The 52,682-nt window shown below is 64.9% G+C and carries 66 protein-coding genes (1 of these 66 running past the window's edge); 30 read left to right on the top strand and 36 right to left on the bottom strand.

The genetic code is table 11. The annotated features are described in order from the left end of the window. Positions 1 to 95: the 5' portion of a helix-turn-helix domain-containing protein gene (locus J6525_RS34050; protein WP_038385984.1), read on the bottom strand. Its footprint begins 730 nt before the window's first position; the window shows 95 of its 825 coding nt (coding positions 1-95); the start codon lies at positions 93 to 95; its stop codon lies beyond the left edge, outside the window. 94 nt (positions 96 to 189) lie between these two features. On the opposite strand from J6525_RS34050, the gene J6525_RS34045 reads away from it, so the two are divergent. Both J6525_RS34045 and J6525_RS34040 read left to right on the top strand, forming a co-directional pair. After that, a complete protein-coding gene (locus J6525_RS34045) occupies positions 190 to 414 on the top strand; it encodes a hypothetical protein (RefSeq protein ID WP_057018353.1) in 225 nt (74 codons plus the stop codon). Positions 415 to 447: 33 nt separating this feature from the next. After that, positions 448 to 846 carry a hypothetical protein gene (locus J6525_RS34040; protein WP_225647947.1) on the top strand — a complete coding sequence of 133 codons (399 nt, stop codon included), beginning with the start codon at positions 448 to 450 and terminating at the stop codon, positions 844 to 846. Positions 847 to 901: 55 nt separating this feature from the next. Here J6525_RS34040 and J6525_RS34035 read toward each other — a convergent pair whose 3' ends face one another. Further along, entirely contained in the window at positions 902 to 1,060 is a 159-nt protein-coding gene (locus J6525_RS34035; protein ID WP_016844794.1) for a hypothetical protein, read from the bottom strand. Then, entirely contained in the window at positions 1,057 to 1,518 is a 462-nt protein-coding gene (locus J6525_RS34030) for a group III truncated hemoglobin (RefSeq protein ID WP_168854965.1), read from the bottom strand. Before J6525_RS34030 ends, J6525_RS34035 begins: the two co-directional genes overlap by 4 nt. Before the next feature lie 83 nt (positions 1,519 to 1,601). Here J6525_RS34030 and J6525_RS34025 point away from each other — a divergent pair, with 83 nt between their 5' ends. Together J6525_RS34025 and J6525_RS34020 are read left to right on the top strand one after the other, a co-directional pair. After that, on the top strand, positions 1,602 to 2,036 hold the full coding sequence (locus J6525_RS34025; protein WP_225647946.1) for an RrF2 family transcriptional regulator: 435 nt from the start codon (positions 1,602 to 1,604) through the stop codon (positions 2,034 to 2,036). After that, a complete protein-coding gene (locus J6525_RS34020; protein WP_028339832.1) occupies positions 2,033 to 2,323 on the top strand; it encodes a DUF6522 family protein in 291 nt (96 codons plus the stop codon). Before J6525_RS34025 ends, J6525_RS34020 begins: the two co-directional genes overlap by 4 nt. A gap of 22 nt (positions 2,324 to 2,345) precedes the next feature. Here the strand turns inward: J6525_RS34020 and J6525_RS34015 are convergent, their stop codons facing one another. Next, positions 2,346 to 3,017 carry an SET domain-containing protein gene (locus J6525_RS34015; protein WP_225647945.1) on the bottom strand — a complete coding sequence of 224 codons (672 nt, stop codon included), beginning with the start codon at positions 3,015 to 3,017 and terminating at the stop codon, positions 2,346 to 2,348. A gap of 164 nt (positions 3,018 to 3,181) precedes the next feature. On the opposite strand from J6525_RS34015, the gene J6525_RS34010 reads away from it, so the two are divergent. After that, a complete protein-coding gene (locus tag J6525_RS34010; RefSeq protein WP_225647944.1) occupies positions 3,182 to 3,784 on the top strand; it encodes a hypothetical protein in 603 nt (200 codons plus the stop codon). 178 nt (positions 3,785 to 3,962) lie between these two features. Here the strand turns inward: J6525_RS34010 and J6525_RS34005 are convergent, their stop codons facing one another. Together J6525_RS34005 and J6525_RS47570 are read right to left on the bottom strand one after the other, a co-directional pair. Further along, positions 3,963 to 4,541: a TetR/AcrR family transcriptional regulator gene (locus J6525_RS34005; protein WP_376708592.1), complete on the bottom strand. Its 579-nt coding sequence runs from the start codon at positions 4,539 to 4,541 to the stop codon at positions 3,963 to 3,965. After that, a complete protein-coding gene (locus J6525_RS47570; protein ID WP_376708591.1) occupies positions 4,538 to 4,750 on the bottom strand; it encodes a hypothetical protein in 213 nt (70 codons plus the stop codon). Before J6525_RS47570 ends, J6525_RS34005 begins: the two co-directional genes overlap by 4 nt. A gap of 50 nt (positions 4,751 to 4,800) precedes the next feature. On the opposite strand from J6525_RS47570, the gene J6525_RS34000 reads away from it, so the two are divergent. The 5 genes from J6525_RS34000 to J6525_RS33980 all read left to right on the top strand — a co-directional run bounded on the left by J6525_RS34000 (position 4,801) and on the right by J6525_RS33980 (position 9,004). Next, positions 4,801 to 6,204: a carotenoid oxygenase family protein gene (locus J6525_RS34000; RefSeq protein ID WP_225647942.1), complete on the top strand. Its 1,404-nt coding sequence runs from the start codon at positions 4,801 to 4,803 to the stop codon at positions 6,202 to 6,204. A gap of 242 nt (positions 6,205 to 6,446) precedes the next feature. Continuing rightward, a complete protein-coding gene (locus J6525_RS33995) occupies positions 6,447 to 7,022 on the top strand; it encodes a hypothetical protein (RefSeq protein ID WP_225647955.1) in 576 nt (191 codons plus the stop codon). Positions 7,023 to 7,071: 49 nt separating this feature from the next. Next, a complete protein-coding gene (locus J6525_RS33990) occupies positions 7,072 to 7,626 on the top strand; it encodes an inner membrane-spanning protein YciB (protein ID WP_225647941.1) in 555 nt (184 codons plus the stop codon). Positions 7,627 to 7,744: 118 nt separating this feature from the next. After that, on the top strand, positions 7,745 to 8,041 hold the full coding sequence (locus J6525_RS33985; RefSeq protein ID WP_021077922.1) for a hypothetical protein: 297 nt from the start codon (positions 7,745 to 7,747) through the stop codon (positions 8,039 to 8,041). A 45-nt stretch (positions 8,042 to 8,086) separates the two neighbouring features. Then, positions 8,087 to 9,004 carry an SH3 domain-containing protein gene (locus J6525_RS33980; RefSeq protein WP_376708593.1) on the top strand — a complete coding sequence of 306 codons (918 nt, stop codon included), beginning with the start codon at positions 8,087 to 8,089 and terminating at the stop codon, positions 9,002 to 9,004. Here the strand turns inward: J6525_RS33980 and J6525_RS33975 are convergent. Both J6525_RS33975 and J6525_RS33970 read right to left on the bottom strand, forming a co-directional pair. Beyond that, positions 9,001 to 9,672: a DUF429 domain-containing protein gene (locus tag J6525_RS33975; protein ID WP_225647939.1), complete on the bottom strand. Its 672-nt coding sequence runs from the start codon at positions 9,670 to 9,672 to the stop codon at positions 9,001 to 9,003. The genes J6525_RS33980 and J6525_RS33975 overlap by 4 nt on opposite strands. 9 nt (positions 9,673 to 9,681) lie before the next feature. Next, a complete protein-coding gene (locus tag J6525_RS33970) occupies positions 9,682 to 11,337 on the bottom strand; it encodes a fumarate hydratase (RefSeq protein ID WP_038386003.1) in 1,656 nt (551 codons plus the stop codon). Between the two features lie 220 nt (positions 11,338 to 11,557). On the opposite strand from J6525_RS33970, the gene J6525_RS33965 reads away from it, so the two are divergent. Further along, complete coding sequence (locus J6525_RS33965) at positions 11,558 to 11,875, top strand: Kazal-type serine protease inhibitor family protein (RefSeq protein ID WP_225647938.1); 318 nt, start codon at positions 11,558 to 11,560, stop codon at positions 11,873 to 11,875. Between the two features lie 103 nt (positions 11,876 to 11,978). Further along, positions 11,979 to 12,440 carry a hypothetical protein gene (locus tag J6525_RS33960; protein WP_016844779.1) on the top strand — a complete coding sequence of 154 codons (462 nt, stop codon included), beginning with the start codon at positions 11,979 to 11,981 and terminating at the stop codon, positions 12,438 to 12,440. Here the strand turns inward: J6525_RS33960 and J6525_RS33955 are convergent, their stop codons facing one another. After that, positions 12,441 to 12,881: an SRPBCC family protein gene (locus tag J6525_RS33955; RefSeq protein ID WP_225647937.1), complete on the bottom strand. Its 441-nt coding sequence runs from the start codon at positions 12,879 to 12,881 to the stop codon at positions 12,441 to 12,443. It lies immediately after the preceding gene. After that, a complete protein-coding gene (locus tag J6525_RS33950; RefSeq protein WP_225647936.1) occupies positions 12,881 to 13,207 on the bottom strand; it encodes an ArsR/SmtB family transcription factor in 327 nt (108 codons plus the stop codon). The genes J6525_RS33955 and J6525_RS33950 overlap by 1 nt, the downstream gene beginning before the upstream one ends. Before the next feature lie 146 nt (positions 13,208 to 13,353). On the opposite strand from J6525_RS33950, the gene J6525_RS33945 reads away from it, so the two are divergent. Together J6525_RS33945 and J6525_RS33940 are read left to right on the top strand one after the other, a co-directional pair. Beyond that, positions 13,354 to 14,028: a methyltransferase family protein gene (locus J6525_RS33945; protein WP_225647935.1), complete on the top strand. Its 675-nt coding sequence runs from the start codon at positions 13,354 to 13,356 to the stop codon at positions 14,026 to 14,028. Between the two features lie 9 nt (positions 14,029 to 14,037). After that, entirely contained in the window at positions 14,038 to 14,397 is a 360-nt protein-coding gene (locus J6525_RS33940) for a GFA family protein (RefSeq protein ID WP_016844775.1), read from the top strand. A 101-nt stretch (positions 14,398 to 14,498) separates the two neighbouring features. On the opposite strand, the gene J6525_RS33935 is transcribed toward J6525_RS33940, so the two are convergent. After that, positions 14,499 to 15,206 (bottom strand): glutathione S-transferase, encoded by a 708-nt coding sequence (locus tag J6525_RS33935; protein WP_225647934.1) that lies wholly within the window; start codon positions 15,204 to 15,206, stop codon positions 14,499 to 14,501. A gap of 152 nt (positions 15,207 to 15,358) precedes the next feature. On the opposite strand from J6525_RS33935, the gene J6525_RS33930 reads away from it, so the two are divergent. Further along, positions 15,359 to 15,766, top strand: coding sequence for a DUF3606 domain-containing protein (locus J6525_RS33930; protein ID WP_225647933.1), 408 nt, complete (start codon positions 15,359 to 15,361; stop codon positions 15,764 to 15,766). A gap of 119 nt (positions 15,767 to 15,885) precedes the next feature. Here J6525_RS33930 and J6525_RS33925 read toward each other — a convergent pair whose 3' ends face one another. The 9 genes from J6525_RS33925 to flgB all read right to left on the bottom strand — a co-directional run bounded on the left by J6525_RS33925 (position 15,886) and on the right by flgB (position 24,129). Continuing rightward, the gene (locus J6525_RS33925) at positions 15,886 to 16,563 is read right to left on the bottom strand and encodes a hypothetical protein (RefSeq protein WP_018272461.1); all 678 of its coding nucleotides are present in this window, start codon (positions 16,561 to 16,563) and stop codon (positions 15,886 to 15,888) included. Between the two features lie 150 nt (positions 16,564 to 16,713). Then, a complete protein-coding gene (locus J6525_RS33920) occupies positions 16,714 to 17,676 on the bottom strand; it encodes a Tim44 domain-containing protein (RefSeq protein ID WP_028337150.1) in 963 nt (320 codons plus the stop codon). Between the two features lie 242 nt (positions 17,677 to 17,918). Then, positions 17,919 to 20,489 (bottom strand): cell cycle histidine kinase CckA, encoded by a 2,571-nt coding sequence (gene cckA, locus J6525_RS33915; protein ID WP_225647954.1) that lies wholly within the window; start codon positions 20,487 to 20,489, stop codon positions 17,919 to 17,921. 142 nt (positions 20,490 to 20,631) lie between these two features. After that, positions 20,632 to 21,705, bottom strand: a complete 1,074-nt coding sequence (flhB, locus tag J6525_RS33910; RefSeq protein WP_225647932.1) for a flagellar biosynthesis protein FlhB — start codon at positions 21,703 to 21,705, stop codon at positions 20,632 to 20,634. An 11-nt stretch (positions 21,706 to 21,716) separates the two neighbouring features. Then, the gene (fliR, locus tag J6525_RS33905; protein WP_016844767.1) at positions 21,717 to 22,487 is read right to left on the bottom strand and encodes a flagellar biosynthetic protein FliR; all 771 of its coding nucleotides are present in this window, start codon (positions 22,485 to 22,487) and stop codon (positions 21,717 to 21,719) included. Between the two features lie 18 nt (positions 22,488 to 22,505). After that, positions 22,506 to 22,769: a flagellar biosynthesis protein FliQ gene (gene fliQ / locus J6525_RS33900; RefSeq protein ID WP_016844766.1), complete on the bottom strand. Its 264-nt coding sequence runs from the start codon at positions 22,767 to 22,769 to the stop codon at positions 22,506 to 22,508. A gap of 146 nt (positions 22,770 to 22,915) precedes the next feature. After that, complete coding sequence (gene fliE / locus J6525_RS33895) at positions 22,916 to 23,227, bottom strand: flagellar hook-basal body complex protein FliE (protein WP_225647931.1); 312 nt, start codon at positions 23,225 to 23,227, stop codon at positions 22,916 to 22,918. Positions 23,228 to 23,253: 26 nt separating this feature from the next. Further along, entirely contained in the window at positions 23,254 to 23,679 is a 426-nt protein-coding gene (flgC, locus tag J6525_RS33890; protein ID WP_018272466.1) for a flagellar basal body rod protein FlgC, read from the bottom strand. Positions 23,680 to 23,718: 39 nt separating this feature from the next. Continuing rightward, positions 23,719 to 24,129: a flagellar basal body rod protein FlgB gene (flgB, locus tag J6525_RS33885; RefSeq protein ID WP_028337153.1), complete on the bottom strand. Its 411-nt coding sequence runs from the start codon at positions 24,127 to 24,129 to the stop codon at positions 23,719 to 23,721. A gap of 359 nt (positions 24,130 to 24,488) precedes the next feature. Between flgB and J6525_RS33880 the strand changes: the two genes are divergently transcribed. The 4 genes from J6525_RS33880 to J6525_RS33865 all read left to right on the top strand — a co-directional run bounded on the left by J6525_RS33880 (position 24,489) and on the right by J6525_RS33865 (position 28,360). Then, a complete protein-coding gene (locus tag J6525_RS33880) occupies positions 24,489 to 25,430 on the top strand; it encodes a flagellar biosynthetic protein FliO (protein WP_225647930.1) in 942 nt (313 codons plus the stop codon). Beyond that, positions 25,427 to 26,179 (top strand): flagellar type III secretion system pore protein FliP, encoded by a 753-nt coding sequence (gene fliP, locus J6525_RS33875; protein ID WP_063709685.1) that lies wholly within the window; start codon positions 25,427 to 25,429, stop codon positions 26,177 to 26,179. The genes J6525_RS33880 and fliP overlap by 4 nt, the downstream gene beginning before the upstream one ends. Positions 26,180 to 26,266: 87 nt before the next feature. Then, positions 26,267 to 27,154 (top strand): hypothetical protein, encoded by an 888-nt coding sequence (locus J6525_RS33870; protein ID WP_225647929.1) that lies wholly within the window; start codon positions 26,267 to 26,269, stop codon positions 27,152 to 27,154. Between the two features lie 54 nt (positions 27,155 to 27,208). Beyond that, positions 27,209 to 28,360, top strand: coding sequence for an aminotransferase class V-fold PLP-dependent enzyme (locus J6525_RS33865; RefSeq protein ID WP_225647928.1), 1,152 nt, complete (start codon positions 27,209 to 27,211; stop codon positions 28,358 to 28,360). Here the strand turns inward: J6525_RS33865 and J6525_RS33860 are convergent. The 5 genes from J6525_RS33860 to J6525_RS33840 all read right to left on the bottom strand — a co-directional run bounded on the left by J6525_RS33860 (position 28,357) and on the right by J6525_RS33840 (position 32,019). Next, positions 28,357 to 29,598: a YbfB/YjiJ family MFS transporter gene (locus tag J6525_RS33860; RefSeq protein WP_225647927.1), complete on the bottom strand. Its 1,242-nt coding sequence runs from the start codon at positions 29,596 to 29,598 to the stop codon at positions 28,357 to 28,359. The genes J6525_RS33865 and J6525_RS33860 overlap by 4 nt on opposite strands. 121 nt (positions 29,599 to 29,719) lie before the next feature. Continuing rightward, positions 29,720 to 29,971 (bottom strand): tautomerase family protein, encoded by a 252-nt coding sequence (locus J6525_RS33855; protein WP_225647926.1) that lies wholly within the window; start codon positions 29,969 to 29,971, stop codon positions 29,720 to 29,722. Between the two features lie 22 nt (positions 29,972 to 29,993). Further along, on the bottom strand, positions 29,994 to 30,704 hold the full coding sequence (locus J6525_RS33850) for an SDR family NAD(P)-dependent oxidoreductase (RefSeq protein ID WP_225647925.1): 711 nt from the start codon (positions 30,702 to 30,704) through the stop codon (positions 29,994 to 29,996). Between the two features lie 87 nt (positions 30,705 to 30,791). Then, positions 30,792 to 31,757 carry a LysR family transcriptional regulator gene (locus J6525_RS33845; RefSeq protein ID WP_225647924.1) on the bottom strand — a complete coding sequence of 322 codons (966 nt, stop codon included), beginning with the start codon at positions 31,755 to 31,757 and terminating at the stop codon, positions 30,792 to 30,794. Between the two features lie 25 nt (positions 31,758 to 31,782). Continuing rightward, positions 31,783 to 32,019, bottom strand: coding sequence for a hypothetical protein (locus J6525_RS33840; RefSeq protein ID WP_057018325.1), 237 nt, complete (start codon positions 32,017 to 32,019; stop codon positions 31,783 to 31,785). A gap of 300 nt (positions 32,020 to 32,319) precedes the next feature. Between J6525_RS33840 and J6525_RS33835 the strand changes: the two genes are divergently transcribed. Further along, complete coding sequence (locus J6525_RS33835; RefSeq protein WP_376708590.1) at positions 32,320 to 33,129, top strand: glyoxalase superfamily protein; 810 nt, start codon at positions 32,320 to 32,322, stop codon at positions 33,127 to 33,129. 6 nt (positions 33,130 to 33,135) lie between these two features. On the opposite strand, the gene J6525_RS33830 is transcribed toward J6525_RS33835, so the two are convergent. Then, positions 33,136 to 37,008, bottom strand: coding sequence for a tetratricopeptide repeat protein (locus tag J6525_RS33830; protein ID WP_225647922.1), 3,873 nt, complete (start codon positions 37,006 to 37,008; stop codon positions 33,136 to 33,138). A 366-nt stretch (positions 37,009 to 37,374) separates the two neighbouring features. On the opposite strand from J6525_RS33830, the gene J6525_RS33825 reads away from it, so the two are divergent. Together J6525_RS33825 and J6525_RS47035 are read left to right on the top strand one after the other, a co-directional pair. Then, positions 37,375 to 38,343: a phosphatase PAP2 family protein gene (locus J6525_RS33825; RefSeq protein WP_225647921.1), complete on the top strand. Its 969-nt coding sequence runs from the start codon at positions 37,375 to 37,377 to the stop codon at positions 38,341 to 38,343. Between the two features lie 161 nt (positions 38,344 to 38,504). Further along, a complete protein-coding gene (locus J6525_RS47035) occupies positions 38,505 to 38,633 on the top strand; it encodes a hypothetical protein (RefSeq protein WP_283848656.1) in 129 nt (42 codons plus the stop codon). Positions 38,634 to 38,645: 12 nt separating this feature from the next. On the opposite strand, the gene J6525_RS33820 is transcribed toward J6525_RS47035, so the two are convergent. Beyond that, the gene (locus tag J6525_RS33820; protein ID WP_225647920.1) at positions 38,646 to 39,863 is read right to left on the bottom strand and encodes a glycosyltransferase family 87 protein; all 1,218 of its coding nucleotides are present in this window, start codon (positions 39,861 to 39,863) and stop codon (positions 38,646 to 38,648) included. A 395-nt stretch (positions 39,864 to 40,258) separates the two neighbouring features. On the opposite strand from J6525_RS33820, the gene J6525_RS33815 reads away from it, so the two are divergent. After that, positions 40,259 to 41,479, top strand: coding sequence for a glycosyltransferase family 87 protein (locus J6525_RS33815; RefSeq protein ID WP_225647919.1), 1,221 nt, complete (start codon positions 40,259 to 40,261; stop codon positions 41,477 to 41,479). 40 nt (positions 41,480 to 41,519) lie between these two features. On the opposite strand, the gene J6525_RS33810 is transcribed toward J6525_RS33815, so the two are convergent. From J6525_RS33810 to fliL, 4 genes are read right to left on the bottom strand one after another with little or no spacing between them, the layout of a single operon-like run. Continuing rightward, on the bottom strand, positions 41,520 to 42,332 hold the full coding sequence (locus tag J6525_RS33810) for a MotE family protein (RefSeq protein WP_057018623.1): 813 nt from the start codon (positions 42,330 to 42,332) through the stop codon (positions 41,520 to 41,522). Next, positions 42,329 to 42,802, bottom strand: a complete 474-nt coding sequence (locus tag J6525_RS33805) for a DUF6468 domain-containing protein (protein ID WP_225647918.1) — start codon at positions 42,800 to 42,802, stop codon at positions 42,329 to 42,331. Before J6525_RS33805 ends, J6525_RS33810 begins: the two co-directional genes overlap by 4 nt. Then, the gene (fliM, locus tag J6525_RS33800) at positions 42,799 to 44,001 is read right to left on the bottom strand and encodes a flagellar motor switch protein FliM (protein ID WP_057018625.1); all 1,203 of its coding nucleotides are present in this window, start codon (positions 43,999 to 44,001) and stop codon (positions 42,799 to 42,801) included. Before fliM ends, J6525_RS33805 begins: the two co-directional genes overlap by 4 nt. A gap of 18 nt (positions 44,002 to 44,019) precedes the next feature. Then, positions 44,020 to 44,508 (bottom strand): flagellar basal body-associated protein FliL, encoded by a 489-nt coding sequence (gene fliL, locus J6525_RS33795; protein ID WP_225647917.1) that lies wholly within the window; start codon positions 44,506 to 44,508, stop codon positions 44,020 to 44,022. A 380-nt stretch (positions 44,509 to 44,888) separates the two neighbouring features. Here fliL and flgF point away from each other — a divergent pair, with 380 nt between their 5' ends. From flgF to J6525_RS33760, 7 genes are all read left to right on the top strand, one after another. After that, on the top strand, positions 44,889 to 45,653 hold the full coding sequence (gene flgF, locus J6525_RS33790) for a flagellar basal-body rod protein FlgF (RefSeq protein ID WP_057018627.1): 765 nt from the start codon (positions 44,889 to 44,891) through the stop codon (positions 45,651 to 45,653). Positions 45,654 to 45,669: 16 nt separating this feature from the next. Beyond that, positions 45,670 to 46,458, top strand: a complete 789-nt coding sequence (flgG, locus tag J6525_RS33785) for a flagellar basal-body rod protein FlgG (RefSeq protein WP_038376389.1) — start codon at positions 45,670 to 45,672, stop codon at positions 46,456 to 46,458. Positions 46,459 to 46,460: 2 nt separating this feature from the next. Further along, positions 46,461 to 47,516 carry a flagellar basal body P-ring formation chaperone FlgA gene (gene flgA / locus J6525_RS33780; RefSeq protein WP_225647916.1) on the top strand — a complete coding sequence of 352 codons (1,056 nt, stop codon included), beginning with the start codon at positions 46,461 to 46,463 and terminating at the stop codon, positions 47,514 to 47,516. Positions 47,517 to 47,521: 5 nt separating this feature from the next. Continuing rightward, complete coding sequence (gene flgH, locus J6525_RS33775; RefSeq protein ID WP_028337175.1) at positions 47,522 to 48,274, top strand: flagellar basal body L-ring protein FlgH; 753 nt, start codon at positions 47,522 to 47,524, stop codon at positions 48,272 to 48,274. 428 nt (positions 48,275 to 48,702) lie between these two features. Then, positions 48,703 to 49,035: a hypothetical protein gene (locus tag J6525_RS33770; RefSeq protein WP_376708589.1), complete on the top strand. Its 333-nt coding sequence runs from the start codon at positions 48,703 to 48,705 to the stop codon at positions 49,033 to 49,035. Between the two features lie 96 nt (positions 49,036 to 49,131). Next, entirely contained in the window at positions 49,132 to 49,425 is a 294-nt protein-coding gene (locus tag J6525_RS33765; RefSeq protein WP_026193017.1) for a hypothetical protein, read from the top strand. A 153-nt stretch (positions 49,426 to 49,578) separates the two neighbouring features. Next, a complete protein-coding gene (locus tag J6525_RS33760; protein ID WP_050387610.1) occupies positions 49,579 to 49,899 on the top strand; it encodes a hypothetical protein in 321 nt (106 codons plus the stop codon). Positions 49,900 to 49,929: 30 nt separating this feature from the next. Here the strand turns inward: J6525_RS33760 and J6525_RS33755 are convergent, their stop codons facing one another. From J6525_RS33755 to J6525_RS33735, 5 genes are all read right to left on the bottom strand, one after another. Continuing rightward, on the bottom strand, positions 49,930 to 50,427 hold the full coding sequence (locus J6525_RS33755; RefSeq protein ID WP_225647914.1) for a GNAT family N-acetyltransferase: 498 nt from the start codon (positions 50,425 to 50,427) through the stop codon (positions 49,930 to 49,932). 34 nt (positions 50,428 to 50,461) lie between these two features. Continuing rightward, positions 50,462 to 50,893 carry a DUF1801 domain-containing protein gene (locus tag J6525_RS33750; protein WP_225647913.1) on the bottom strand — a complete coding sequence of 144 codons (432 nt, stop codon included), beginning with the start codon at positions 50,891 to 50,893 and terminating at the stop codon, positions 50,462 to 50,464. A gap of 39 nt (positions 50,894 to 50,932) precedes the next feature. Beyond that, positions 50,933 to 51,160 (bottom strand): hypothetical protein, encoded by a 228-nt coding sequence (locus tag J6525_RS33745; RefSeq protein WP_225647912.1) that lies wholly within the window; start codon positions 51,158 to 51,160, stop codon positions 50,933 to 50,935. Positions 51,161 to 51,357: 197 nt separating this feature from the next. Continuing rightward, complete coding sequence (locus J6525_RS33740) at positions 51,358 to 51,789, bottom strand: SRPBCC family protein (RefSeq protein WP_225647911.1); 432 nt, start codon at positions 51,787 to 51,789, stop codon at positions 51,358 to 51,360. Next, complete coding sequence (locus J6525_RS33735; protein WP_016846748.1) at positions 51,786 to 52,109, bottom strand: ArsR/SmtB family transcription factor; 324 nt, start codon at positions 52,107 to 52,109, stop codon at positions 51,786 to 51,788. The genes J6525_RS33740 and J6525_RS33735 overlap by 4 nt, the downstream gene beginning before the upstream one ends. Positions 52,110 to 52,682 lie beyond the last annotated feature (573 nt).

The raw sequence follows: 52,682 nt of genomic DNA, 5'->3' as shown, positions 1-52,682 counted from the left end.
CTGAGATGACGGCGCTGCCGCCACTCCCTCAGGTGCTCCCCGATGGGGACGGGTTTGGCGGGCTCGGCCCGGGCCATGGATGCATGTGCGTTCATGGTGCAAAACCTACCATGCGGAATTCGCCCGTTCCATTACGCCTGAGGTAATCGAATTGGCGCGCCGGCCGGCTCATCTTCCACGGCACAGGAGATGACCATGCTGATGCTGTCCCTTGTCCGCGCCCTCGCCGTCCTGCTCCCGTGGCTGGTCCATCTGGCCACCTGGCTGCTGGCGCGCTCGCTCAACATGCCGCAGCCGCTCGTGCACGCGACCGGCGTGTTCGTGTTCGCGCAGGTCTATGCGGCCGAGATGAGGGTCGGCAAGGCGCTGTGTCCGCTCCGCCTGTGGCGTCAGCTGCAGTCCCTGTTCCGCTGACCACCCCCAATCCCAACCAGAGGAGACCCTGCCATGATCCATTCGTCCCAGCTGCTGCGCCGCGCCTTGCTTGCCGACGCCGTCTTCAGCGGCGTATCCGCCATAGCCATGGTGCTCGACGCCGGCGCGCTGGCATCGCTGCTCGGCCTGCCGGAAGCGCTGCTGCGCGAGACCGGCCTGTTCCTGATCGCCTATACCGCGCTGGTCGGCTGGCTCGGCACGCGCATGTCGGTGCCGAAGCTGCTGGTGATGCTGGTGGTCGTCGGCAACGCGGCCTGGACGCTCGCCAGCATCGCGCTGCTGCTGTCGGGCGCGATGTCGCCGAACCTCTTCGGGACCATCGTGATCCTGGCCCAGGCGATCGCCACCGGCGTGTTCGCCGAGCTGCAATATGTCGGGCTGCGCCGCAGCGGCGAGGCGGTCGCGGCGTAAATCGAATGCCGGATGTGACGAGCGGCCGTCGCGGCAAACGCGGCGGCCGTTTCCGTCAGCTCAGCACGACCGCGACGATCATACCGGCAAAGGTCAGCGCCAGGCCGATGATCAGCATCGGCACCAGGCTGCTGCCGGAAAACGGATCGGCCTGATCCTGATGAAACCACGCGCCGTCGATGGCGCGCGCAATCGCCTTCGCCCTGTTCCTCATTGCACTGCTCCTGCTTCGCTTCGCCTGTAACGCTCGCCGACCGCCAGCATCACGCCCTGTCCGCCGGCGACGCCCATCTCGAGGCTCGAGGCGATGCGCCGCGCGCGATCGATGAAATGCGCCGCTGCGTCAGGCGGGCACAGCTCGGCCGCGGTCGCCTCGAACAGTTCGAGCCAGCGGTCGAAATGCGCGGCGTCGATCGGCAGCGGCATATGCTTGACCATCGGCGTGCCGTGATAGCGCCCGGTCATCAGCGCAACCGAAGACCAGAACGCGCACATCTGCGCCAGATGCGGCTCCCAATTGCTGATCCTGGTCTCGAACACCGGTCCGATCATCGGGTCCTTGCGGACCTTGGCGTAGAAGGCGTGCACCAGCTGCTCGATCATGGCCTCGGTGATCCCGGTCCGCGCGACAATCCCGGCGGTGATCTGCTCGCGGCGCTCTGCTCCTGTCATGGCTTACATCCTAAATAGGTATTTCAAATGCCTATTTAGGATGCTATAGCTGATCCGCCAAGTGCTGATTTCGAAGGGCTTCCATGCGCCTGACATCGTTCACGGATTTTGCGCTCCGCGCCCTGATGCGGCTGGCCGGCGAGCCGGACCGGTCGTTTGCGACCAGCGAGATCGCGGCCGAGTTCGACATTTCCCGCAATCACCTTGCCAAGGTGGTGCGCGACCTTGCCGACGCCGGCTTCATTGCCACCCAGCGCGGCGCCGGCGGCGGGTTCTCGCTGGCGCGGCCGGCGGAGACCATCACCCTCGGCCAGGTGGTCCGTGCGCTGGAAGGCAACAGCGTGCTGGTGGAATGTTTCAGGGATGATGGCGGAGATTGCCTGCTGCTGCCGCGCTGCCGGCTGAAGGCGAAGCTTGCCGCGGCACGCGAGGCCTTCATGCGCGAGCTCGACGGAACGACGCTCGCCGAATGCGCCTACCTGCCGCGTCCCGTCCGCCATCCCGCGAGGGCATCATGACGACGATCACATTCGCTGATGGCGCGTTCGAGGTCGACGCCAATATCGTCGCCGAGGGCCTCGGCATCGCGGTTCCGCTGCTGCAGGCCGGGATGCGCTCGGGCGCAATCACGACGCGCTCGGAGCGCGGGCTCGACGCCGATCAGGGGCGGCATCGCCTCACATTCTTCTCGGGGAGCAAGCGTTTCCGTCTCGTCATCGACGAGCACGGCACGATCATCCAGCGCTCGACGCTGGATTTCGGCAATTCACCGTTGCCACGCGCGGCGCACCGGCCGAGCGGCTAGAGCGTTTTCGGGCGACGTGGTATCAGGCGTTCAGCGCCCGAGCGGTGCCGCGCTTCGACGAGGCAGCCTTCTTGCCCGCCGTGTTGATCAGGCTGTAACCATTGAGGTGCTTGCCGTTCAGCGCCGTGCCGTTGGCGAGCTTGCCGTTTGCTTTGGCAGCCTTCTTCGCCTTCCGCTGTCTGGCCCGCTCCTCGGCGAGCTTCTCGGCCTTGCGCTGTGCCTTCCGCTCGGCTCTTTCCTTCAGCCGCACCCGCTCCGCCCTCGCCTCCGCGCGCTTCTTCTTGCGCTTCTTCTCGCAGGCATCGCACTTGCAGCCGATCGGCTTCAGATAGGCTTTGAAATAGTCGGTTCCGTAGTCGTAATTGATTTCGTCGCCCGGCTCGATGTCCTTGATGGCGCGGATGAACACCTTGCGCTTGCGCGGCTTGACGTCGGATTCCGCGTTCGGCCTGCAGGCATGGTTGATGTAGCGGGCGACGTTTTCGCGGATCGAGCCGTCGATGGTCCAGCGGTTGGTGAGCTCGAACAGATATTTGTTCTCGATCGCGTCCTCATCCTTCTTCTTCGAGTCGAGCAACGGCCCGAAATAACGGATGATCTTGGTGCCTTTCTTGATCGGCTTGGTGGCGAAAAGGCCAAGACCGGTCCGGGAACGGCCGACGCGATAGGGCTTGTTGGATGATATCGTGGGCATGACGATCGAGGTTACGGCACGCAGGTGCACGCGACAGAAGTTGCGAAGCCGCCCTTCTAGGACGATTCCGCGCGCCTGTCAGGTGTTTCCCGCGTGTCTATTGAACCTTCCCCAGATTGCATATGTCAGAGACAAAGTAACGTCCGGATCGCAGGTTTCCCCCGATGAAATACCTTGCTTTTGCAACAGTCGTTATGGCGGTTGCCAGCGCAAATCCCGGTCATGCCGGCTCCGAGACGATCAGCAGCAGCTACACATCGACCGCGCCGAAGGCCTGCCGCATGATCGGCAAGCCCAGCGAAGAGGACGGCAGCACCACCAGGGTCTGTCCGGGAAAATCCGGGCTTGTGGTGCTGATCAACGAGGGCGACCTGCGTGAAGTGGTCTCGGTGGGCCGAAACCGCGAGGCAGCAGCCAGGGAACCGGCCGCGCAGGCCTGGTTCGGCCCGTTCAGCTCGACCGGCGATAGGGTCGAATGGCGTGCAGTCGGCGCCAGGCCGTTTGCGATCATCCAGCGCTGGCAGATTGCCGACAACAGCGAACAGGACAAGCGCGGCGGCCCGGTCTCGCGGGCAATGCTCGCGGTGACCCGGCTGCCGCCGGGCGATGTCTGTCATGTCGCCTATGTCGACGTCGCGGCCAATCCCAACGCCAACGAGCTGGCGCGGCAGGCCGCCGACGATTTCGCCCGCGATTTCAAATGCGGCACGGATACGGTGAAGACGATCGGACAGAGCGGCCGGACCACATCGCTTGTGAGGCGCTAGTGTGCTGAATGCGAAGTTCGTGCAATTTCGCGGCAACCACTTTCACGAACTTCGCATTCATAAAGCACACTAGAATCATAAGTTTGCTAGTGTCCTTATCGAATCCGAAGTTCGCTCCGAAGGTGCGGCAAATGATGCGAACTTCGGATTCGGGACACTAGCCCAGGGGCAGCACTGGTTATTGCCGCGCCGAGCGGCCCGCGGACAATCGCAGCATCGCGGTCAACAGCGTTTCCGCGGATGTGCCCTCGGGCGACCGATCCAAAATCGTCTTGAGGCGTCCGTCGAGCAACAGCATGGTGAAACCATGCACCAGCGACCAGGCCGACGCGATCGCGGCGGCCTGATCCAGCGTAAGCTGCTCCTTGGAAATCTGCTCGTGCCGGCTGGCGCCGACGCCGCGGGTCAGCCCTGCGAACGAAGCCTCGGATGCCTCGTGCAGCGACGGGCGCGAATGATCGAGCCGCTCGCTGCGGAACATCAGCCCGTACATGCCGGGATGTGCCTGCGCATAGGCAACATAAGCCTTGGCGCTCGCCACGCCCTTCTCGGGCGTCGTGGCCGCCGAAGCGTCCGCAGCAGCCATTGCAAGGCCGAATTGCCGGAAACCGATCGCCGCAAGTTCGCTGAGCAAACCGGTGAGATCGCCGAAATGATGCGTCGGGGCGGCGTGCGACACGCCGGCCTCGCGCGCCACCGCACGCAATGTCAGCCCCGCCAATCCATCACGCTCGAGCACGCGCTCGGCGGCCTTCAATAGCGCCTCATGCAGATCGCCATGGTGATACGGCGTGTCATTGGCGCGGCGCCGTTGGGCCGGACGAGCTGCCGCAGTCCGTGCAACCCGGCGGGTCGGAGCCCGTGCCGGGCGAGTCGCCTTGTTTTCTTTGGAGATTCTTGCCATGCGGCCTTATAGGTCGCAATTTTTACACTGTAAAGATTTTGCTTGACGATCAGCGGCGTCATCCCTACTGATATCTTTACGATGTAAAGATCATAATGCAGGGAGATGCGGAATGCTCGACCAGGTCACATCCAACGCGGCGCGCACCAATCTGGCGCCGATCCCATTCGAAGCCGACGCGCCGTTCCTGAAGATCTCGGGCGAATTGCCGCGCGAGCTGAACGGCACGCTCTATCGCAACGGCCCCAATCCGCAGTTCGAGGCGCCGGGTGCGCACTGGTTCGTCGGCGACGGCATGCTGCACGCCTTCCATCTCGAGAACGGCCGCGCCAGCTACCGCAACCGCTGGGTCCGCACGCCGAAATGGCAGGCCGAGCACGACGCCGGTCGCGCGCTGTTCGGCGGCTTCGGCCGCAAGATGCCGGATGCGCCGGTCACGACCACGACCGACGGCGGCGTCGCCAACACCAACATCATCTTCCATGGCGGCCGCCTGCTCGCGCTGGAGGAAGGCCATCTGCCGACCGAGATCGAGCCCGGCACGCTCAATCGCCTCGGCTATTGCGACTACAAGGGCGCGATCACAGGCCCGTTCACCGCGCATCCCAAGATCGATCCGGCGACCGGCGAGATGGTGTTCTTCGGCTACAACGCCGCGGGCCCGCTGACGCCGGCGCTGTCGTTCGGCGCGGTGAGCTCGTCAGGCGTGGTGACGCGGTTCGAACGCTTCGAGGCGCCCTATGCCAGCATGGTGCACGACTTCATCGTCACCGAGAATCATGTGCTGTTTCCGATCCTGCCGATCACCGGCAGCATGCAGCGCGCGATGCGCGGACAGGCGCCGTACGCCTGGGAGCCGGAGAAAGGCGCCTATGTCGGCGTGATGAAGCGCAGTGGCGCATCGAAGGACATCGTCTGGTTCCGCGCCGAGACCTGCTACGTTTTCCACGTCATGAACGCGTGGGAAGACGGCAACCGCATCATCGCCGACGTGATGCAGTTCGAGGAAGCGCCGCTGTTCAATCATCCCGACGGCTCGCCGACCGATCCGCAGAAGAACCGCGCGCGCTATTGCCGCTGGACCTTCGACCTCTCCGGCAACACCGACCGCTTCACGCAAACCTATCTCGACGACCTCACCGGCGAATTCCCCCGCGTCGACGATCGGCGCGCCGGATTTGCCAGCAATCACGGCTGGTACGCCTGCGCCAACCCGGATCTGCCGATGTTCGGTGCGCTGTCGGGCATCGTGCATGTCGACGGCCGTGGCAAGCGGCTCGGCCATTATCTGCTGCCCGCCGGCGACACGATCTCCGAGCCTGTGTTCGTCGAGCGCAGCGCTGACGCCGCGGAAGGCGACGGCTGGCTGCTCGCGGTGGTCTGGCGCGCCCGCGAAAACCGCAGCGACCTCGCCGTGTTCAACGCGCAAGATGTCGAAGCGGGCCCGACCGCGCTGGTCCATCTCGGCCACCGCGTGCCCGATGGATTCCACGGCAATTGGGTGGGGGCGGAGTAGCCGACGACCACCCCGGACGTCAGTGCGCCAACCTCTCCACGCGTCATGCCCGGGCTTGTCCCGGGCATCCACGTCTTTGTCGCCGCCGACCGAAAACGAGCGGTCGCCGCTTTATGTTATTGGCAAACCTAGGATTTTTCCGTCACCTCACGATTTTGACACTGTAAAGATTTCGCTTGACGCCCCCGTTGCTCACCGTTAGGGTATCTTTACACTGTAAAGATTAGCCGATGAGGCTCACCATGACGATCTTCCTGATCCTCGCTCCCTACGGCGCCTTCGCCATGCTGATGCTGGTGACCTCGGCCACGGTGAGCCTGCTCAGCGCGGCCCTGATCTGCCTTGCCGTGATCGCGTTCGATGTCGCGCGCGGCCGCAGCATCAAGATCCTCGGCGTCGGTTCGGTCGTCATATTCGCCGCAATCGGTTCCTACCTCACCTTCGTCGATGCGACGCCGAGCAACACCGCGGTGAAGATCGCGGTCGATGCCGGCATTCTGCTGGTGTCGCTCGGCTCGATCATGATCGGCCACCCCTTCACGCGGCAATACGCGCTGGAGCAGGTCGATGCCGAGACCGCGAAGCTGCCCGGCTTCCTCCATGCCAACTACCTGATCACCGGCGCCTGGACCGTCGCGATGCTGCTGATGCTGATCGGCAACATTGCGGTGCTTTACGTGCCGGCGCTGCCGCTGTGGACGGGCCTGTTGATCGCCTTCGCCGCGCGCAATGCCGCGGTCGGCTTTACCCACTGGTATCCGCACTATCGCGCGGCCAAGGACGCGACGCCGCCGGCCGGCGCGCTGCCCTCACGCTAGACGCTGCCATCATCACAACCATTATCCCGAGGAAACGGAAACCACGACGATGAAGAGCGTATTTGCCAGGCTTGCGAGCGACTTCCTCTCCACCATCGTCTTCCTGGTGGTCTATTTCGCCACCGACAATGTCCTGATCGCCACCGGCGTTGCGATCGCGGGCGCAATCGCGCAAGTGGTCTATGCGCGGGTCAAGGGACAGTCGCTCGGCTACATGACCTGGGCGAGCCTTGGGCTGGTGATCGTGCTCGGCGGCGCGACGCTACTCACCAACGATCCGCGCTTCGTGCTGGCGAAGCCCGCGATCGGTCACATCGCGATCGGCGCGATCATGCTCAAGCGCGGCTGGATGCTGCGCTATCTGCCGCCGATCGTGACCGAGACGATTCCGGAATACGCCACCCTCGCCGGCTACGCCTGGGCCGGGCTGATGTTCATCCTCGCCGCCGGCACCATTGCGATCGCGGCGACCGGCGACATGAAGCTGTGGGCGTTCTACGTGTCGGTGGTGCTGGTCGGCGCCAAGATCGCCGCCTTCGCGATCCAGTATGTCGCCTTCCGCGTCCTGGTCGGAAGCCGGCTGCGCGCCGCCGCCCGCGCCTGATCGCCGCAGCCGCGAACTAGGCGGCCGCGGCAAGATGGGCTATACCCGCGCACGCGTTTTCTTCGCGCGAACGGTAGCCATTTCGCTTGAAGGCGCTTCACCTGGAGGGGAGACATCAATGGCGGTGGACGGAAACTGGAATCTCACGATGACGACGCCGATGGGCGAGCGCAAGGCGACGCTGTCGCTGGCAAGCTCCGGCGGCACGCTCACCGGCACGCAGGGCGCCGAGGGCAATTCCACCGAAATCTTCGACGGCACCGTGAACGGCGACGACGTCGCCTGGAAGGTTTCCATCACCAATCCGATGCCGCTGACGCTCGAATTCACCGGCAAGGTCGCAGGCGACGGCATCTCCGGCGAGATGGGCATCGGCCCAATGGGCAGCTTCCCCTTCACCGGCACGCGGGCATAACCGCGGCACACGCCACGCATGCGCATCCTGGCATCCGTTGCCGTCATGGCGTTATCAGCCACGACGGCTTCCGCACAGCAGGCAAGCGAAGCCGAACCGGCGTGGCGCGCGAGCGCGGTCGCGCTGGTGCCGGCCGGATATGTTGCGGGCACCTCTTCCAGCACGGATACCGCCGGCACCACCGGCTACCTTGCGGTCTATGCCGCGAGCGCAGACGACCCGAAGACGCCGGCAAGCGTCTTCGCGCCACGTCAGATGATGGTCGTGACGCTAAGCAAGGATGGCACGCACGCGCTGTCGGCCGAATTGAAGCCGCGCGGTCCCAGCGACATCGCGACCGGACATGCCGACGGGGCGGACAATGATTTTGCCGCGCGCCAGGCCGAGCTTGCCGCGAAGCGAAACGCACTGCCCGGCGGCACCGAGCCATGCGACCTCGGCGCCTGGTCGGAGGACAAGGACCTCGCAGGCCTCAACGTGCGCGCGGAGCCGTCGGCGAAGGCACGCGTGCTCGGCAAACTGCCGCCGCCCTACCATCTCAAGATGGGCGGGGCCGAGAACACGCCGGAGGGCGGCTGGCTCACCGAATTTCGTGTCATCGGCTTCAAGGACGGCTGGTTTCTGATCGAAGGCGCGATGCCGCCGGGCAAGGCCTATGAAGATGACAAGCGCTATCCGCGCAACGCGCCAAAGCCTTATGCCGGGCGCGGATGGGTTGCCGCCAACAAGGTCGGCGCGAGCTACGCCAACGGCTACACCCGCATGGGCGGGCTGTTCCAGGCGCCCTTCGTCGATGCCAAGTGGACGCCGGCGCTGCGCAAGCTCGGCGGTGAGTTCGATACCGACGATGGTCCGAAACGCATCCTCGCCTGCAGCGGGCACTGGGCGCTGGTGGAGAGCCATGACGGCGTGCGCGGCTGGTGGCGCAGCCTGTGCTCCAACCAGGTGACGAACTGCAGCTAGAACCAGATCTGCATCGGCAGATCGTGCGCGTCTCGCGGCGGCGCTTCGGGAACGCTTCCGCATGGTTCGCGCGCAGCCAGCGCCACTGCACAGGCATCCAGCACATCGTCGCGCTTCGCGCCGGTGCCGATCCGCATCCGGGTGAGCCAGCGATTGATCTCGCGGAAGCCTGATCGCTTCAGCAGCCTGCAGCGCAGCGCATCGCCCTGCTCCGATTTTTTGCGCGGCAGAGGCTCGCCGCCGTTCAGCTGCAGGAACACCAGTTCGGGATGCACCTCGCGGATATCGCGCGTGGCGTTCGCGCGCACGAACGCATCGACCTCCATGATCTTCTTGCCGAGATGCCAGAGCTGGCGCGACACACGGGTCTGACCGCGGCGCAGTGCTTCCGCATTCGCGAGATCGGGATCGTCAAACAGCTGCCACAGCCAGCGCCGCGCGCCGGTGAAGACGCGCGAGCTGTGCGGGCGCAATCGCACGCGCGCGATAAGGTCGCAATCGCGCTCGCCGTTATCGGTCAGACCGATCGGGATATCGATCCCGGCGCGATCGAACGGACGCGAAAGCGCGTCCGCAATGTCGCTGTGAAAGGAAATCGTACGCCGGTCGCCGTCGATGGTGACGGCGACCCAGCCCTTGGAGAACCCGTCGAGGCCGACCGCAATCAACCCCGATCCTCAACCGAGATTCAATTCCTTGAAGAAGTCGTTGCCCTTGTCGTCGATGATGATGAACGCCGGGAAGTCGACCACCTCGATGCGCCAGATCGCTTCCATGCCGAGCTCGGGATACTCGACCACCTCGACCTTCTTGATGCAGTGCTCGGCGAGGTTCGCCGCGGCGCCGCCGATCGAGCCGAGGTAGAAGCCGCCATGCTTCTTGCAGGCCTCGCGCACCGCGACTGCGCGGTTGCCCTTGGCGACCATCACCATCGAGCCGCCGGCCGCCTGGAACTGGTCGACGAAGGAGTCCATGCGTCCCGCCGTGGTCGGGCCGAACGCGCCGGAGGCGTAGCCATCGGGCGTCTTGGCGGGACCGGCGTAATAGACCGGATGGTTCTTGAAATAATCCGGCAGCGGCTCACCCTTCTCCAGCCGCTCGCGCAGCTTGGCGTGCGCGGAGTCGCGCGCCACGATCATGGTGCCGGTCATCGAGACGCGGGTCTTGATCGGATATTGCGACAGTGTCGCCAGGATCTCCTTCATCGGCTTGTTGAGGTCGATCTTGACGACCTCACCGCCAAGCGACTGCTCCACCGCAGGCAGATACTGCGCCGGGTTGTGCTCGAGCTCCTCGAGATAGACGCCATCCCTGGTGATCTTGCCGAGCACCTGGCGATCCGCCGAACAGGAGACGCCAAGCCCGATCGGCAGCGAGGCGCCGTGGCGCGGCATGCGGATCACGCGCACGTCGTGGCAGAAATATTTGCCGCCGAACTGCGCGCCCACCCCCAAGCTCTGCGTCATCTTGAGGATTTCCTGCTCCATCTCGAGATCGCGGAACGCATTGCCGTCGGCCGAGCCGTGGGTCGGCAGCGCGTCGAGATAGCGCGCCGAGGCGAGCTTCACGGTCTTCATGCAGAGCTCGGCCGAGGTGCCGCCGATCACGATCGCAAGGTGGTACGGGGGACACGCCGCGGTGCCGAGCGTCAGCACTTTCTCCTTCAGGAAGGCGAGCAGCCGGTCCTTGGTCAGCACGGAGGGCGTCGCCTGGAACAGGAAGCTCTTGTTGGCGGAGCCGCCGCCCTTGGCCATGAACATGAACTTGTAGGCATCATCACCTTCGGCGTAGATCTCGCACTGCGCCGGCATGTTGTTGGCGGTGTTCTTCTCCTCATACATCGACAAGGGAGCTACCTGTGAGTAGCGCAGATTGCGGCGCAGATAGGCATCGCGCGCGCCTTCGGACAGCGCGGCCTCGTCGTCGCCGTCGGTGATGACGTTGCATCCCTTCTTGCCCATGATGATCGCGGTGCCGGTGTCCTGGCACATCGGCAGCACGCCGCCGGCCGCGATGTTGGCATTCTTCAGGAAGTCGAAGGCGACGAACTTGTCGTTATCGCTGGCTTCCTTGTCCTCGAGGATCGAGCGGAGCTGCTTCAGATGGCCCGGCCGCAGATAGTGGTTGATGTCGCCGAAGGCGGCCTCGGAGAGCGCGCGCAGCGCCTCCCGCGACACCACGAGCATGTCCTTGCCCAACACCTTCTCGACCCGGACGCCCTCGCTCGTCACCTTCTTGTAGGGCGTGGTGTCGGCACCAAGCGGGAACAGAGGCGTGTGCTTGTAGGGCGGAACGGGCTTCTGCTGGTCGGGAAAGGCTGAGGGGGCGTTCATGAGCTGCTCGTCGGTTTCGAAAGGCCGGTGCCGGCCGCGGGGCCGCCGGCAATGTAGAGCCGTTCTAAGCCTTTTTCCCACAAAGGAAAGGGAAGCCGGCCGCCTTCCAGCCATGCGCGGGACCGGCAATCCACGTGCTATGTTTCATGCCATCGTAATCCCAGGTTGCCACAACGCCGGCAAGCCGCGAAACGGCCAAGGAAACCATCAGGAGACCTTCATGAAGACAGCGCTTTTCGTCTGGTTCGCGGCGCTGGCCATGTTGATCGCGATCCCGACCGGCGCCGATGCCGCCCGCCTCGGCAAGCCGTGCGGCGGCCTTGCCGGACTGCAATGCGGCAGTCGCGGCCAGTTCTGCCAGTTCAGGCCCGGGACCTGCGGCCGCTTCGACCAGACCGGCACCTGCGCGTTCCGCCCGACGATCTGCAACAAGATCTTCAAGCCCGTATGCGGCTGCGACGGCAAGAGCTATGGCAATGATTGCGAGCGCCGGGCCGCCGGGGCTTCCAAGGCGCAGGACGGCAGGTGCGCGTCCTGACGTCGCCATATTGACGCGCTCCGCGGGAGCCTGCATGTAGCTTCGCGTACTTTCATACCGCGGGGGGTATTTCGTGACAGCATCGTTGCGCCGACGCTTGCCTTTGAGCATCCGCTCCACTCTGCCGGCCGCGCTGATTGCGCTGGCGACGGTTTTCGTCGCAGCGCCTGCGCATGCCGATCCCTGCGTGGACATCGCCAAGCAGCTCGCCGGCCAGATCGACGGGCTGAAGGTCAATTTCAGCGCCGCCAACATCACCTACCTCACGCACCCGGCGGCGAAGGAATTGTCGCTCGGCTGCCGCGGCAAGGATTATTCGATCGAGCTCTACGCCAAGACCGATCGCAAGATGAAGCCGGAGTTCTTCAACCTGGTCGGCTCCGCCACCGCGCTGATCTTCACCGTGCCGAAGGACGACGCCGTCACCGGCACCTCGCGCTGCCTGAAGCGCATGGGCATCTTGCGCGGCAACACCATCACGATGCGCTATCGCCGCCTCAACCTCGAATGCACCCGCAACAAGACCGACGCCTCGATCACGGTCCGGCGCGGCAACAACGAGTGATCAGCCTTCGCTGGTGATGCGCGCGATGGCGTCGAGCACCCGGCCCCATCCCGGGCTCATCATGTCGAAGGCGAAGCGGTTGCCCGGCAGCACGAAGCCGTCATGCACCATCCGTAGATGGGTGCCGCCTTCGACCGGTGTCAGCGTCCAGGTGACGATCGTGTCGAGCTTCGAGCCGTATTCCGGATTGGTATCAGCGCCGCCCTTCCAGGAGTAGCGCAACAGGCGCGGCGGATCGCAATCCAGCACCTCACAATGCACGACACCGTCCCAGTCGCCCATCGGCTTGGTGTGGAAATTGAAGCGATGGCCAACGGCCGGCACGAAATCGTTCGGCATCAGCCATTTCGTGATCCGATCGCTCGTCGTCAGCGTCCGCCAGATCTTCTCGGCCGCGTAGGGCAGCACCTTCTCGACCGTGATCGCGTGCGTCTCACCCATCACTCACTCTCCTTCAACAGCCGTTCCAGATTTGCGAAGCGCTCGGCCCAGAACGTCTCGTAGTGGCCGAGCCAGTCGATCAGCGGACCGAGCCCCTTCGGCGCGATGCGATAATGGATATGCCGGCCCTCGCGCCGCTCGGCGACCAGCCCGGCATCGCGCAGCGCGCGCAGATGTTGCGACACCGCCGGCTGCGACACCTTTGAACCCTGCACCAGGCCGGTCGCGGCGATCTCGCCTTCCCGCGCAATCCGCTCGAACACCGCCCGCCGCGTCGGGTCCGCGAGGGTCTTCAACACATCGGTCAGCTGCGTGGGGGGGGGCATGAAAATATATAAGCAGTTGCTTATATGAGTGTCAATACAGTCGCGACGCTGGAACGTCTCGCCTGCTCCGAAAGTTGATCGCTGCGGTCGCATGTTTGCCGGGAAAAGGGTGCGATAATATCGACTGGAATCGCGCGGAGCCGCTTATGATCGCAAAGCTCCTTCTGCAGAATACCTTCTTCGTCATCGCCATGGCCGTGCTGCTGTTTGCCTTCGCAGGTACGCTGCACTGGCCCGGCGCATGGGCCTATCTGATCGCCTCGGCCGTGATCGGCCCGGCCTGCGGGCTGTGGCTCGCCAAGGTCGATCCCGGACTGCTGGCCGAGCGCATGCGCCTCACCGCGCGTGAAGGCCAGCCCACCGAGGACAAGCGGTTCATGCTGGTGTTCCTGGTCGTTGCCGTGCTGTGGTTCGTCGCGATGGGGCTCGACCGGCGCTTTGGCGGCGTCAATGACGGCGTGCCGCTGATCGTGCTCGGCCTTGTGCTGTATCTGGTCTCGACCGTGGCGATCCTGTGGGTGTTCCGCACCAACTCGTTCGCCGCGCCAGTCGTGAAGGTACAGACCGAGCGCGACCATCACGTCATCTCGACCGGTCCCTACGCGCTGGTCCGCCATCCGATGTATACGAGTGTGATGCTGTTCTTCATCGGCGTGCCGCTGACGCTCGGCTCCTGGTGGGGCCTCGCCTTCGTGCCGGTGTTCTTCGTGATGTTTGCGATCCGCACCCGGATTGAGGAGCGCACGCTGGTGACGGGATTGTCAGGCTACGCCGATTATGCGGCACGGGTGCGCTACCGCCTCGTGCCCGGGCTGTGGTGAGGGATCATCATGGCAGAGAGCAAGACCTATACCGGCGGTTGCCATTGCGGACAGGTCCGCTTCGAATGCACCACCGATATGGCCATGGTGACGGCCTGCAACTGCTCGATCTGCACCAAGAAGGGCCTCCACTTCGTGTTCATGCCGCCGTCGAGCTTCCAGCTTCGCGCCGGCGCCGAGAACCTCAAGGAATATCTCTTCAACCGCCATGCGATCCGCCATCAACTCTGCGTCGATTGCGGCGTCGACGTGTTCGCGCGCGGCAAGAAGCCCGACGGCACCGACATCGTGGCGCTGAATGTCAGCTGCATCGATGGCATCGATCTGTCGAAGATCGCGATGACGCCGGTGGATGGGCGGAGCCGGTAGCCTTCCACGCCGTCATTCCGGAGCACGCGGAGCGTAAACCGGGAATCCAGAGACTCTGGCGCGAGATTCCGGGTTCGCTTCGCGCCCCGGAATGACGGCGATCACAAATCCAGCACCTTGTAGCGCCGGAAAATGCCCTCTTCGTTGAAAGGAATCCGCCGCTCGCTGGCCAGATACGCCTTGACGTTCGGCCGCTCGGCGACGCGATCGCGCAGCGCGATCAGGCGCGGGATATTCTTCTCGAACGCCGCCATCCGCTTCGGAAACGCGTAGCGCAGGCCGTCCGCGATCTGGAACAGCGACAGGTCGGCGTAAGTCAGCCGGCGGCCGGTGACGAACGCACCGCGGTTGGCCTGCACGAGGTCCTCGAAATAGCCGAGATATTTCGGCACCCGCGAATCCCAGAACTCCTCAGTGCGCTTCTTCGCCGGAGCCTTCTGGTCCTCGTAATACAGCGACGGCCCGAGCGGATGATGGGTGTCGTGGATCTCCAGCACGAAGTCCGCGATCGTCAGCTGCAGCTGGTGCACCCAGAGCTTTCCGCCCTCCGCCTTCGGTGCCAGGCCGTGGCGCGCGCCGAGATAGAGCAGGATGTTGGCGGTCTGCCCGATCACGAGACTGCCGGCCTTGAGGAACGGCGGCGCGAAGGGCGGCGTGCCCTTGTGTGCTTCCATCATCTTCGTCATGGCACCCATGCCGCCCTTGGCGCGCGCGACATCGGTGTAGCCGGCGCCCGCATCCTCGAGCGCGAGGCGGACATACTCGCCGCGGCCCTGGATCATCGGCCAGTAGTAAAGCTGATAGTGCATGCACTTACCTCCGAAAACTTCGCCGCATCGGTTCGCTTCACCTCGATCGTAGCCACGCCGCGGTCAGATCGTCCATCGCGCACCGCTGCCTGTGCGAACCGCACAGAGGCTGCTAAGGTTCCAACGTCGAATCTTCGATGAGGGATCATCTTATGGCGGACAGCAAGAAGAAGCGGGGCGCGGCAGATCGCGCTCTGATCGCGTTGAGCGAGTCCTACGAAGTTGCGTACTGGTCCAAGAAGTTCAAGGTCACGCCGGCGAAGCTGAAAGCCGCGGTCAAGAAGGTCGGGCATTCCGCCAAGAAGGTGGAAGCCCATTTCAAGGAGCAGCGCCACAAGGCCGCCGACCGCGCGCGGATCGCGATCAGCGAGCCCTACGAGGTCCGCTACTGGTCGAAGAAGTTCAAGGTGACCCCTGCCCGGCTCGAGACCGCGGTCGCAGCCGTCGGACATTCCTCGAAGAAGGTCGAAGCCTATTTCGCGGCGAAGAAAAAAACCGCGAAGAAAAAGAAGGCTGCGAAGAAGACCGCAAAGAAGACCGTCAAGCGCAGGAAGAGCTGAGCGCGATCGCACTATCCCGTCATTGCGAGGAGCGAGGCGACGAAGCAGTCCATCGCTTCGCGCCTACGGCAGGATGGATCGCTTCGCTGCGCTCGCAATGACGAAGCAGATGCGCTCCCTCAGTTCGCCGCGAAGCAGTACAGCAGGCCGTCGCCGCCGGTGCTCTTCAGGTCAGCCTGCGAGCAGCCGCCGTCGGGACCGCGCGAGGGATGCGACGTGTTCCAGGATTTTGACGGCTCGTCGTCGCGCAGGCCCTTGCGGTCGAAATGCCCGAGCATGGCGGCGCCTTGTGTGCTGCTTGTCCAGTTCTTGCAGGTGCGGTCCTCGCCGGCCGCAAATGCCGTACCGTCTGCTTGCGACCCCGTCAGCACGTCGTGGCGGTTCGGCGTGTCGCCGGCACCGTTGACGACCTCGCCCTTCTCGGACAGGGCGGTCTGCTTGGTGAGATTGTTGCCGGCGCTGTGCAGGTCGGCGACGTCCTTGGCGACCACGACGCCCTTTACATTCTTCCACGGTCCCTTGCCGATACGATCGCGCGCATTCTCCGCTGCCTTGCCGTCGGCCGCCTGGGTCGAGAGATAGGCGCGCCAGGTCTTCGGCGCACCGAAGCCGGCGGCCTGCGCCAACGTCTGGCAATGATTGTCAGCGCCGGCGAGCCCGCCGAGATTGCCGCCGTTGCCGATGCCGTTGCTGGTCAGGAAGAAGCTGGTGTCGGCGGTCTGCGCCGCCGCCGGCGGCGCGGCCACGACGACGAACGCAAGACAGGCCGGAACCGCGATCTGCGCAACGATCTTCATCTCAATCCTCCCGATGGTTGTTATGGTCCGCTGAGATCAACCCGCAGGCCCTCCGGATATTCCGGCGCCGCGACAGGTGAATGAAGGCACAAAACAAAGGCGCCGCGGACCAGGCCGCGGCGCCTTGTATCTGTCATCTCCGGCAACCGATCAGTTGGTCTGCTGGATCGCCGAAAGTTCCCAATTGCCGCCGCGCTGGCGCACGAAGGTCCAGACCTCAGTGACCTCCTCCGGCTGCGTGCCGCCGCCGACCTGACGGCCGGTGCCGCGCTCGAGCACGGTGTCGACCAGCGAGTAGCGCATCGCGACCGTCGCATACTCGCTGTCGCCTTCGCGCCAGGCTTCCGCCAGATCGCCCTGCAGCAGCTTCACATTGGTCACCTTGTTGGTGACGTTGCGCGCCTTGTTCTCCTCGAGATCCTTCGAGAAGTACGACACCATCTCCGGCGTCGCGAGCGTGTGCAGCTTCGCGATGTCCTCGTTCGACCACGCGGTCTGGATGTCGCCGAGCAGCCGTTCGAACGTCTCATAGTCGCCAGGCGCGATCTCGACCGGCGCATTCGATCCGCCGCCGAGCCCGAAGCCGAAGCCCGAGCGGGCATTCGCCTGCGGACCGGGGCCGACGTCGGGGCCACCAGCATAGGCGGCCGCCGGCGTGTTGCGGCGCTGCCACCACGACATCGCAAGGCGAACCACGAGCACGATCAGACCGATCTGCAGCAAGAGGCCGAGCATCGACGACAGGCCGCCGAGACCCGAAAACAGCCCGCCGCCGAACAGCATGCCGAACAGGCCGGCGCCAAGGAAGCCCGCAGCGAGGCCGCCGAGCAGGCCGCGGCCCATTCCGCCGCGACCGAACAGGCCGCCGGAATTCGCCGCCGCCGGCGAGCCCATGTTCGGGCTACCAGGCTGGCTGAAGGTGCGGTTCATCGGCGCAACCGAGCCCGGCGCCGTGTTGGTCGAGGGCGGCGCGGAGAATGTCCGCGAGCCGCGCGAGCCGCCGCCGCCAACGCGGGCGTCGGCCGCCGAAACGGTCATCATCACGGGCAGCGCCAGCGCCATCGCGACGGCGATCGCCCGAACAATTCCACGCGTGCGTTGCGAGAAATTCATGTTGGTTTCCTCAAAGGATTCCCCGGCATGGGGAAACGCCCCTAAGATGGGCAGGGCCGGTTAAAAGTGAAGCGGGAAACGGGAACCGCGGCTGCGGCCCTCGGTCGCGGAGATGTGACACTATGGTCCTTGTGGATGCGACGGCGCGTCCTACCGCGGGATGAGGCCCGGTTTCAACCGCAGTTACCGCGGAATTTCACCTCGCACTTGCGAGAAGTAAGGCCGGTTGCCGCGGCAACCGGCTAGTTCGCAGTCATGGTTTCCTTCACCGCGGCGACCAGTTGGGTCAGCGTGAAGGGCTTCGGCAGAAACGCGAACTGCTGGTTCTCCGGCAGACTCTTCTCGAATGCGTCCTCGGCATAGCCTGAGACGAAGATGATCTTCAGCTCCGCGTTGCGGCTGCGCATTTCCTTCAGCAGCGTCGGGCCGTCCATCTCCGGCATCACGACGTCGGAGACGACGAGATCGACGGCGCCGTTCTTCTCCTCGAACGCCTCCAGCGCCTCGACGCCGTTCGCCGCCTCGATCACGCTGTAGCCGCGCGAACGCAGGCCGCGCGCATTGAGCGAGCGCAGACCGTCCTCGTCCTCGACCAGCAGGATGGTGCCCTGCCCGGTCAGATCCGGCTTCGGCTTGGCGGCTTCGGTGGCGGCGGCGGTTTCCGTGGCCGCACCGTTGCCGGCCTGGGCCTCCGGTGCGACCTCCTGCTGCTGGCGATGCCGCGGCAGATAGATCCGGAACGTGGTGCCGCCGCCCGGCACGGAATCGACATAGACGAAGCCGCCGGTCTGCTTGACGATGCCGTAGACCGTGGACAGGCCGAGGCCGGTTCCCTTGCCGACTTCCTTGGTCGAGAAGAACGGCTCGAAGATCTTGTCGATGATCTCGGCCGGAATGCCGGTGCCGGTGTCGGCGATCTCGATCTTCACATAGTCCGCCGCCGGCATGCCCTTGTTGGCGAGCTGGGCGGCCTCCTCGGTCGGCACATTGGCGGTGCGGATGATCAGCTTGCCGCCGTCGGGCATCGCATCGCGCGCGTTGACCGCGAGATTGACCACCACCTGCTCGAACTGCGAGACGTCGACCTTCACCGGCCACAGGTCGCGGCCATGCACGAGGTCGAGCTTGACCTTCTCGCCGATCAGCCGGCGCAGCAGCATGGTGAGGTCGCTCAATGCATCGCCGAGATCGAGCACCTGTGGCCGCAGCGTCTGGCGGCGCGAGAATGCAAGCAGCTGCCGCACCAGCGTCGCGGCGCGGGTGGCGTTCTGCTTGATCTGCATGATGTCCTGGAACGACGGGTCGGTCGGCTTGTGCGCGTTCAGCAGGAAGTCGTTGGCCATCATGATGGCCGACAGCACGTTGTTGAAGTCGTGCGCGATGCCGCCGGCGAGCTGGCCGACCATCTCCATCTTCTGCGACTGGTTGATCTGGTTTTCCAGCGCGCGCCGCTCCGTGGTCTCGAGCATGTAGACGATCGCGGTCTCGGCGTCGCGCTCGTCCTTCTCGACGGTGGTGACGAAGAACTGGGCAAAGCGCTCCTTGGGCCCGTCGAGCATCACCTCGACCGGCGCGATGTCGCCCTGGCCCTCGGCCGCCTGGTTGATCGCGGCGATCAGCAGGCCGCGGTCGCGCGGATTGACGGCGCGGAAGATCGACTTGGCGGCGCCGCCGTCGCCGTTCAGGCCCTGCGCCAGCTTGGCATAGCGCGCATTGGCACCGACCACATTGCCGCCGCGATCGACGGTCGCGATCGCCATCGGCGTATGGTCGAAGAAGCGCATGAAGCGCACCTCGGCGGCGCGCTCCGGATCGGAATGCTCGTCGCGGGCGCGGCTGATCACCAGGGTGCGCGAGGCGCCCGCCGCGCCGTCGGCGCCGAAGGCGAGCTTGTGATAGAGCCGCACCGGCACGGTCTTGCCGCCGCGCATCCGCAGGTCGATGTCGAACACCTCGGTCTTGACCTCGCCCGGCACCGCCGCAATCGAGGTCAACAGCGCCGCGCCGTCGCCCGAGACGATGTCGGTCAGTTTCAGGCCCCCCGAGCCGATCTCGGCCAGATCGTAGTCCAGCCAATTGGCCAGCGTGGCGTTGACATAGGCGATCTCGCCGGCCGGATTGACCGAGAAGAAGCCGCATGGCGCGTGATCGAGATATTCGATCGCGTGCCGCAGCTCCTGGAACACGTCTTCCTGGCGCTCGCGGTCGCGGGTGACGTCGGCGATCGACCAAACCGCATATTTCGCATCGCGCTTGCCCTCGCCGAGCGGGCGTACCCGCAGGCGCAGCCAGCGGCCCTGGCCGGCCTCGTGGCCGGCGAGGCGGACCTCCTCCTGCTGCCGCTTGCCCTCGCGGGCGGCCTTCAAGAGGCGGAACACGGCCTCGGAGACGTCGGGGTTACCGATGAAGACCCGCTCGACCGGACGGACGTCCTGCGGCCCGGCCGCGCCGGTCAGCGTGAGATAGGCGGCGTTGGAATAGACCACGTGGCCGCGGGAGTCGGTGACGACGAGCCCTTCCTGGGCCTGGTCGGCGATCCGCGCCATCACCGGATCATCGGTGGCGCGGTCGGAGAAGCGGATGATGCCGGCGGCAAGGGCGAACAGGTTGAACAGCCCGACGGTGGCGAGCAGCGCCAGCACGCCGAGAATATAGGGCTGCGCCTCGGTGCGGCCGATGGTCATCAGCCAGACCGCCACCGCGACGATGCCGGCGGCGATCAGGACCACCAGCAGGATGCTGCCGTTCCGCCGCGCTGGCCCGTGGGCCACGAAAGGCTCGGTCACGGAAGGATCGTTGCTATCGGCGGTCATCTGGAGAGACATGGCTCGTCTGCATCACGAAGGCGACCGGCCGGCCACCTCGCCCCTGAGTGCCTGAATCGGACCCGAAAACGCAAGTCCAACAGGCGGCAATTTCGCAAGTTACGCGCATTTCAAGCGGGTTTTCCGCCCCTTACTGCCGCAGGCCGGACAGGCCGCGCCTCAGCCGCATCACGTAGCCGATGATTTCGGCAACCGCGTGATAGTGCTCGACCGGGATCTCCCGGTCGAGCTCGACCGTCGCATAGAGCGCCCGAGCCAGCGGCACGTTCTCCACGATCGGAATGTCGTGCTCCTTGGCGATCTCCCGGATCTTGAAGGCAAGATTGTCGACGCCCTTGGCGACGCAGATCGGCGCCGACATGCTGCGGTCGTAAGCCAGCGCCACCGAATAGTGGGTCGGGTTGGTGATGATCACAGAGGCCTTCGGAACCTGGGCCATCATGCGCTTCTTGGCGCGCTGGACCCGCAATTGCTTGATCCGGCCCTTGACGTGCGGGTCGCCTTCCGACTGCTTGAACTCCTCCTTCATCTCCTGCAGCGACATCTTGTGACGCTCGTACCAGGTCCGGTACTGGAAGAAGTAGTCGGCGATCGCAACCGCAGCGAGGATGGCCACCACCGCCGCCAACAGGTGCACCGTCATGCCGGTAATGGCGGGCAGCAGCTCGGCCGGATCGACCCGCAGGAAGGATTCCATCCGCATCCGGTCGGGCCACAGCACCGCGACCATCACGGCGCCGAGCGCGATCAGCTTGAACAGGCCCTTCAGGAAATTCGCCACCGCCTGCTTGCCGAACAGCCGCTTGAAGCCGGCAGCCGGCGAGATCTTGGAGAATTTCGGCTTCAGCTGCTCGCCCGACCACACCAGCTGATGCTGCACCATGTTGCCCGCGATCGCGGCCAGCGCCAGCAACAGGAACGGCACGCCGATCGCGGCGACCACCGCGTAGCCGAGCGACTGTGTCAGCGCCAGCAGGCCGGCGCCGTCGGTGCGGATCATCCATGAATTGGCGATCAGGTTGCGCAGCGGCATCAAGATGCCGCTGCCGATCGAGCCCGAGAAGGTCGACAGCACCAAGGTGCCGCCGGCGATCACGAACCAGGTATTGACCTCCTGGCTCTTGGCAACGTCACCTTTCTCGAGGGCTTCATCGAGACGTTTTTGCGTAGGGTCTTCTGTTTTGTCTTCGGTATCGTCCGCCACTGCTTCTCCCCCTAATTCATCGGAGCGAGCTGGCGCATGACGCCGAGGAAATAGTCGAGATAGGTGTTCATCATCGCGGCGAGCACGACGCCGAAGATCAGGAACCCGACCATGATCGAGAGCGGCACGCCGACGAAATAGACCTGCATCTGCGGCATCAGCCGCGCCAGCACGCCAAGCCCGATGTTGAAGACCAGGCCAAACACCAGGAACGGCGCGGACAGCTGCAGGCCGATCTTGAAGGCGGCGGAGAAGGCTGAGGTCGCAAGCGCGGCGACATCGCCGGTCGGCATGATCTCGCCCGGCGAGAAGATGCGGTAGCTCTCGCTCAGCGCCGCAATGACGAGATAGTGGCTGTCGGTCGCAAACAGCAGCGTGAGGCCGAGGATAGTGAGGAAGTTGCCGATGATCTGGCCCTGCTGCCCCTGGGTCGGATCGACCGCGGTGACGAAACCGAGGCCGAGCTGCTGCGCTATCACGGAGCCCGCGACGTTGAGCGCCGACAGCGTCACCCGCGCAGTCGCGCCGAGCACGATGCCGATGATGAGCTCATGCACCATCAGGACGCCGAGCGAGGAGATCGACGTCAGGTCGACATGATAGGCGTTGCGATGCAGGGGAAGGATGATCAGCGTCAGCAACAGCGCGATCGACAGTTTGACCCGCGCCGGGATGTTGCTCTCGCCGAAACCGGGCAGCAGCATCACCATCGCGCCCACGCGCGCGAAGACCAGCACGAAGATCGCGGCCAGCGCCGGCAGCAGGGAGACATCGATGCGCATGACCGCGGCATTAGTGCATCAACCGCCGATGATTCGCGACGAAATCCGCATCATGTGGCTGGAGAGCGAGTCCGCCATGAACGGCAGCGCCAGCAGCAATGTGACGAAGATCGCGAGGATCTTCGGCACAAAAATCAGGGTCTGTTCCTGGATCTGCGTCAGCGCCTGGAACAGCGACACCACGACGCCGACCACGAGGCCGACCACCATAAGGGGCGACGACACCACCACGATGGTCCAGATCGCATCGCGCGCCACGTCGAGGGTTTCGGGGCCGGTCATTGTTGAGTTCTCGCTCTTAGTTGTTTGCACGGTCGTTCCGGGGGCGATGCAAAGCATCGAACCCGGAACCTCGAGATCTTTGATGTGCAATTGCACATCTGAGGCTCGATGCTGCGCATCGCCCCGGGATGACGTCGCAAGCGACGTCAGATCGGCATCTTCATGATGTCTTCATAGGCCTGGATCACGCGGTCGCGCACCGAGACCAGCGTCGACACCGCAACGTCGGTGTCGGCGACCGCCGTCACCACATCCATCACGTTCGCCTTGCCCGAGGTCATCGCCATGGTCTGCGCGTCGGACTTCTTGCCCGCCTCCAGGACGCTGCCGACGGAGTCCCTCAGCAGCGCGCTGAAGGATGGGCCGGCGACGGCCTGCCCGGCCTTCTCGGCGCCGCCGCGCTCCATCATCTTGGCGAGATTGGCGTAGGCGTTGGCGGCGACTGTCGGTGAAGCCATGATTTACGTTCCCTGTTCTTGTTGCGTCAGGACTTGAGGATGTCGAGCGTGCGCTGGATCATCCGCCGCGTCGCGCTGATGATGTTGAGGTTGGCCTCGTAGGAGCGCTGGGCGTCGCGCATGTCGGTCATTTCGACCATCGCATTGACGTTCGGATATTTGACGTTGCCCGAGGCGTCCGCCGCCGGATTGCCCGGCTCGTGCTTGACCCGGAACGAAGACTGGTCGGGGCGGATCCGGCCCAGCGCCACGACCTGGGCGTCGAGCGTGCGATCGAGCGTGGAGGAGAAGGTCGGCACCTTGCGGCGGTAGGGATCGCCGCCCGCGGTCTGCGCCGTCGAATCGGCATTGGCGATATTTTCCGAGATCACCCGCATGCGCCCCGCCTGCGCCCGCAGGCCTGAGGTCGCGATGCTCATCGAGCGGGCGAAATCGCTTGTTCCATCTGCCATGGGATCCTCCTGCCGCCGTCAGGCGGGCAAACCCTTGCTCTAGCCCTTGCCGATCGCAGTCTTCAGCAGATGCAGGCTGCGGCTGTAGAGCGAGGTGACGGCCGCATAGTCCATCTGATTGGCCGACACTTTCAGCATCTGCTCCTCGAGATTGACCGCGTTGCCGGCCGGACGGGTCTGGAACCCGCTCTTGCCGCGATCGTTGTCGAAGCTGTCGGGCGCGCCGGACGCCGCCATGTGGGTAGCGCTGGTCTGCATCATCGGCAGCGTCCCCACGCCGCCGCCAACCGTGGCGCCGGCCCGGTCGAACTTCGGCTCGACCAGGTCCCGCGGCCGGAAGTTCGGCGTGTCGGAATTGGAAATGTTCTCGGCGAGCACCCGCTGGCGCTCCTGGTGCCACTGCATCTTGGTGCGCAACGCCGACAGGATCGGGAGATCGTTCATGGCCATCGCCGCGGCTCCGTTAACCTCAGGGCTCTTCCGAGGTAGGCAGAATTTGCCCGGTGTATGGTTAACGGTTGGTTAAAATGCCGGACGGATCCGTGGAGAACGCCGCAACTGCGGCCTGCGAGCGCATTTTCGCCACGAATGCTGCGTTAACCAGCACAAACCAAGACAGTGTGGGGCACTGAGAAGTCGTTTTGGGACAAGCGATTCTTGGTTTATTAATAGAACAGTGGGCTGCAAGCCGCTGGGAATTAAGAAATAAGGCGAATCTCGGGCGCGATTCGCTGCGCAAACCGCACCTATCAATCCGCGCCCGTTGATGGCGAAAGCTGAGGAAGGCCAAGATGGCCGGGGACTCCAATATGCAGGTCATTACATTCGTCTTGGCATTCGTTGTCGTGCTGGCGCTGATCGGCGTGACCGCATGGCTCGTCCGCCGCTTCGCCGGAAACCGCCTCGGGGCCAACGCCAACCGCGGACGCATGCCGCGCCTGGCGGTGATCGACGCTGCCGCCGTTGACGGGCGGCGCCGCCTGGTGCTGGTCCGCCGCGACAATATCGAGCATCTCCTGATGATCGGCGGCCCCACCGATATCGTCGTCGAGCCGAATATCGTCCGCGCGATGCCCGCGCGCGATCAAATGTCGACCCGCCCCGCAGTCGCAGCCGATGCCGCGCCGCCGCGCGTGGCGCCGCTTCCGGATGCAGCCTGGAACGAGAGCGAAGCCGCCCGCTCCGACAATTTCGACCTTCCCGAGCCGGAGCTGCCGCCGCGTCAGACGCGGCCCTCCTTCGCCGACGAGCTGCGCCGGCCCCCGCCGCCGATCGCCGAGCGTCGCAGCGATCCGCTCGCGGGCTTCACGCCCGAACGCGGCGAACCGCGGCCCGATCCGATGCCGCCACGCCTGCCGCCGCGCTCCGAGCCGGTCGTCCCGCGTCCGCCGCGCGCCGCCGAGCCGCCGAAGGCGCCGCCACCGCTGCGCACAACCGAGCGCGCCGTGACGCCGCCGCCACCGCCTCCCCAGGGACCGCCGCCGGCTGCAACGCAGACGCCTCCGGCTCCGCCGCCTCCATCGAACGCCGACGCCAATCTCGCCGAGATGGCGCAACGGCTCGAAGCGGCGCTGCGCCGCCCGACCGGCGCCGGCGAGACCGTCGCGCCGCCGGTTGCGCCCGAGGCGCCGCCGGCGCGCCCGCAGCGCAGCGAGCCGCCTGCCCCGCCCGCCAACGGACAGAAGAGCGGGTTCGAAAATCTCGAGGACGAGATGGCCTCGCTGCTCGGCCGACCGAAGAATCCTTCGTGAGGCCAGGGGCAGTCCCGCGTAGAGTTTTTTTCATCGCTGTCCTGATCGCCGCCGGATCCCTCGCTGATCCGGCGATGGCGCAGGATATCAGCATCAATCTCGGCGGCGGCAATGGCGGCGTGACCGAGCGCGCGATCCAGCTGATTGCGCTGCTCACGGTGCTGTCGATCGCGCCGTCGATCCTGATCATGATGACGTCGTTCACGCGCATCGTGGTCGTGCTCTCGCTGCTGCGCACCGCGCTCGGCACCGCCACCGCGCCGCCGAACTCGGTGATGATCGCGCTTGCGATGTTCCTCACCGCCTTCGTGATGGGCCCGGTGCTGCAGAAATCCTATGACGACGGCATCAAGCCGCTGGTCGCCAACCAGATCGGCGTTGAGGACGCGTTGCAGCGCGCCTCGGTCCCCTTGCGCGGCTTCATGCAGAAGAACGTCCGCGAGAAGGATTTGAAGCTGTTCATGGACCTCTCGGGCGAGCCGCCGCCGGCGACGCCGGAGGAGATGTCGCTGCGCATCCTGGTGCCGGCCTTCATGATCTCCGAGCTGAAACGCGCCTTCGAGATCGGCTTCCTGCTGTTCCTGCCGTTTTTGATCATCGACCTCGTGGTCGCCTCGGTTCTGATGTCGATGGGCATGATGATGCTGCCGCCGGTGGTGGTCTCGCTGCCGTTCAAGCTGATCTTCTTCGTGCTGGTCGACGGCTGGGCCCTGGTCGCCGGCAGCCTGGTGCAGAGTTACGGGGGGTAGCGCCCTGCGAAACATTCATGGCCCGTCAGCTGGATCGGCCACACCGTTGCACTATCATGCGCGGCACCGCATCCAGGGAGCCGCGCCGTGCAGCAGCCATTCGACCGCGCCGCAGAAGATCTCGGCAACGCCATCCATCTCGAACATGTCAACGTGCAGGTGCCGGACCACCGCCTCGCCACGCTGTTCTACGTCGCCGGCATCGGGCTGACCCGCGATCCCTATCTGATGGTCTCCGACAGCAACATGTGGGTGAATGTCGGCCGCAGCCAGTTTCACCTGCCGAGCGGCCGCCAGCAGGTGCTGCGCGGCCACACCGGCATCGTGATCGCCGGGCGGCAGGCCCTGCTGCAGCGGCTCGCCGCGGTCGCGCCCAAGCTCGAGGGCACCGCGTTCAGCTATCGCGAGCGCAATGATCACGTCGAGGCCATCTGCCCCTGGGGCAACCGCCTGCGCTGCTTCGAACCGGACGCCGGCCGGTTCGGGCGCATCGCGCTTGGCATACCCTATGTCGAGTTCGAGGTGCCGCGCGGCACGGCTGAGGCGATCTGCAGGTTCTATCCTGAGATCATGGGCATCCCCGCCAGCGTCGTGAACGGCGACGGCGTCGTCGCGCGCGCAAAGGTCGGCAAGGATCAGTATCTGCAATTCCGCGAGAGCGCCGCGGCGCAGGGCGAATTCGACGGCCATCACATCCAGATCTACATCACGGACTTTTCGGGCCCCTACCAGCGACTGCGCGAACGCAATCTGGTCTCCCGCGAAGACAATCAATACCAGTACCGCTTCTGCGATATCGTCGATCCGGCCGACGGCCGACATCTGTTCACCGTCGAGCACGAGGTGCGCAGCGCCACGCATCCGATGTTTCTGCGGCCGCTGGTCAATCGCAATCCGGCGCAGACGAACCGCACCTTCGCCAACGGCCATGACCAGGCGCCTTGGGCGATGGGGCCGGACCAGTATGACGGCTGAGCGCGCGCTCTTCCGCGTCACGTCATGATCCGCAAATTCCAGCCACGAGACGACATGCTTCCCTCCCAGCGCCATCTGTTCGAGATTCCACACGAGGTCTGCTACCTGAATTCGGCGTCCTACAGCCCGCTGCCGCTGAAGACGCTCGACGCCGGCCGCGCGGCGGTCGGACGCAAGGGCCAGCCCTGGACCATCGATCCCGGCTTCGCCGGCCTCCAGCATGAGCGCGCCCGTAGCGCGGCGGCCCGCCTGATCAAGGCCGCGCCCGACGATGTCGCGCTGATCCCCGCGATCAGCTACGGCGTCGCGACGCTGGCAAAGGCGCTGAGCATTCCGCGCGGCTCACGCGTCATCGTGCTGGAGAATGACCATTCCTCGCCGGTCCTCGAATGGCACGCCCGCGCCGAGGCGCAGGGCTTCGTCGTCGACACCGTACGCCAGCCCGCCGACGGCGACTGGACATCGGCAGTGCTTGCAACGATCGAGCGGCCAGGCGCGCAGCCGGTCGGCCTCGCCTCGATCTCCTCGGTGCACTGGTCGGACGGCGGCATGATCGACGTCGACAAGGTGCAGGCCGCGCTGCGGCGGCACGGCGCGATGTTCGTCATCGACACCACGCAGAGCGCGGGTGTCGTGGCGATGGACGTGACGAGGCTCGACCCCGACGCCGTGATGTTTCCGACCTACAAATGGCTGATCGGCCCCTACGGCCGTGCCTTCCTCTACATTGCAAAACGCCACCAGAACGGCGTGCCGCTGGAGCAGACCTCCAGCGGCCGCCGCAACGTCAACTCCGAGAACCCGGTCTATTTCAGCGATCTCGGCTATGTCGACAACGCCACGCGTTACGACATGGGCGAGCGCGATCATTTCATCACGCTGGAGATGGCCTCGATCGGCATGGAGATGATGGCGGAATGGGGCGCCGCTGCCGTCAGCGCGCGGCTCGCGATGCTCAACGAGCGGATTGCCGACGGCGTGCGTGATCTCAAGCTCGATCTGCTGGCGCGCGACCTACGTGCGCCGCACATCCTGAGCCTCGGCATGGCCAGCGGCATCCCGAAGGAGCTGATCGCGCGGCTCGCCGCAGAGAACATCCATGTCGCGCTGCGGCTCGGCCGGATGCGGATCTCGCCGCACGTTTTCAACGACGAGGCCGATGTCGATCGCCTCGTCGCGGTCTTGACCAAAGCGCTACGCGGTTAGCTGGACTTGTGCCGCAGTCCGACGACGCCGAACAGTTCGATCGCCAACGCGACGGCCACTCCGGCCGCGCCGATCACGAACAGCAGCGCATAGTCGCCGCCGCTGCGCGCGAACAGCCAGGACAGGCCGTAGGCGGCCGCCGCCTGGAACAGCGCGAAGGTCGTAGTGGCCTGCGCCCAGGCTGAACGCTGGCTCGCCGCGGAATGCGGGATCAGCTCGTGGATGCGGCCGATCACCAGCGGGACGATGCCGGGCGTGAAGCCGCCGACAATCAGGCTCGACACGATCAGCGCGGCAGGCGATGTCGTCACGGCGGGCAGCGCAACCGCAACGGCCTCGATCAGGAACGCCGCGCGCAGCGCCGCGGCGAAGCCGGCGCGATCGGCGAGGTGTCCCGTGAGCAACGGTCCGACCACGGCGCCAATGCCGTACAGCACCCAGTAATGCGATCCCGCCGCGATCCCCTGCCCAAGCCCGCGGGCGACGAAATCGACCAGGAACACCATGTGCGGCACCAGCGCCAGCGCGTTGAGGCCGTATTCCAGGCAGAGCGCGATCACCAGCGGCGAGCGCAGGCCATGCGACGCGACGGGCTGCTCGACCACGCCACGTGCGGCAGGAGTTTCGGCGGGCCACGCCCTCCAGCTGATCAGTGTCAGCACCGCCGACAACACGCCAAGACCGTACCAGGCCTGCTTGACGCCCTGTTGCAGCAACAGCGGCACCAGTGTTCCGGATGCGGCGACGCCGAGGCCAACACCGGCGAAGATCACGCCGCCGATCAGGCCGCGCTTGCTCGGCGCGGTATGCGGCAGGATTGCCGTTGCCGCCAGCACCATGATCACGCCGCCGCTGACGCCTGCGAGAAAGCGGAAGCCGAAGAACCACACGAAGGAGATCGGCACCGCGCAGGCAAAGCAGGTGATGGCGGCCAGCACCATCATGCCGCGCAGCGCCCATACCAAGCCGATCCGCGCGCCGAGATCGCGGGCGAGCAGCGCGCCGGCGAGATAGCCGGCAAGGTTGGCGGCACCGAGATAGACCGCTTCCGCCGGCGTGAACCACTTTGCCGCGATCAAAGCCGGGATCAGCGGCGTGTAGGCGAAGCGCGCCAGTCCGAGCCCGACCAGCGAGGCGCAGAGCCCCGCGGCCGCGGACAGCCACAGCGGCTCGCCGGCATCGCGGCGCGGCTCGGCGTGATGGCGCCGGTGGTGATCGACATTGGCTGACATGGACATCGCAGTAGGCCCTCCGGCCGTTCATGAAAAATGATTAGTTGCGATCGCAGCAATCGCTCACAGCGATCACGGCGCACCTCTCCCGATCGGGAGAGATGCACATTCGGTTTGGGGAAAGCCTTCAGCGGGAAGATTTGGACGCCGCAGGTGCAGCGAGCTTCTTGCGATAGTCCAGCGCGGGCAGTCCGCCCCAGCCCCAATTATCGGTATCGACTTCTTCGATGATGACGAAGGTCGACTCCATCGGCTTGCCAAGCACGTCGCGCAGCAGCTCGCTGGCGCCCTTGATCAATGCAGCCTTCTGCTCCGGCGTGGTGGACGACGCCCCCGGCGCCGTCCCCTCACGCGTGACCTGGATGGTGACGATAGGCATGGCACTCTCCGGATCGTGCTCGTTAATGACCGGCGCTCTGGCCGCCGTCGACATGCAGGATCTCGCCGGTGACGAAGCCCGCGCCTTCCAGGAACAGCACGGCGTCGACGATATCCTTGGCTTCACCCATGCGTCCTACCGGATGCTGCTTGGCGAGGAAGTCGTGCGTCGCCGGCGCGTGCATCGGTGTCCTGATCACACCGGGAGAGACCGCGTTCACGCGGATGCCCTTGGCGGCATATTCGATGGCGAGCGACTTGGTCGCGGCGTTCAGGCCGCCCTTGGTCAGCGAGGCCAGCACCGAGGGCACGTTGCTATTGGCGTGATCGACGAGGCTGGTCGTGATCTGCACGATATGTCCGGAGCCCTGCTTCTCCATCTCCCTGGCGGCGCGCCGGGTGATGTAGAAGAAGCCGTTGAGATTGGTCGCGAGCACCTGCGCGTAGTCCTGGTCGGTGTAGTCGGTGAACGGCTTGGCAAGGAAGATGCCGGCATTGTTGACCAGCGTGTCGATGCGGCCGAAGCGCCCGAGCGCCTGCTTGACGATGCGGTCGGCAACTTCGGGATCGCCGATGTCGCCTGTGACGGTCAGAACGTCGCTGTCGGTCGACGGCTTGATGCTGCGGGAATTGGCGACGACGCGCCAGTTGCGGTCGCGATAGCCCTTGACGATGGCCTCGCCGAGGCCCTGCGACGCACCGGTGATGATGGCAACCTTCTGCTCTGTACCCATGATCTCTCTCCATCTGTTGCTGAAGCGACCCAGCGCCGCTTCGATGGAGAGCAAGCTATTTACATCCGCCTTCCGCGCGAATGCCCGCTATTCGGCAGACACTCTTCCGCGACGCGAACGAATGGCGCCAGCCCTGCTGGCCTCGCGCGACAGCCGCTCGAAATAGCCTTTCAGCCGCGGCGTCGCGAAATCGACGAAGGCGCGCACCTTGGGCACGTCGAAGCGACCCTGCGGCGCCAAAAGATGCACCGGCAGCGGCGGATGCTCGTCGCCGGCGAGCAGGATCTGCAACCGCCCGTCACGGATTTCCTCGGCGATGTGATACGAGAACAGCCGGGTGATGCCGTGTCCTTCGCTGGCGGAGGCCACCGCCGCGCGCGCGGTGTTGACGACCAGCCGCGGCGTGAACTGGACCGCGCGCGCGATCTTCGACTTCGCGGCCGGCGGGAAGCTCCAGGAGTCGAGCCCGAAATGCGTCATGGCGATGATCTGGTGCTTCGCCAGATCAGCCGGCTCGGTGATCAGCGGATGCTGCGCGAGATATCCGGGCGATGCTGCGACCACGCGGCGCACCTCGCCGAGCTTGATCGCGATGAAACTGGAATCGGCGAGATGGGCGATACGCAGCGCGACGTCGATCCCCTCGTCGATCAGATTGACGGTGCGATCGAGCATCACGAGCCGCACCAACACCGCCGGATAGTCCGTCATGAAGGCATCGAGCACCGGCCGCAGCAAATCCTCGCCGACCACGACGGGCGCGGTGACGGTCAGCGTGCCGCGCGGCACCGACCGCTCGCCGCCCGCCGAGATATCGGCCTCCTCGAGCTCGGTCAGAATGCGCCGGCACGCCGCCGCATAGCGCTGGCCGGCGTCGCTCAGCTTCAGCGAGCGTGTCGTGCGATGTAGCAGCTCGGCTCCGACATGATGCTCAAGGAAAGCGATCGCCCGGCTGACCGCCGCCGGCGATCGCCGCAGTTTCCGCCCGGCACCGGCGAGGCTGCCCTCGTCGACCGCCGCAACGAAGACTTTCATTGCGTCGATGCGGTCCATCGATCCCCCCGCTTCGCGGTCGCCGTTACTCCTTCACGTCATACTGCTTGCTGAGATGGTCGCCGATCTGCACCAGCATCGCGACGCATTCGGGATAGCCGGGCCTCGCCACCGTGGCGTCATCGGCGCTGGCGCGAAACTCCCAGCTGTCGCCGTCGCGCAGCACGGAGATGTCGATGCCGTCGGGGCAGTCGGCATGGGCCTTCAGCTCTGCCCGCGCCATCGCGATCAGTTCGGCTTCGGTCTTGATCGGCTTGCTCATGTAACGACGTCCTCCCGGCGCTGTGCAACGGACGCCATGGTTGCCGATTTGACGGCAGGATGTCGAGAGCACGCGTGCGATCACAACCAGTTGCAATTGACAAAATGCTCGTCCCCGGCGAACATTTGGCAGGGTCGATACCACCCGCCGCTTGCACCCCACCCGGGGACGGTGAAGGTATCAAGCCATGTTTCAGGCTTCCTTTGCCCGCACGAACGGGTCAGCAACGCAAGCCCCTGACGCTCTCCGTTCGTCGATGCAAAGGTTGATCCCATGCGCGACTTTCGTGATGCCAAGGCCATGGCGCAGACGCTGCGCGAAGCGCTCGGCGCCAAATCGATCCCCCTCACCCACAGCGACAGCCTGGAGCTGATCGCCAAACTGTTCGGCCAGTGCGACTGGAACACGCTGGCGGCACGGATACAGGCCGCCGGCGGATCCGCCGATGTGCCGGCTTCCGCTCCGCGATCGCCGCCGGACGTCGTGCGGCAAGAGATCGCAGTCGCTGCCGCGGTGCTCGACCGCTATGCCGGCTTCTACCAGCTCAGCGAGCAAGCCGTCCTCAGTGTGATGCGCGAGGATCACCACTTGGCTGTACAGCTCACCGGGCAGCGTGCCGTACCGTTCTTTGCGGAGAGCCAGACCGGGTTTTTCGCCAGGGAGGTCGACGCGCAGATCAGCTTTGTCATCGCGGCTGACGGTCAGGCGACGTCACTGATCCTGCATCAAAATGGCGACAAGCCGATGCCGCGCATTGACGCTGCAAGCGCGAAACAGATTGCGGATCGCACCGCAGAGCGTGTGAAGAAACAGTCGCCGGCTCCAGGAACCGAGGCCGCGCTCCGCCGCCTGATCGAGGGGGTCGCATCGGGACAGCCCGACTATGCGGACTTGGCCCCCGCGCTCGCCGCGGCGACCCGCGAGCAATTGCCACACCTGCAGCCTTTCCTCGCCAACCTCGGCGCGATCGAATCCACCCGCTTCCTCGGCGTCGGCGCGCAGGGCGAGGATGTCTACAGTGTGCGGCACGCCAACGGCGCCTCGCATTGGCGGATCGCGCTCGACGCCACCGGGATCATTTCGACCGCGTGGGTGTCTGCCGGGCCGTGAGCGCTACTACTGCGCCGCGCTGGCGCGGCGCTCGCCCTTGATGGCCGGCAGCGCGCTCACCGGCGCGACCTTTGGCTTGTCAGTCACCGATCCGGTCGCGAACGGATCGGGCAATGGCGCGCGGGCGGTGGCGTCGGGGAAGCGGGTCTTCATCTCGCGGATGAAGCCGTCGAGCGTGTCGACGCTGGCGGCCATTCGCGCGATCTGTGCGAATTCGGCGCTGGACGTCGCCACCGGCTTGCTGGCCGAGTCGAAGGCGAGCTTGTCGGCATCGCCGGACATCAGCGGCGCGTATTTCTCGCGGAACCGGGACAGCCCGATGGCGTCCTCGGCAAGCGCGTAGCCGACCACGGCGCGGATGATGTCGGCCTTCTCGCCCGGGTTGAGCGGGGTGAAGTCGCGCCAGCGGTCGCCATAATAGAGCTCGATCTGCTCGGACGCCTCGCGCCAGTGCCGCGACGCCCAATAGATGTCGGAACGCAGCCGGATTGCCTCGCGGCCGGTGATGTTCGAGATGATGTCGAGCGCGAGATCGTGCCGGCCGACGTCGCTCTGCGCGCGCGCCTCGAGCAGCAGCCGCTGCTGGCGCAGTTCGCCGGAAAGGTCTGCGATCCGGGTCGAGCGCAGCGCGGCGATGGCGCGGTCGGGCTTGCGGTTCATCAGATAGACCATCGCAAGGCGCGCGGCGACCTGGGCGCGGGCCGCGCCTTCGAGCCGCTTGTCGACCTGGTATTGCAGGAGGTCGGCGGCCTGGTCGAGCAGATCGACACCGACCAGGCGGTCGGCGAGACGGCGGATCATCTCGTCGCCGCGGCGGCCGATCGGCGTCAGTTCGCGATATTCGTAGAAGGTGCCGAGCGCATCGATCGGCGACATCTCGTCGCCCTTGGGGCCGAGGTAGAGCTGCACGAACAAGGCCGAGGCGGCATCCTGCGCCTGGCGCGATTCCGGCGCGTTCGGCTGTAGCCGGGTCGCGGCACGCGTCACCGCGAAGGCGTCGGCATAGCGCGCCGTCTCGGCGTAGATCTTCGACAGCACATACAGCGTCTTCAGCTCGATATTGTCGCCGCGCCACAGCATCGACAGCAGCTCGAGCTCCTTCAGCACATCGTCGCGGCCGATCTCGCCGCGCTTCTGCTTGAGCAGCGTCTCCAGCAACCTGCCTTCGGCGGCAGCCTGGCGATCGGCCGAATTGGCGGCGAAGCGATAGGCGTCGAGCGCATCCTTCTCCTGGCCGAGGGCCTCGGCGAGCCGGCCGCGCAGCACCGCAACCGCGGGCTTCAGCTCCCCGGGAACGCCGACCACGTCGAGATCGCTCTTGCGCCGCGCGGCTCCGGCATAGTCCTTGACCTCGAGCGAGGCCTTCATCGAGTCCATGGTGACGATGCGCTGCAAATCGGGCGGCAGCGTCGCCACCGCGAATTCGGCGTTCTTGAACTTCTCGCGCGCCTCGGCCCATTTGCCCTCGCGGGCGAAGGCGAGCCCCTTCCACAATTGGGAATCGTAACCGTTGCCGATGACGGGATTGGCGAGATCCTTCAGGCCCTGCGCCGGGTGCCCGATCAGGATGCTGGCGACCGCGTGCACCATCACCACCGACGCCGTCTCGCTGCCGCGCTTGCTCTCGGACAGGATCAGATTGGCGACAGCATGGGCTTCCTGGTACATGCCGCGCGCCATGTAGAAGTCGGCGAGATCGAGCCGCGCCTGCGGCAGCTGCTCGGCATTGGCCGACGCCGTCGCCGCAATCAGGCCGTCGAGCTGCTTGAGGAACGTGTCCGACTGGTTCTTGCGCCACTCGTCCGGATCGAACAGCGGCTTCACCGCCGCGGTCGCGCGCTCGGCGGCGACGTCGGCCGATGACAGCGTCAGGCCGCCCGGCCGGCCCAGCATCACCTTGTCGGCGCCGACCTCGGCCTTGACGTCGTCCGCGTTCGGATGAACCACGACGCCGTGGATCGATTCCAGTAGCGAGAGCTCGACGAAATCCTGCCGCTTGATGATGCCGCGGGTCGGCGGCGGCGCGGTCACCACCCAGAGCGTATCGCCGGCGTCGGGATCGACCAGTCTGTGCAGCTGGCCGGGATTGGCGAGCGGTACGCTGACATTGGCGAGCGAGGGCTCCGAGATGTTGCGCACCACGGTGAGCGGCAATGGCGGTTTCTGCACGCGGTCGGCAAAGGTCAGCGTCCAGCTCACGCCGCGCGAGCGGTCGTCGCTTTCGAGCGACGGCATCTGCGGCCGGTTGAGGCGGAAGCGCACCGCCTGGCCCTTCTCCAGCGCGATCCGGCTGACATCTGATATCAGCGAGCCGGCCTTGGCGCGGACCGGATCGACGTCGATTGCCTCAGCCGTGTCGAACACCATCCAAACCGTGTCGGCGCGGCGGAACAGTGCCGCCGGCGTCGCGCCGGGGAATGAGAACGTCACGCGCAAGCCGTCGCTGTCGCGCTGGGCTTCGACCGCAGGTTTGCCTCCGGTACGGGCGTCCGCAGCAGGCGGCGATGGCGCCGCAGCCGCCTCCGGCGCTTCCATCGCCGGCGCGGCGGCGACAGCAGGCACCGGCCGTGGTGCGTCGGTCACGGGCGCCGTGTTCTGTTCCGCCGCAGAGCCGGCACCACCGTCGTGCGGCGGGGTCGGCACAGCAGCGTTCTCGGCGTTGGCCGCAGGTGCCGCCGCGATTTTCGGCAGCTCCGAATCGGACAGTTCCGATCGGGGTTGCTCCGTTTTGACGGGCGCGGCCGCCGGTTGTTCGCTCGTGGCTTGTTCGGGTTTGAGCGGCTCGGCGCGCGGCGGTTCGGACTTGGCAGGTTCCGACTTGGCCGACTCGGACTTGGCCGACTCGGACTTGGCAGACTCGGACTTGGCAGACTCGGACTTCGGCGGTTCGGATTTGGACTGTTCAGGCTTGATCTCGATCTTGGCCTGCTGGGCGATGCTTTCCGACGTCACCGGCGCGATCGCCGCGGCCGCCTTCGGTTTGCCCCGCGTCGGCAACAACGAGCTCAGTGAGGGCTTTGCCGCCTGCTGCTGCTCGTTCTGCTGGAAGGCGACATCGACGATGTAGTTCTTCTCGTCGCGGAACGAATGCACGTCGACATCGCCAATCAGCGACACGTCGACTGCCGAGGTGTCCGTGTCGGCGCGCGCGCTGATCGACGCGACATTCGGTGGGGCAGCGACCTTGGCATCGGCAAGGTCGAAGGTCAGGACCGAATTGAAGGACAGCGTCAACTTCTGCTCGTTCAGCACCGAGGAGACGCTGACCCCGTCGGGCACTTCGAACACGAAGCGGACGAAGGTGGGTTGCACCAGCGCGCGAACCCGCACCGGCGGCTTCTTCCTGGCGGCGTCGGCGGCACGCTGCATCCGCAGCAGGCGCTCGGCGGCGCGGGCGCGCTCGGCAAGCTCGCGGATCACCTCCTGCGGCAGCGACGGCGGCGGGCCGGTCCAGCTGTCGGGCAGGAAGTCGATGAAGATGCGCTCGCCGGCGGTCATGGTGTTGATGCTGACGCGACGCGCCAGCGACAGGCGGATCGCCGAGCCGTCGGGATCGCGGCGTGCGGCGCCGACATAATCGGGCACCGCATCCTGCAGCTTCTCGACGGGGATATCGACCGGTCGCCCGAAGCGGATCACGATGATCGAGCCGGCGGTCGTGACCTCCGACTCGACATCCTCCTTCAACTTCAGCACCAGCCGGGCATAGCCGTTCGCGGCAGAGAATGTCGCCTCACCCGGCACCGGGTCTTCGGCTCGCGCCGCAGTCGGATAGGTAAGGGTTGTAAGCGCAAGGGCGGTGGCAAGCAGGCACAGACGCGCGGTCCGCGCCCAGGCGCGGCCTAGCGACCATGTTCCAGCGGCAGCGGTTCGCGCCATCTCGAAACGTTTTCTCGGGACCCCAGCCATACCAAGCGCGAAGCGCCCTCGCCCACGCCTCCCGATCTTGGATCGGGCGGCGTTAAGGAGCTGTTAACGCAAACCCATCGATCTCACTTGGGGCCACTGTCGTGTGCGCGGGGCATTGTGTGCCCCAGGTTCCGGCTTTGATCGGCGCATCGACAACCGCCTGGATCGGATGAATCTCAAAGAGCCTCCGACGTCCGCTCAACCCCCAAATATCGATAATTAATCCTGTGGGTAAGCCGCCACCGCGGCGCAACCATCGGCATTGATCGCGCTCCGGTTGTAGTGATAGCCTGCCGCCATTTTCAAGAACCAGCAAATTGGACGAGTGAGATTGGAATGGGGCCGCCCGCGCTATCGGCGCTGACGACATCAGCAGATTCCGGACAAGCCGAAACCATCAACGATCCTGGTCTTTGGCGCATTATCGCGGCCATTGCCGCGGTCGATGCCACCTGGCTGCGTCTGTCAGGGCTTCAGATATCGGTCAGCCCCGTCATGGGCACGGGTTTTCTAGCGCTGATTGCGTTCGGCGTCGTCTACAGCACAGTCAAGCCGGACCGGCATCTGGCGTCCTTTGCAGCGACATCCGCACGGCTCGCCGCCTTCAACGTCGTCGCAATCGTTCTGAGCTATCTCGTCGCCTCGGTCCACTTTCCTCTCGTCGACGACACTCTCGCGGCGACTGATCGCGCGCTCGGCTTCGATTGGCTTGCATTCTTCGATTGGACGAAGATTTCGAACCCGACAATCGGCTGGGCTCTTGATCTGATCTACGACACCATCGTCATTCAAGTCTTGGTGCTGTTGGTCGCTCTTGGCGCGACCGGACGAGCAAAGCGTGCCAGGGAGTTCAGTCGGCTCTTCGCGGTCACGCTACTGTTGATCATCCCACTTTCGATGCTGCTGCCAGCAGAGGGGGCGTGGGCTCATTACGGCGTCGCGCGGCTGACGAGCGCCTACTACCTGCCAGACTTCTATGCGATCCGCTCCGGCGCGATGCATATCATCGACCTTGGCCACGTCACAGGCATCGTGCAGTTCCCTTCATTCCATGCCGCGCTCGGCCTAATCCTCATCCTGTCCGCACGCGGCACGTTCCTGTTCATCCCCTATTTGGCGCTGAACATCGTCATGATCGCGTCGGCGCTGACCGCAGGCGGCCACTATCTCACCGACGTCATCATCGGCCTAGCAATGGTGCCTGCGACGATTCTGATTCTGCGAGCTGGCGCCGAAACGCAAAAAGGCCTTCGTATCCCTCTTCGGGACACAGGGGCGATCGGAGACTCTTCGGTCTCGGTTTGACTTTCGGCGGCGTCAGACGGTGTTGAGCCCCACCGCATCGAAGGCGGAGGACATCCGCTTCAGCCACACCGGCTATCCGTTTCGGACAACGCGCTTCGGCGACGTGTGGCAGCGCCGCTGCGAAGACGGCAGGCATTCCCTCGGACATCTGGAATTGCGATATGCGCGCCTCCGGCTGCACCGAGGCGAAAGCAGCCGGCGCGCGGCACGACGACTTCCAGAAAGTCATCGGCCACACCAAGGGGTCGCCGACGACGGCGAAGGTCGACGACCGCGCAGCCCTTGAGTGAGGCGCTCCGAACTCAGACCGCCGCGACCTCTCGCTCGCCATGCGCCGCTTGCCGCGTCCGCATGCTCTCCCGGACCAGCAACCAACAGAACAGGATGATGACCGGAGAACCAAAAGGCAGCGGCTTCACGACCGACAGTTGATAGAGGACAGGTAGGTAGAAGACCATCGGCGCGAGAAACGTCACGCCAAGCACCATTTTCGACCAGGCCGGAAAGCCGACCTTCAACCACTCGCGGAGCATCCAGGCCAGCGGCAGCGCCATGATGAGCATGTCGTAGAACAGGCAGAACGGCGTAATCAGAAGGCAGGTGAGCACGATGATCGAGCGTTCAGTCGCAGCACTGATCTTCTGACGCAACATCCAGACCAGCACACACGTCATGCCCAGCGCCACGAGGCCGTGAATGATAAAGGCCGTGTTGACGCCGGCGCCGAGCAGGCGCGCTGTCGCGTAAACGCTCTGCAGCAATGAAAACTCGACGTCGCCGTTCTCGAGAGCCTGACGGGCCGAGTGAGAGACGTCGAGGAAGTTGAGCCATGTATCCAGGCCGAACAGCAGCGCGGACAGCACGACGAGCGAAATCGACGACATGCCTGCCCAGATCAGCGTGCGCCAGCGCCCTGTGACGATCAGGGCGATCGGCACGGCCAGCGCCAAATGCGGCTTGATCACCATCAGCCCGAGGATCACGCCCGCGAGCTTTGGCCTGCGGTCCATGATGTTGAGACCGCAGCCAAGGATCGATGCCGTCAGAAAGGCGTTCTGCCCCGCCACGGCATTAAGATAGACCGGCGCATAGGCGAGGATCGCGACCAGGCACCAAGGCGTTCGCAAGATACGCCAGATCACCGCGGCGAACGACGCCGCCGTCATACCAATGAACACGAACAGCGAGGCGAAATACGGCGCGAGCGCGAGCGGCAGGCACACGAGCAGCATCGTCGGCGGATAGAAGAACGCCTCGTAGCCCTCTCGCAGGTATGGAGTTTCCGCGAGCAGATGCAATTCGGGCACATAAACCTCGGCGGGATGCCCGGCCAGAACCTGAAGCGAGGCCGCCCAGAACGTCAAGAAGTCCGAGCCGAGCAGAAAATTATTCGCGCCATAGCCGCCATCGCGGTAAAATAGCCAAAGCGACCTCGCAAGGGTCAGCACCAGCACAATTGCGACGCCACTCACGTATAATCGGGCGCGCGGCGCGGTGAGCCATGGCATGTCTTTCAGCATTGGCAATTCCCAAAACACCACCTTGAGACATAGCGACTTCAATTCCAGAATGACAAATCGGTTGCAACTTAACGCTACTGTTTAAGGCTACCATAACCGGCGTACACTTCTCGGCGTCGATAGGCGTTTGGCTTCGCGGAGACCCCGTCGAGCCCACACCATCGGAGACGGCGAACATCCGCGTCTGCCGGCCAGCAGATAGCGCTGCAGCGCCTCCGGATGGCGTCGGCTTCCGCCTTTGCATCGAGAGGATTAACCTTCGATCCACCGGGCATGCGCGGAACTCCTGCCGATTAACCCAACGCCGCATGGAGATCGGCCACTCGCTTGCGCCACCGCCAGTTGCGGTATACAACCGCTTACATTTCAAGCAATTCTTAGTTTCTGGCAGTTTCATGAACGGATTTGGAATGGTGCGCGCCCGTGCGGAGCGCAGCGGATACGACCGTGCATTGGCCATCGCCTGCCTCATCGTGTTGGGCTTTACCCTGTACTGCGTGTTACCGAAAGTCGTTGACGGTACCGGCGCGACCGGGCTCGACTTTTCGTGCTTTTGGAGCGCGGGGAAAATGGCTCTCGATGGCCATGCCGCCACCGCCTACGATTGGCCGCGGTTGCGGCAAGCGATCATTCAAATACATCCCAGCTTGAACGACGCTCCGTTCCCCGTTTACGAGGTGCCGATACCGTTTTTCTACCCGCCGTTTTTTCTCTTTGCGGCGACACTGCTGGCACTGCTGCCGTTTCCGACCGCGTTCTGGATCTGGAGCACCGCAAAGCTGCTGTGCTGGGCGCTCGTTGTTTCCGCCATCCGGCCGCGCTTCGCGGTACTGCTGCTGGCATTCGCCGTGCCGGCCGTCCTGTACGATTTCATTGTCGGACAAAGCTCCCTGCTCGCGGCATCGCTGCTCGGCGCGATTCTGCTGACGCTGGACAGGCGACCGATCGTCAGCGGCTTCCTGATCGCGCTGCTGATCTTCAAGCCGCAATATGGCGTCCTGCTTCCCCTCGTTCTAATAGCTACCGGACGCTGGACCGTCTTCATCACAGCCAGTTTGGTGGTACCGGTGCTCATGCTGCTCACCGGGCTTACCTTCGGCTGGGACACTTTTGAGGGGTTCCGTGAGGCTGCCGTCTTCGCGACGACGCAGTTCCATCTCACCGGCACACTGGCTTGGTACAAGCTGCAGAGCGTCTACGGCTTGCTTCGGTTTGCCGGCTTTGGCTACGGATCGGCCATGGCATTGCACGTTGCGGTCGCTGCGGCAGCCGCGACGTGGATGCTGATCATATGGCGTCGCAACGTCGGCTTCGCCGTCAAGGCCGCGAGCCTGCTCGTCGCGACCCTGCTCGTATCTCCCTACTTCGCGATCTACGATACGGCGCTACTGGCTCTCGCGCTCATCTTTCTGATGAACGCACCCATGGCCGAACATGGCTCGCTTCTCTCGAATCGCTCCGAACTACGGATCGGGTTCGGCGTGCTTGTCCTGGCGGGGTTTACCTACCCGGTCGCACTCGTGCCCGTCGGTCCGTTCATGTGCGCGACCCTCATCGCGATGATCTGGATGAGATGCAGGCAACCCGGTGTTAAGTCGGACCTGGCTTACGGCTGAGGGGGCCACCGCCAATTGACGGACTCTCAGATAGCTCCCATCAATTCGTCTTCGGGGTGAGCATCTTGCCTTCGATCTTGGGAAGATCGTCGGTCGAGGCCGACTTGTCGCCGCCGGCACGGCGGGCGAGTTCGACCGTGAGCCGTTCGGCGGCTTCCGGCTGCATCAGGCCGAGGATGTCGGACATCTTGCGCGGCTGGATCTGCGAGGCGATCTGGTAGAGCACGTTCATTTCCAGACGATCGAACACCTTCGCGGCGTCCTTCGGCTTCATGTTCTCGTACATGGTGACGATGCCCTTGAAGCGCGCGGCATCGGCTTCCGCCTTTGCCGCGGCATCGGCATTCGTCTTGGCGTCATTGGCCTTGGCCTCCTCGACCTTGGCCTCGATGCGCTTCTCGGCGGCCTTCAGCAGGCTTTCGCGGATCTCGACCTCGCGCGCACGCGTCTCGAGCTCCTGGCGGCGCGCCTGCAGCCGCTCCAGGATCGCGCGCTCGGATGCCGACACTTGCGGCGGCGCATCCAGGTTGACGACGACGCCATCGGGCTTGGACGGCTCCGCGGCCGGTGCGGCCGGCTTCGGTGCCTCGTCCTTCTTGGCGTCCTTGTGCTCGACCGATCCCGTGATGTCGCCGGGATCGGCCTTGATCTTGCTGTCCACCACCGCCTTGCCGGCGCCGGGGAAGTTGAAATTCTGTTGCGCCCAAGATGGGCCAGCCGGGCCGGCCGGCGGCGTATCGTCGGCAAACACGTAACCGCCATCGAGCACGAGGCCGGCGACCTTCAGCACCATCAGGCCGAAGATCGCGACCAGCACCACGGGCATCACTCTGATGTCACGAAGCAACTTCATGCAGCGAGGCCGCCGGCCCTCCTGCGCTCGGTGAAGGCTTCAGCGGCCGCGGCAACCGCGTGTGCGGCCGAGACCCTGGGCGCCGGCGCCACTGGCGCGGCGGGCGCAGCCGCCGGTGCCGGTGCATGCGCGGGCTCGGACGGCCGCGCGGCCATCGCGATCTTGGACAGGCGGCGCACCACGTGGTCGCCCTCCGCCAGCTGGTTCTTCAGCAGCGCCGACATCTGCGTCGCCGCATCGAGCTGGTTGCCGAGGTTCTCGTTGACGTCGCGGACCGCGTGCTTCAACCCGCCGATCGCCCGCTCGGCGATCTCGGTCGCGGTGATCAGTTCGGCGATCGTCGCCTTCAGCGAATGCTCGTCGGCCTTCAGCCGCTGCAGGCGCTTGTTGAGCAGCCAGCAATAGCCGATCGTCAGCATCAGCAGCACGGCTACCAGACTCTCGATTGCTAGTCCAAGCACATGACTCATGGTGCCTCCATCATCTTGGTCCGCTCGTCCGCCTTCTCGAACATCGCGAAGGTGGTTTGGGGTTTACGCAAATTCTTGGTGACGCGGATCGCGACACGGTCGCCGACCCGGCCCATGCGCCCTTCCGTCAGGGTGACGTTGCCGCAGCGCACCGAGACCAGCGCGTCGGAGCGGATATCCAGCGGCAGCGTGTCGCCGACCTTGAGCTTCATCAGCTCCTTCAGCGGGATATCGGCCTCATAGAGCACCGCGTCGACCGAGATCTCGGCCTGCGCCACTTCGGTGGCGAAATGGCCTTCCCAGATCGGGTCGCGGCCGAACTTTTCGCCCATGAACATCTGCAACAGCACGTTGCGGATCGGTTCAATGGTGGCGTAGGGCAGCAGCAATTCGACATTGCCGCCGCGGTCTTCCATGTCGATGCGCAGGCGCACCAGGATCGCGGCATTGGCCGGGCGGCTGATCGCGGCAAAGCGCGGGTTGGTCTCGAGCCGGTCGATCGTGAAGGTCACCGGCGACAGCGGCCGGAACGCCTGCTCGGCATCCGACAGCACCACCTCGACCAGGCGCTTGACGAGGTTGGTCTCGATCGTGGTGTAGGGCCGGCCCTCGATGCGCAGCTGGGTCTGGCCGCGGCGGCCGCCGAGCAGCACGTCGATCATCGAATAGATCAGGCTGGAATCGACGGTAGCGAGCCCGAAGTTCTCCCACTCCTCCGCCTTGAACACCGAGAGCACCGCCGGCAGCGGGATCGAGTTCATGTAGTCGCCGAAGCGCACCGAGGTGATGCGGTCGAGCGAGACCTCGACGTTGTCGGAGGTGAAATTGCGCAAGCTGGTCGTCATCAACCGCACCAGGCGGTCGAACACGATTTCGAGCATCGGCAGACGCTCGTAGGACACCATCGCGGAATCGATGATGGCGCGGATGCCGGAATGGTCGTCGAGGCTAACGTCGCCGACCGTGAAGCCGAGGAGATTGTCGATCTCCTCCTGCGACAGCACGCGCTCGCCATTGGTGCTCTTGCTGCCGAAGTCGCGGCTGCCGTCCTCGACCATGGCGGCCCATTGCAGCGCCATGTTCTCGGTGAGCTCGTTCTTGGCGGCTTCCGCCGCAGCCGCCGCGGGATCCTCGGAATCGAGCGAGGCTTCCCACTGCGCCGCAATAGCGTCCTGGTCCATCTGGTCGTTGCCGGCCATGGCTTTACATCCACCCCGTCACTGGATCACGACTTCCTTGAACAGCACCGCGTTGACCTGGTTAGGTGCCAGCGCAAGGTTGACGCGCTTGGTCAGTTCTTCCTTGAGGCGGAACAGGCCGGCCGAGCCGTTGAGGTCGCTCGGGCGCAGCTCGCGCATGTAGGTCTGGAACAGGTCGGTGACGCGCGGCAGCGCCGGCTTGATCGCCTCGATCTGCTTCTCTTCCTTGACCTCGAGCACGAGCTTCAGCTTGAGATATTGCACGCGCTCGCCGGGCGCGCCGACCAGGTTGACCAGCATGTCCGGCACGTCGACGAAGCTCGGCGGCTTCGGCGGCGGCGCTTCGGCGTGCTGCTCCTCGCCGTGGCCGCGCATGAAGACGAACCAGCCGCCGGCGCCCGCGCCGAGCACGACGAGGAAGCCGACGACGGCAATGATCAGCTTGAGCTTGCCCTTCTTCGGTGCGGCCGCGCCCTCGCCGCTGTCCGCCTTTTCCTCGTCCGCCATCGTCCGCTCGCTTCACTCTGAAGGATGCGAACGCGATTTGCCCCAGCCTTGGCCTGAAGACGCGATACAAATGCCGCCGGCGCACACGCGCCCCAATGCCGGCAACACTGGGGTCATAATGGTTAACGGAAGCTTAGGATTTACCATCCACTAGGAAAAAACTGCCGGGCAAACATGGTCAACAAGACCTTTCTGCCGCCCCGGGCCACACCCGGTAAAACAACTAAACCGTTCAAATAACACACTATTCCAAGTTGGCACGGCTTTCGCTAAGAGGACGGCGTGACCTGAGGGTTTGGGAGAACCCAATGGTTACCGACGGTCCGGCGTGAAGGTTTGGGAGAACCTGCATCGGATCACCTCACAGGGGAGAACCACCGATGCAGAATACGCTTCTGGTCGGCCTATCGAAGCAGATGGTGCTGGAACGGCAGATGGATGTCGTCTCCAACAACATCGCGAACATGAACACCAACGGCTACAAGGCCGACCGGTCGCTGTTCCAGGAATATCTGTCCTCGAACGCGCATGAGGACAATTTCGCCTCCTCCGACCGCCGCGTCTCCTTCGTGCAGGACCGCGCGACCTTCCACGATTTCGCGCAGGGCCCGACCGAAGAGACCAAGAACCCGCTCGACGTCGCGATCGACGGCAATGCCTTTCTGGTGGTGCAGACGCCGGGTGGCGAGCGCTATACCCGCGAAGGCAGCCTGCAGATCAACAATCGCGGCCAGCTGGTCACCGCCTCGGGCTATCAGGTGCTCGGCACCGCCGGCCCGATCACCTTCCAGCAGACCGACCACGACGTCTCGATCGCCGCCGACGGCAACATCACCGTGCTCGAGGGCACCTCCCGACTCGACTCGATCCGCGGCAAGCTGCGCCTCGTCTCGTTCGCGCAGGCCCAGCGCCTGCTGAAGGAAGGCTCCAACCTCTACGCGCCGGGCGAAGGCACGCAGGCGCTGCCGGACACCAAGGCCCAGATCCGCCAGGGCTTCATCGAGAAGTCGAACGTCAATTCCGTCGTCGAGATGAGCCGCATGATCGAGATCACGCGGACCTACACCCAAATCGCCTCGCTGCTGCAGCAGCAGAGCGACCTGCACAAATCGGCGATCGAGAAGCTCGCCGACGTGCCGAACTGATCCGGGAGATTGACCGATGCGCGCACTTTATACAGCTGCGACCGGAATGGCGGCACAGGAACTCAGCGTTCAGGTGATCTCCAACAACATCGCGAACCTGCGCACCACCGGCTACAAGAAGCAGCGCGCCGCGTTCCAGGACCTGATCTACGACCATGTGCGCCGGGTCGGCGCGCAGGCCTCCGATCAGAACACCATCATGCCGATGGGCATCGACCTCGGCGGCGGCGTCAAGACCGTCGGCACGCCGCGCATGATGACCCAGGGCACGCTGTCGCCGACCGGCAACGATCTCGACATCGCGATCCGCGGTGAAGGCTTCTTCAAGATCCTGATGCCGGACGGCACCTTCACCTACACCCGCGACGGCTCGTTCCAGATGGACAATCAGGGCCGCATCGTCAACGCGCAGGGCAATTTGCTGCAGCCGACGATCACGATCCCGCAAAACGCGTCCGGCCTCACCATCAATGCGCAGGGCCAGGTCTCGGTGACGCTGCCGGGCCAGACCGCATCGACCAACATCGGCCAGATCGGCCTGACCCGCTTCATCAACAAGGCCGGCCTGATGCCGATCGGCGACAATCTGTTCGTGGAAACGCCGGCCTCCGGCCAGCCCCAGGACGGCACCGCCAACACTGACGGCTATGGCGACATGCAGCAGAGCAACCTCGAACAGGCCAATGTCGAGGTGGTCTCGGAAATCTCCGACCTGATCGCCGCGCAGCGCGCCTATGAGATGAACTCGAAGGTGGTCTCCGCCGCCGACCAGATGATGCAGTCGACCTCCAACCTGTTCCGCTGAGGATGATGTCGATGATCGCCCGCTCACTCCTGATCGCAGCCGCGCTCCTCGCCGTCACCGTGGCGCCGTCGGCCGCGCAAAGCCGCCGCGAGACCATCGCGGTGCCGACGCTGCGCGCCAGCATCACGGTCGCCGACGACATCGTGCGGGTCGGCGACCTCATCGACAATGCCGGCAGCGCCGGCAGCGTCGCGGTCTACCGCGCTCCGGACCTCGGCACGACAGGCACGCTGCCGGTCGCGCAGGTGCTGAACGTGTTGCGCTCGCACCAGGTGATCGGCGTCGACACGCGCGAGCTGAAGGAGATCACCGTCACCCGGCTGGCGCGCACCATCGACAGCAAGGAGATCGAGCAGCAGGTGTCGCGCGCGCTGGAGGGCCGCCACGGGCTCGGCAGGGCCGGCAACATCGCGCTGACCTTCGACCGCGATCCCGGCGACATCCGCCTCGAGGCGACCAATACCGGCGCGATGCAGCCGATCGCCGTGCGCTACGACCCGCGCTCGACGCGTTTCGACCTGACCTTCGAGATCGGCAACGACGCCGGTGCCGCGCCGTCGAAGCTGCGCTTCACCGGAACCGCGATCGAAACCATCGAGGCCGCCGTGCTGACGCGCAATGTCGAGCGCGGCGACGTGCTGAAGGCCTCCGACGTGAGCGTCGAACGCCGTCCGAAAGCCGAAATCGGCAACGACGCGGCGGTGCGCGACAGCGCGGTCGGCATGCAGGTCCGCCGCCAGCTCCGCCCCGGCCAGGCGCTGCGCGTCGCCGACCTCGCGAAGCCCGATCTCGTCACCCGCGACCAGAACGTCACGCTGATCTACCGCACCGCCGGCCTCTACCTGACGATCCGCGGCAAGGCGATGGATGGCGGCGCCGAGGGCGACACCGTCAGCGTGATGAATCTGCAGTCCAAGCGTGCCGTCTCCGGCGTCGTCACCGGCCGCGGCGAGGTCTCGATCTCGGTCGCGACCCCGCGCCCGGCGCCGACCGCCGACGCCACAGAATCCAATTCCGCTTCCGTCAAGCTGAGTTCAGTCGCACCAAACGCCGAGTAAAGTTCATGTCCCAGTACCGCATCAACCGCCTCGTCCTGACCGGTGCGCTGCTCGCGCTCGGAACGATCGCCAGCGGTTGCTCGTCGATCGACCGTCTCTCCCAGATCGGCGAGCAGCCAAAGCTGTCGTCGATCGACAATCCGACCACCCAGCCCGGCTACAAGCCGGTGCAGATGCCGATGCCGAAGCCCGAGGTCGCCTCCTACAGCCCGAACTCGCTGTGGCGCAGCGGCTCCCGCGCCTTCTTCAAGGATCAGCGCGCCGCGCGCGTCGGCGACATCCTGACCATCACGGTGAACTTCACCGACAAGGCCGCGATCGCCAACGAGACCCAGCGCAGCCGCACCAACTCCGAGGATTCGGGCGTCACCAACTTCCTGGGCTCGCAGACCATCACGCAGCCGAACAAGATCCTGCCCGGCCGCATCCTGACCGCCGACTCCACCGCCTCCAGCGACGGCAAGGGCTCGGTGAACCGCCAGGAAGCGTTGCAGACCAACGTCGCCGCGGTCGTCACCCAGGTGCTGCCGAACGGCAATCTCGTGGTCGAAGGCAAGCAGGAGATCCGCGTCAACTTCGAAATCCGCGAGCTGATCGTGGCCGGCATCGTGCGCCCGGAGGACATCCAGAGCGACAACACCATCGATTCCTCGAAGATCGCCCAGGCCCGCATCGCCTATGGTGGCCGCGGCCAGATCACCGACGTGCAACAGCCGCGCTACGGCCAGCAGGTTCTCGACGTGCTGCTGCCCTTCTAACGGCATGATCCCGCAAAGCGGAAACCGGTTTTCGGAAACGGATCATGCCTGAGTAGGACTTTTACGAGCTCCCACATCTCGTCGCGAACCTAGGCGCGGCGCGGTGTACCAACACGGCCCTCGCTAGCTCCCCTGGCGAGGGCCGTGGCTTTTTGTGACCGGTGGCGTGCGCCGGCGCGGTCGCCGCGCGCAGTCCGATACCGCTTCACGAAAGTCGCGCCATCGCCTTGTCGGTTCGTTAACCCTCGCAGCAGCGCACAGTAGAAGTCCCGGCGCTTGCAACGTAGGGAGACGACAACGCAGGGTTTTCTGTTTGTATGACGGTCATGCAAAGAGACGGACGATATGCGGCGTGGTTCCGGACGCCGCGGGGCGAAGGCACCGGAATAGTCCAGCTTGCAAATGGCAGGATCTCGGGCGGTGACGCCATGTTCATTTATGGCGGCACCTACAAGCTCGATCAGGACCGCTTCACGGCGACGCTGACGACGCATCGCTATGCCGACGGCCCGTTCACCACCGTGTTCGGATGTGACGAGGTCGAGGCGCAGCTGACCGGCTCGTTCAACGGCAACCGGGCGGTGTGCTCGGGCACGGCCAAGCAGGCCCCCGGCGTGCTGTTCGAAGCCACGCTGTTTCTGCAGCAACAGGAGCCGGAGCCCGCCCCCGGCCCAAGGACCACGACTACGCGCGCGGATGTGGCGAGGCTGCCGAAGCTCCCCGGCCGGCGCACGACGGTCGTGAGCAGGCGTTTCAGCTAATCCGTCCGCAATCCCGATGGCGTCGCCACCCGGTCCGGCGTACGATCGCGCATGCGCGAAGCGCAGCCCGATCGATGCAGCCGGAAGGAGGAACGCATGTATGCCGCCATCCGTCACGCCAAGGCGAAGACCGGTAGCGCCGAGGAACTCGCGCGCCGGATCAAGGAAGGCGCAATCCCGATCATCAGCGACGTTGAAGGCTTCATGGCCTATTACGTGGTCTATGCCGGCGACGATACCGTCACCGCGATCAGCGTCTTCAACAACCATGCCGGCGCCGAAGAGGCCAACCGCCGCGCGCTGGCCTGGATCGATGACAATCTCGGCCCATTGCTGGTCGGCCAGGCCACCGCGGTTGCGGGTCCAGTGATCGTGCATACCATAGCCTGAAGGCCGCAACCGGCAAACTTCGCCCGGCAGAAGCTGCCGGCTGCGCGTCCTGCGCGCGTGGCGGCGTCGCGATCCCGTTGAAATCACGGCTGCAACGGATGGCACGCCATTTGCTCCACGATTGCAGCATTGCAATGGGGACTGCGCGCGCAGATGACGTCGATCTCGGCCCTTGGATCGGTCACCGCCAGCATGACGACTGGCACATTGAAGAAACCGCTGACCGCCGACGCCACCGGCGGCAGCTCGCTCGGCGACACCGTCGAGCAGAAGTTTCTCAAATATGCGCAGATGAGCCCGATGGACCGGATGCGCGCGAACATCCTCAAAAGCATGGGCATGTCGGAAGAAGATCTCAAGAACATGACGCCGGATCAGCGCGCCGCGGTCGAGCAGAAGATCAAGGAGCTGATCGAGCAGGCGTTCCAGAAGAACGCCGGCAAGGCCGGCCAGGCGGTCGACATCTCGGCCTAGCTTGCCTGCGCGGGAGCGCGACGGCCGCATTCACGCGTCGGGCCTGTCGCTCAGGACAATGAAGACCTTGCCGCCGAAGTCGTATCGAGCGACCTCGCGCATGCCGAGCCGCAGATGCGCCTTGAGCGAACGCGGGTTGTCTTCCCTGATGAACAGGATTGCCTCGCGGCCGGGGAACGTCGCCTGAAGCTTCGCGTACAACGCATCCAGCACGCCAAGGCCGCGCGCGTCCCGCGAGACGCACACCGGACCATAAACATACGCATCTGCCCGCCCCGGCCAGGCCTTCAGCATTGCCTGCACCGGCGGCGCCTCGCCATATCCCTTCTCCGACGTCAGGAGCGCGCCGAGCAACCCGCCCTCATCATCGGTCGCGACGACGATCGGCTGCCTGTTTGCAATGCGCGTCTCGATCACCTCGCGCGGCCATTGCCCGAGCAGCATGCCGCCGTGCTCTCCGCTGTTGGCCGTCAACAGCGCGGAGATGGCGTCCGCATCCGGCAATGTGGCGAGCCTGGTCCTGATCATCTCAGATGGATCGCGAGCACCATGGCGGCGCAGCTCACGCCTTTTTCTTTGCGGTCGCGCGGGTACCCGCGGCCCTCTTCGCCGGCTTCTTCGCAGATTTCCTGGATTTGGCCTGGTTGAGCTCGATCGCGGCACGAATGAGCGCTTTGAGCGCGCGATCGTTGATCTTGTCGCCCTCGAACAGATCGATCGCGCGCCGCGCATTGCCCTCGAAGCCGGTGTTGAACAGTTTGTCGGGGTCCGGCAGCTGCGCGCCATACATGAAGGTCAGCTTGACCTTGCCCTTGTGGGCGTTGCCGACGGCGATGATGCCGTCGCGCGACCACACCGGGCTGCCCATCCACTTCCACTCCTCGATGATCTCAGGATCGGCGGCGAGGATGCTCTTGCGCAGGCTGGCGAGCGTCTTGCCGCGCCAGTCGGTGAGGTCCTCGATCATCCGGTCGATACGTTCCGATGCCGTCATTATTCTTGCCTCGCGTTCTGAGCCTCCATGCAACCACACTCAGGACGCCGAGGTCGAGCCTTTCGCGATCCGCCGCGGCGACAGATACGGCAACGCGAACAGAAAAAGGCCGCTGAGCAGCATGAAGATCAGCGGGAACAGCGCCAGCAAGCCGATCCAGACCGCCTGCTGCTGCAGGACCATGGCGACGATGTTGATGATGACGGCAACCGTGAAGGTGATCGAGAGCCAGCGGTGCGATTGCCGGATCCAGTTGTTCCAGTTCAATGTGACCTCCTGTTGGATGATGTATGCACAATCGTCATTGCGAGGAGCTCGCGACAAAATTGCAGAGCATTTGCGCTGAAGCGACGAAGCAATCCATCTATCCGTGTATGCGGCACGATGGATTGCTTCGCGGAGCCTGTCATCGGGCGGCGCTATGCGCGCCGACCCGTTGGCTCGCAATGACGAGAGAGAGACCGTCAACCCTCCCGCGCCATCAGCTGATCGAGATTCTCGAGGAACTGCTTCCATCCGGCATGGGCGCCGCCATAGGCCTGCTTCTGATGCGGCTGGAAGCCGGACTGCTCGACGCGCAGATGGGTGCCGGTCGCCGTCGGCGTCAGCGTGAAGACCACGACACTCTCGAGATTGTAGGCGGCATCCGCATGCGCAAAATTCCAAGTGTAGGACAGCGTCCTGTGCGGCTCCACAGTGAGCACCTTGCAGTCCAGCACGCCGCCCCACTCGCCGCGCAGGTTGAAGCTGTGCCCGACCTCGGGCTTGAAGTCGTTCTTCATCAGCCACTCCTCCATCAGATGCGGTTGGGTCAGCGCGCGCCAGAGCTTTTCCGGCGGATGAGGAAATTCACGCTCGACGATCGCGGAGCGCGTTTCAGCGGTGGTCTTGTTCATTGGTCCATCCTTTTGAGGAGATCTTCGAGGTGGTCGAACCGGTTCTGCCAGAAGCCCGCCATCTGGCTGGTCCAGTCGATCAGCGGCGCCAGCGCGCCGAGTTGCGCGCTGTAATGGGTCTGCCTGCCTTCATGGCGGTCGCGCACCAGCCCGGCCTGCTTCAGCACGCCGAGATGCTTCGACACCGCCGGCTGCGAGATCCTGGCGCGGGCCGTCAGCGCGCCGACGGTCTGCTCGCCCTCGCGGCACAGGCGCTCGAAGATGGCCCGGCGGGTCGGGTCTGCGAGGGTTCGAAACAGGATGTCGTGAGCGTCTGGCATTTGCGATCAATAACCCATTGGTTATGGATTAACGTATAACCATCCAGCTATGGATAAGTCAACCGCAAACTTCGGCGGCTCGACAGCCCGCGCCACCTGAGGCTTTCCGGCTCGATGGCACAACAAGACCGCCCGCGCCTTTCATAACCCGCAGGTTATCCGGTGGCGGCGATCGGTCCGTCGGGCAAATCCGGGCGGAACGAAGAGCAAAGCTCGGGCAAATCATGTCGCGAGAACGCGGAAGTTTGACTCACAACGCGCGCAACACATTCAATGTCGTCCTGGCGAAAGCCAGGACCCATATGTGGACGGCCCCCGTGGCACAAGAGCTGTTTGGTGAGATCGGATCGCTTGCATCCATATGTCCGGCCTGTTGGGTGCGATCGAATGGATCGCTGGCCAAGATGGTTTGCGCGATGCGAGTTCCAAACAACCACGCGGCCTGTTGGCGGCCGATGGGTCCTGCGGACTGTCTCGCATCGTTGCTCGATCGATCGCTCCATCTGCTCTTGCAGCTCCGGTCGGCCGGCGAGCGAGCCCGCCGGCTAATCGATTAGGCGGCGGCTGTCATGG

Source organism: Bradyrhizobium australafricanum (genome assembly GCF_020329495.1).
GTDB lineage: Bacteria > Pseudomonadota > Alphaproteobacteria > Rhizobiales > Xanthobacteraceae > Bradyrhizobium > Bradyrhizobium australafricanum.
This window is presented reverse-complemented; position numbering and strand designations above follow the sequence as displayed.

What these genes read in the sequence shown, in the direction of transcription:
- J6525_RS34045 (WP_057018353.1), top strand. Translation starts at nt 190, where the DNA reads ATGACCATGCTGATGCTGTCCCTTGTCCGCGCCCTCGCCGTCCTGCTC.
- J6525_RS34040 (WP_225647947.1), top strand. Translation starts at nt 448, where the DNA reads ATGATCCATTCGTCCCAGCTGCTGCGCCGCGCCTTGCTTGCCGACGCC.
- J6525_RS34035 (WP_016844794.1), bottom strand. Translation starts at nt 1,060, where the DNA reads ATGAGGAACAGGGCGAAGGCGATTGCGCGCGCCATCGACGGCGCGTGG.
- J6525_RS34030 (WP_168854965.1), bottom strand. Translation starts at nt 1,518, where the DNA reads ATGACAGGAGCAGAGCGCCGCGAGCAGATCACCGCCGGGATTGTCGCG.
- J6525_RS34025 (WP_225647946.1), top strand. Translation starts at nt 1,602, where the DNA reads ATGCGCCTGACATCGTTCACGGATTTTGCGCTCCGCGCCCTGATGCGG.
- J6525_RS34020 (WP_028339832.1), top strand. Translation starts at nt 2,033, where the DNA reads ATGACGACGATCACATTCGCTGATGGCGCGTTCGAGGTCGACGCCAAT.
- J6525_RS34015 (WP_225647945.1), bottom strand. Translation starts at nt 3,017, where the DNA reads ATGCCCACGATATCATCCAACAAGCCCTATCGCGTCGGCCGTTCCCGG.
- J6525_RS34010 (WP_225647944.1), top strand. Translation starts at nt 3,182, where the DNA reads ATGAAATACCTTGCTTTTGCAACAGTCGTTATGGCGGTTGCCAGCGCA.
- J6525_RS47570 (WP_376708591.1), bottom strand. Translation starts at nt 4,750, where the DNA reads ATGACGCCGCTGATCGTCAAGCAAAATCTTTACAGTGTAAAAATTGCG.
- J6525_RS34000 (WP_225647942.1), top strand. Translation starts at nt 4,801, where the DNA reads ATGCTCGACCAGGTCACATCCAACGCGGCGCGCACCAATCTGGCGCCG.
- J6525_RS33995 (WP_225647955.1), top strand. Translation starts at nt 6,447, where the DNA reads ATGACGATCTTCCTGATCCTCGCTCCCTACGGCGCCTTCGCCATGCTG.
- J6525_RS33990 (WP_225647941.1), top strand. Translation starts at nt 7,072, where the DNA reads ATGAAGAGCGTATTTGCCAGGCTTGCGAGCGACTTCCTCTCCACCATC.
- J6525_RS33985 (WP_021077922.1), top strand. Translation starts at nt 7,745, where the DNA reads ATGGCGGTGGACGGAAACTGGAATCTCACGATGACGACGCCGATGGGC.
- J6525_RS33980 (WP_376708593.1), top strand. Translation starts at nt 8,087, where the DNA reads ATGGCGTTATCAGCCACGACGGCTTCCGCACAGCAGGCAAGCGAAGCC.
- J6525_RS33970 (WP_038386003.1), bottom strand. Translation starts at nt 11,337, where the DNA reads ATGAACGCCCCCTCAGCCTTTCCCGACCAGCAGAAGCCCGTTCCGCCC.
- J6525_RS33965 (WP_225647938.1), top strand. Translation starts at nt 11,558, where the DNA reads ATGAAGACAGCGCTTTTCGTCTGGTTCGCGGCGCTGGCCATGTTGATC.
- J6525_RS33955 (WP_225647937.1), bottom strand. Translation starts at nt 12,881, where the DNA reads ATGGGTGAGACGCACGCGATCACGGTCGAGAAGGTGCTGCCCTACGCG.
- J6525_RS33950 (WP_225647936.1), bottom strand. Translation starts at nt 13,207, where the DNA reads ATGCCCCCCCCCACGCAGCTGACCGATGTGTTGAAGACCCTCGCGGAC.
- J6525_RS33945 (WP_225647935.1), top strand. Translation starts at nt 13,354, where the DNA reads ATGATCGCAAAGCTCCTTCTGCAGAATACCTTCTTCGTCATCGCCATG.
- J6525_RS33940 (WP_016844775.1), top strand. Translation starts at nt 14,038, where the DNA reads ATGGCAGAGAGCAAGACCTATACCGGCGGTTGCCATTGCGGACAGGTC.
- J6525_RS33935 (WP_225647934.1), bottom strand. Translation starts at nt 15,206, where the DNA reads ATGCACTATCAGCTTTACTACTGGCCGATGATCCAGGGCCGCGGCGAG.
- J6525_RS33930 (WP_225647933.1), top strand. Translation starts at nt 15,359, where the DNA reads ATGGCGGACAGCAAGAAGAAGCGGGGCGCGGCAGATCGCGCTCTGATC.
- J6525_RS33925 (WP_018272461.1), bottom strand. Translation starts at nt 16,563, where the DNA reads ATGAAGATCGTTGCGCAGATCGCGGTTCCGGCCTGTCTTGCGTTCGTC.
- J6525_RS33920 (WP_028337150.1), bottom strand. Translation starts at nt 17,676, where the DNA reads ATGAATTTCTCGCAACGCACGCGTGGAATTGTTCGGGCGATCGCCGTC.
- cckA (WP_225647954.1), bottom strand. Translation starts at nt 20,489, where the DNA reads ATGACCGCCGATAGCAACGATCCTTCCGTGACCGAGCCTTTCGTGGCC.
- fliR (WP_016844767.1), bottom strand. Translation starts at nt 22,487, where the DNA reads ATGCGCATCGATGTCTCCCTGCTGCCGGCGCTGGCCGCGATCTTCGTG.
- fliQ (WP_016844766.1), bottom strand. Translation starts at nt 22,769, where the DNA reads ATGACCGGCCCCGAAACCCTCGACGTGGCGCGCGATGCGATCTGGACC.
- fliE (WP_225647931.1), bottom strand. Translation starts at nt 23,227, where the DNA reads ATGGCTTCACCGACAGTCGCCGCCAACGCCTACGCCAATCTCGCCAAG.
- flgC (WP_018272466.1), bottom strand. Translation starts at nt 23,679, where the DNA reads ATGGCAGATGGAACAAGCGATTTCGCCCGCTCGATGAGCATCGCGACC.
- flgB (WP_028337153.1), bottom strand. Translation starts at nt 24,129, where the DNA reads ATGGCCATGAACGATCTCCCGATCCTGTCGGCGTTGCGCACCAAGATG.
- J6525_RS33880 (WP_225647930.1), top strand. Translation starts at nt 24,489, where the DNA reads ATGCAGGTCATTACATTCGTCTTGGCATTCGTTGTCGTGCTGGCGCTG.
- J6525_RS33865 (WP_225647928.1), top strand. Translation starts at nt 27,209, where the DNA reads ATGCTTCCCTCCCAGCGCCATCTGTTCGAGATTCCACACGAGGTCTGC.
- J6525_RS33860 (WP_225647927.1), bottom strand. Translation starts at nt 29,598, where the DNA reads ATGTCCATGTCAGCCAATGTCGATCACCACCGGCGCCATCACGCCGAG.
- J6525_RS33855 (WP_225647926.1), bottom strand. Translation starts at nt 29,971, where the DNA reads ATGCCTATCGTCACCATCCAGGTCACGCGTGAGGGGACGGCGCCGGGG.
- J6525_RS33850 (WP_225647925.1), bottom strand. Translation starts at nt 30,704, where the DNA reads ATGGGTACAGAGCAGAAGGTTGCCATCATCACCGGTGCGTCGCAGGGC.
- J6525_RS33845 (WP_225647924.1), bottom strand. Translation starts at nt 31,757, where the DNA reads ATGGACCGCATCGACGCAATGAAAGTCTTCGTTGCGGCGGTCGACGAG.
- J6525_RS33840 (WP_057018325.1), bottom strand. Translation starts at nt 32,019, where the DNA reads ATGAGCAAGCCGATCAAGACCGAAGCCGAACTGATCGCGATGGCGCGG.
- J6525_RS33835 (WP_376708590.1), top strand. Translation starts at nt 32,320, where the DNA reads ATGGCGCAGACGCTGCGCGAAGCGCTCGGCGCCAAATCGATCCCCCTC.
- J6525_RS33830 (WP_225647922.1), bottom strand. Translation starts at nt 37,008, where the DNA reads ATGGCGCGAACCGCTGCCGCTGGAACATGGTCGCTAGGCCGCGCCTGG.
- J6525_RS33825 (WP_225647921.1), top strand. Translation starts at nt 37,375, where the DNA reads ATGGGGCCGCCCGCGCTATCGGCGCTGACGACATCAGCAGATTCCGGA.
- J6525_RS47035 (WP_283848656.1), top strand. Translation starts at nt 38,505, where the DNA reads ATGCGCGCCTCCGGCTGCACCGAGGCGAAAGCAGCCGGCGCGCGGCAC.
- J6525_RS33820 (WP_225647920.1), bottom strand. Translation starts at nt 39,863, where the DNA reads ATGCTGAAAGACATGCCATGGCTCACCGCGCCGCGCGCCCGATTATAC.
- J6525_RS33815 (WP_225647919.1), top strand. Translation starts at nt 40,259, where the DNA reads ATGAACGGATTTGGAATGGTGCGCGCCCGTGCGGAGCGCAGCGGATAC.
- J6525_RS33810 (WP_057018623.1), bottom strand. Translation starts at nt 42,332, where the DNA reads ATGAAGTTGCTTCGTGACATCAGAGTGATGCCCGTGGTGCTGGTCGCG.
- J6525_RS33805 (WP_225647918.1), bottom strand. Translation starts at nt 42,802, where the DNA reads ATGAGTCATGTGCTTGGACTAGCAATCGAGAGTCTGGTAGCCGTGCTG.
- fliM (WP_057018625.1), bottom strand. Translation starts at nt 44,001, where the DNA reads ATGGCCGGCAACGACCAGATGGACCAGGACGCTATTGCGGCGCAGTGG.
- fliL (WP_225647917.1), bottom strand. Translation starts at nt 44,508, where the DNA reads ATGGCGGACGAGGAAAAGGCGGACAGCGGCGAGGGCGCGGCCGCACCG.
- flgF (WP_057018627.1), top strand. Translation starts at nt 44,889, where the DNA reads ATGCAGAATACGCTTCTGGTCGGCCTATCGAAGCAGATGGTGCTGGAA.
- flgG (WP_038376389.1), top strand. Translation starts at nt 45,670, where the DNA reads ATGCGCGCACTTTATACAGCTGCGACCGGAATGGCGGCACAGGAACTC.
- flgA (WP_225647916.1), top strand. Translation starts at nt 46,461, where the DNA reads ATGATGTCGATGATCGCCCGCTCACTCCTGATCGCAGCCGCGCTCCTC.
- flgH (WP_028337175.1), top strand. Translation starts at nt 47,522, where the DNA reads ATGTCCCAGTACCGCATCAACCGCCTCGTCCTGACCGGTGCGCTGCTC.
- J6525_RS33770 (WP_376708589.1), top strand. Translation starts at nt 48,703, where the DNA reads ATGTTCATTTATGGCGGCACCTACAAGCTCGATCAGGACCGCTTCACG.
- J6525_RS33765 (WP_026193017.1), top strand. Translation starts at nt 49,132, where the DNA reads ATGTATGCCGCCATCCGTCACGCCAAGGCGAAGACCGGTAGCGCCGAG.
- J6525_RS33760 (WP_050387610.1), top strand. Translation starts at nt 49,579, where the DNA reads ATGACGTCGATCTCGGCCCTTGGATCGGTCACCGCCAGCATGACGACT.
- J6525_RS33755 (WP_225647914.1), bottom strand. Translation starts at nt 50,427, where the DNA reads ATGATCAGGACCAGGCTCGCCACATTGCCGGATGCGGACGCCATCTCC.
- J6525_RS33750 (WP_225647913.1), bottom strand. Translation starts at nt 50,893, where the DNA reads ATGACGGCATCGGAACGTATCGACCGGATGATCGAGGACCTCACCGAC.
- J6525_RS33740 (WP_225647911.1), bottom strand. Translation starts at nt 51,789, where the DNA reads ATGAACAAGACCACCGCTGAAACGCGCTCCGCGATCGTCGAGCGTGAA.
- J6525_RS33735 (WP_016846748.1), bottom strand. Translation starts at nt 52,109, where the DNA reads ATGCCAGACGCTCACGACATCCTGTTTCGAACCCTCGCAGACCCGACC.